55 protein-coding genes (2 of these 55 cut by a window edge) are annotated in these 57,671 nt (G+C 40.3%); 25 read left to right on the forward strand and 30 right to left on the reverse strand.

All coding sequences use genetic code 11. From position 1 onward, the window contains the following. The 4 genes in view from ATS76_RS18475 to ATS76_RS18490 are tightly spaced (at most 25 nt apart) and all read left to right on the forward strand, a layout consistent with a single transcriptional unit that may run on beyond the window. Positions 1-840, forward strand: partial view of an MFS transporter gene (locus ATS76_RS18475; protein WP_058553261.1) — the 3' portion only. It extends 339 nt beyond the left edge of the window; only the last 840 of its 1,179 coding nucleotides appear in the window; its start codon lies beyond the left edge, outside the window; the stop codon is at positions 838-840. Positions 841-865: 25 nt separating this feature from the next. Beyond that, on the forward strand, positions 866-3,214 hold the full coding sequence (locus ATS76_RS18480) for a GNAT family N-acetyltransferase (protein ID WP_058553262.1): 2,349 nt from the start codon (positions 866-868) through the stop codon (positions 3,212-3,214). Beyond that, a complete protein-coding gene (locus ATS76_RS18485; RefSeq protein WP_058553263.1) occupies positions 3,207-3,845 on the forward strand; it encodes a hypothetical protein in 639 nt (212 codons plus the stop codon). Before ATS76_RS18480 ends, ATS76_RS18485 begins: the two co-directional genes overlap by 8 nt. Beyond that, complete coding sequence (locus ATS76_RS18490; protein ID WP_058553264.1) at positions 3,829-4,908, forward strand: heparan-alpha-glucosaminide N-acetyltransferase domain-containing protein; 1,080 nt, start codon at positions 3,829-3,831, stop codon at positions 4,906-4,908. Before ATS76_RS18485 ends, ATS76_RS18490 begins: the two co-directional genes overlap by 17 nt. 36 nt (positions 4,909-4,944) lie before the next feature. Here the strand turns inward: ATS76_RS18490 and ATS76_RS18495 are convergent, their stop codons facing one another. Then, on the reverse strand, positions 4,945-5,811 hold the full coding sequence (locus ATS76_RS18495; RefSeq protein WP_058553265.1) for a LysR family transcriptional regulator: 867 nt from the start codon (positions 5,809-5,811) through the stop codon (positions 4,945-4,947). Between the two features lie 114 nt (positions 5,812-5,925). On the opposite strand from ATS76_RS18495, the gene ATS76_RS18500 reads away from it, so the two are divergent. Continuing rightward, positions 5,926-6,426 (forward strand): lactoylglutathione lyase family protein, encoded by a 501-nt coding sequence (locus ATS76_RS18500; protein ID WP_058553266.1) that lies wholly within the window; start codon positions 5,926-5,928, stop codon positions 6,424-6,426. A 200-nt stretch (positions 6,427-6,626) separates the two neighbouring features. Further along, a complete protein-coding gene (locus ATS76_RS18505) occupies positions 6,627-7,064 on the forward strand; it encodes a GNAT family N-acetyltransferase (RefSeq protein ID WP_058553267.1) in 438 nt (145 codons plus the stop codon). A 46-nt stretch (positions 7,065-7,110) separates the two neighbouring features. Here the strand turns inward: ATS76_RS18505 and ATS76_RS18510 are convergent, their stop codons facing one another. The 3 genes from ATS76_RS18510 to ATS76_RS18520 form a co-directional block, all read right to left on the reverse strand. Beyond that, positions 7,111-7,806, reverse strand: coding sequence for a hypothetical protein (locus ATS76_RS18510; RefSeq protein ID WP_058553268.1), 696 nt, complete (start codon positions 7,804-7,806; stop codon positions 7,111-7,113). 376 nt (positions 7,807-8,182) lie between these two features. After that, a complete protein-coding gene (locus tag ATS76_RS18515; protein WP_058553269.1) occupies positions 8,183-8,368 on the reverse strand; it encodes a hypothetical protein in 186 nt (61 codons plus the stop codon). A gap of 22 nt (positions 8,369-8,390) precedes the next feature. Then, positions 8,391-9,071 carry a hypothetical protein gene (locus ATS76_RS18520; protein WP_058553270.1) on the reverse strand — a complete coding sequence of 227 codons (681 nt, stop codon included), beginning with the start codon at positions 9,069-9,071 and terminating at the stop codon, positions 8,391-8,393. 108 nt (positions 9,072-9,179) lie between these two features. On the opposite strand from ATS76_RS18520, the gene ATS76_RS18525 reads away from it, so the two are divergent. From ATS76_RS18525 to ATS76_RS18535, 3 genes are all read left to right on the forward strand, one after another. Beyond that, positions 9,180-10,055 carry a LysR family transcriptional regulator gene (locus ATS76_RS18525; RefSeq protein ID WP_058553271.1) on the forward strand — a complete coding sequence of 292 codons (876 nt, stop codon included), beginning with the start codon at positions 9,180-9,182 and terminating at the stop codon, positions 10,053-10,055. 476 nt (positions 10,056-10,531) lie between these two features. Further along, a complete protein-coding gene (locus tag ATS76_RS18530; protein WP_058553272.1) occupies positions 10,532-11,155 on the forward strand; it encodes a fused MFS/spermidine synthase in 624 nt (207 codons plus the stop codon). Further along, on the forward strand, positions 11,148-12,032 hold the full coding sequence (locus tag ATS76_RS18535) for a spermidine synthase (protein WP_058553273.1): 885 nt from the start codon (positions 11,148-11,150) through the stop codon (positions 12,030-12,032). The genes ATS76_RS18530 and ATS76_RS18535 overlap by 8 nt, the downstream gene beginning before the upstream one ends. 53 nt (positions 12,033-12,085) lie before the next feature. Here the strand turns inward: ATS76_RS18535 and arfB are convergent, their stop codons facing one another. Further along, positions 12,086-12,499: an alternative ribosome rescue aminoacyl-tRNA hydrolase ArfB gene (gene arfB, locus ATS76_RS18540; protein WP_006793276.1), complete on the reverse strand. Its 414-nt coding sequence runs from the start codon at positions 12,497-12,499 to the stop codon at positions 12,086-12,088. Between the two features lie 211 nt (positions 12,500-12,710). Between arfB and ATS76_RS18545 the strand changes: the two genes are divergently transcribed. Next, positions 12,711-13,280 carry a hypothetical protein gene (locus ATS76_RS18545; RefSeq protein WP_058405389.1) on the forward strand — a complete coding sequence of 190 codons (570 nt, stop codon included), beginning with the start codon at positions 12,711-12,713 and terminating at the stop codon, positions 13,278-13,280. Between the two features lie 131 nt (positions 13,281-13,411). Next, positions 13,412-13,747 (forward strand): hypothetical protein, encoded by a 336-nt coding sequence (locus tag ATS76_RS18550; RefSeq protein ID WP_058405440.1) that lies wholly within the window; start codon positions 13,412-13,414, stop codon positions 13,745-13,747. Here ATS76_RS18550 and ATS76_RS18555 read toward each other — a convergent pair. The 8 genes from ATS76_RS18555 to ATS76_RS18590 form a co-directional block, all read right to left on the reverse strand. Next, entirely contained in the window at positions 13,734-16,880 is a 3,147-nt protein-coding gene (locus ATS76_RS18555) for an SPOR domain-containing protein (RefSeq protein WP_235590953.1), read from the reverse strand. The two genes, ATS76_RS18550 and ATS76_RS18555, sit on opposite strands and share 14 nt — an antisense overlap. 69 nt (positions 16,881-16,949) lie before the next feature. Then, positions 16,950-17,717 carry a fimbrial biogenesis chaperone gene (locus ATS76_RS18560; protein WP_058553275.1) on the reverse strand — a complete coding sequence of 256 codons (768 nt, stop codon included), beginning with the start codon at positions 17,715-17,717 and terminating at the stop codon, positions 16,950-16,952. 95 nt (positions 17,718-17,812) lie between these two features. Then, positions 17,813-18,322 carry a hypothetical protein gene (locus ATS76_RS18565; RefSeq protein ID WP_058405391.1) on the reverse strand — a complete coding sequence of 170 codons (510 nt, stop codon included), beginning with the start codon at positions 18,320-18,322 and terminating at the stop codon, positions 17,813-17,815. A gap of 345 nt (positions 18,323-18,667) precedes the next feature. Beyond that, entirely contained in the window at positions 18,668-19,414 is a 747-nt protein-coding gene (locus ATS76_RS18570; protein ID WP_201023519.1) for an SDR family oxidoreductase, read from the reverse strand. Positions 19,415-19,424: 10 nt separating this feature from the next. After that, the gene (locus ATS76_RS18575) at positions 19,425-20,129 is read right to left on the reverse strand and encodes a histidine phosphatase family protein (RefSeq protein WP_058553277.1); all 705 of its coding nucleotides are present in this window, start codon (positions 20,127-20,129) and stop codon (positions 19,425-19,427) included. Beyond that, the gene (locus ATS76_RS18580; protein ID WP_058553278.1) at positions 20,129-21,202 is read right to left on the reverse strand and encodes a phosphotransferase family protein; all 1,074 of its coding nucleotides are present in this window, start codon (positions 21,200-21,202) and stop codon (positions 20,129-20,131) included. Before ATS76_RS18580 ends, ATS76_RS18575 begins: the two co-directional genes overlap by 1 nt. 12 nt (positions 21,203-21,214) lie before the next feature. Further along, the gene (locus tag ATS76_RS18585) at positions 21,215-22,036 is read right to left on the reverse strand and encodes an SDR family oxidoreductase (RefSeq protein ID WP_058553279.1); all 822 of its coding nucleotides are present in this window, start codon (positions 22,034-22,036) and stop codon (positions 21,215-21,217) included. Positions 22,037-22,045: 9 nt separating this feature from the next. After that, positions 22,046-23,266 (reverse strand): acyl-CoA dehydrogenase family protein, encoded by a 1,221-nt coding sequence (locus ATS76_RS18590; RefSeq protein ID WP_058553280.1) that lies wholly within the window; start codon positions 23,264-23,266, stop codon positions 22,046-22,048. A gap of 115 nt (positions 23,267-23,381) precedes the next feature. Between ATS76_RS18590 and ATS76_RS18595 the strand changes: the two genes are divergently transcribed. Continuing rightward, positions 23,382-24,290 (forward strand): LysR family transcriptional regulator, encoded by a 909-nt coding sequence (locus ATS76_RS18595; RefSeq protein ID WP_058553281.1) that lies wholly within the window; start codon positions 23,382-23,384, stop codon positions 24,288-24,290. A 65-nt stretch (positions 24,291-24,355) separates the two neighbouring features. Here ATS76_RS18595 and ATS76_RS18600 read toward each other — a convergent pair whose 3' ends face one another. From ATS76_RS18600 to ATS76_RS18615, 5 genes are all read right to left on the reverse strand, one after another. After that, on the reverse strand, positions 24,356-25,231 hold the full coding sequence (locus ATS76_RS18600) for a bile acid:sodium symporter family protein (RefSeq protein ID WP_058553282.1): 876 nt from the start codon (positions 25,229-25,231) through the stop codon (positions 24,356-24,358). Position 25,232: 1 nt separating this feature from the next. Further along, positions 25,233-25,394: a hypothetical protein gene (locus ATS76_RS19465; protein ID WP_235590954.1), complete on the reverse strand. Its 162-nt coding sequence runs from the start codon at positions 25,392-25,394 to the stop codon at positions 25,233-25,235. Positions 25,395-25,581: 187 nt separating this feature from the next. Next, positions 25,582-26,856 carry a TonB-dependent receptor gene (locus tag ATS76_RS18605; protein WP_235590955.1) on the reverse strand — a complete coding sequence of 425 codons (1,275 nt, stop codon included), beginning with the start codon at positions 26,854-26,856 and terminating at the stop codon, positions 25,582-25,584. Between the two features lie 362 nt (positions 26,857-27,218). After that, positions 27,219-27,809: a uracil-DNA glycosylase family protein gene (locus ATS76_RS18610; protein ID WP_058553283.1), complete on the reverse strand. Its 591-nt coding sequence runs from the start codon at positions 27,807-27,809 to the stop codon at positions 27,219-27,221. A gap of 150 nt (positions 27,810-27,959) precedes the next feature. Next, complete coding sequence (locus ATS76_RS18615) at positions 27,960-28,316, reverse strand: VOC family protein (RefSeq protein WP_058553284.1); 357 nt, start codon at positions 28,314-28,316, stop codon at positions 27,960-27,962. A 257-nt stretch (positions 28,317-28,573) separates the two neighbouring features. Between ATS76_RS18615 and ATS76_RS18620 the strand changes: the two genes are divergently transcribed. From ATS76_RS18620 to ATS76_RS18630, 3 genes are read left to right on the forward strand one after another with little or no spacing between them, the layout of a single operon-like run. After that, positions 28,574-28,915, forward strand: coding sequence for a hypothetical protein (locus ATS76_RS18620; protein WP_058553285.1), 342 nt, complete (start codon positions 28,574-28,576; stop codon positions 28,913-28,915). Then, positions 28,912-30,507 (forward strand): PepSY-associated TM helix domain-containing protein, encoded by a 1,596-nt coding sequence (locus ATS76_RS18625; protein WP_058553286.1) that lies wholly within the window; start codon positions 28,912-28,914, stop codon positions 30,505-30,507. Before ATS76_RS18620 ends, ATS76_RS18625 begins: the two co-directional genes overlap by 4 nt. Beyond that, on the forward strand, positions 30,504-30,839 hold the full coding sequence (locus tag ATS76_RS18630; RefSeq protein ID WP_058553287.1) for a DUF3325 domain-containing protein: 336 nt from the start codon (positions 30,504-30,506) through the stop codon (positions 30,837-30,839). Before ATS76_RS18625 ends, ATS76_RS18630 begins: the two co-directional genes overlap by 4 nt. A gap of 198 nt (positions 30,840-31,037) precedes the next feature. Here the strand turns inward: ATS76_RS18630 and ATS76_RS18635 are convergent, their stop codons facing one another. Beyond that, entirely contained in the window at positions 31,038-31,568 is a 531-nt protein-coding gene (locus tag ATS76_RS18635; protein WP_058553288.1) for a lipocalin family protein, read from the reverse strand. A gap of 120 nt (positions 31,569-31,688) precedes the next feature. Here ATS76_RS18635 and ATS76_RS18640 point away from each other — a divergent pair, with 120 nt between their 5' ends. The 3 genes from ATS76_RS18640 to ATS76_RS18650 are packed head-to-tail and all read left to right on the forward strand — an operon-like array spanning position 31,689 to position 33,097. Further along, the gene (locus tag ATS76_RS18640; protein WP_058405404.1) at positions 31,689-32,144 is read left to right on the forward strand and encodes a YaiI/YqxD family protein; all 456 of its coding nucleotides are present in this window, start codon (positions 31,689-31,691) and stop codon (positions 32,142-32,144) included. Continuing rightward, the gene (locus ATS76_RS18645; RefSeq protein ID WP_058553289.1) at positions 32,145-32,687 is read left to right on the forward strand and encodes a DUF6942 family protein; all 543 of its coding nucleotides are present in this window, start codon (positions 32,145-32,147) and stop codon (positions 32,685-32,687) included. It begins immediately after the preceding gene. Positions 32,688-32,704: 17 nt separating this feature from the next. Beyond that, a complete protein-coding gene (locus tag ATS76_RS18650; RefSeq protein WP_058553290.1) occupies positions 32,705-33,097 on the forward strand; it encodes an ACT domain-containing protein in 393 nt (130 codons plus the stop codon). A gap of 71 nt (positions 33,098-33,168) precedes the next feature. Here ATS76_RS18650 and ATS76_RS18655 read toward each other — a convergent pair whose 3' ends face one another. From ATS76_RS18655 to ATS76_RS18685, 7 genes are all read right to left on the reverse strand, one after another. Further along, the gene (locus ATS76_RS18655) at positions 33,169-33,561 is read right to left on the reverse strand and encodes a hypothetical protein (protein WP_058553291.1); all 393 of its coding nucleotides are present in this window, start codon (positions 33,559-33,561) and stop codon (positions 33,169-33,171) included. A gap of 128 nt (positions 33,562-33,689) precedes the next feature. Further along, the gene (locus ATS76_RS18660) at positions 33,690-34,136 is read right to left on the reverse strand and encodes a hypothetical protein (protein ID WP_058553292.1); all 447 of its coding nucleotides are present in this window, start codon (positions 34,134-34,136) and stop codon (positions 33,690-33,692) included. A gap of 149 nt (positions 34,137-34,285) precedes the next feature. Then, on the reverse strand, positions 34,286-34,942 hold the full coding sequence (locus ATS76_RS18665) for a class I SAM-dependent methyltransferase (protein ID WP_058553293.1): 657 nt from the start codon (positions 34,940-34,942) through the stop codon (positions 34,286-34,288). Between the two features lie 20 nt (positions 34,943-34,962). Beyond that, on the reverse strand, positions 34,963-38,613 hold the full coding sequence (locus ATS76_RS18670; protein ID WP_058553294.1) for an AAA family ATPase: 3,651 nt from the start codon (positions 38,611-38,613) through the stop codon (positions 34,963-34,965). Beyond that, positions 38,610-39,857: an exonuclease SbcCD subunit D C-terminal domain-containing protein gene (locus ATS76_RS18675; protein ID WP_058553295.1), complete on the reverse strand. Its 1,248-nt coding sequence runs from the start codon at positions 39,855-39,857 to the stop codon at positions 38,610-38,612. Before ATS76_RS18675 ends, ATS76_RS18670 begins: the two co-directional genes overlap by 4 nt. Before the next feature lie 78 nt (positions 39,858-39,935). Next, complete coding sequence (locus ATS76_RS18680) at positions 39,936-40,172, reverse strand: hypothetical protein (protein ID WP_058553296.1); 237 nt, start codon at positions 40,170-40,172, stop codon at positions 39,936-39,938. 133 nt (positions 40,173-40,305) lie between these two features. Then, the gene (locus tag ATS76_RS18685; RefSeq protein ID WP_058553297.1) at positions 40,306-40,542 is read right to left on the reverse strand and encodes a hypothetical protein; all 237 of its coding nucleotides are present in this window, start codon (positions 40,540-40,542) and stop codon (positions 40,306-40,308) included. Between the two features lie 292 nt (positions 40,543-40,834). On the opposite strand from ATS76_RS18685, the gene ATS76_RS18690 reads away from it, so the two are divergent. The 4 genes from ATS76_RS18690 (at position 40,835) to ATS76_RS18705 (ending at position 45,553) form a co-directional block, all read left to right on the forward strand. Continuing rightward, positions 40,835-43,282, forward strand: a complete 2,448-nt coding sequence (locus ATS76_RS18690; RefSeq protein WP_058553298.1) for a M1 family metallopeptidase — start codon at positions 40,835-40,837, stop codon at positions 43,280-43,282. After that, positions 43,282-43,776 carry a DUF6702 family protein gene (locus ATS76_RS18695; protein ID WP_058553299.1) on the forward strand — a complete coding sequence of 165 codons (495 nt, stop codon included), beginning with the start codon at positions 43,282-43,284 and terminating at the stop codon, positions 43,774-43,776. Before ATS76_RS18690 ends, ATS76_RS18695 begins: the two co-directional genes overlap by 1 nt. A gap of 312 nt (positions 43,777-44,088) precedes the next feature. Further along, positions 44,089-44,706 carry an HAD family hydrolase gene (locus ATS76_RS18700; protein ID WP_058553300.1) on the forward strand — a complete coding sequence of 206 codons (618 nt, stop codon included), beginning with the start codon at positions 44,089-44,091 and terminating at the stop codon, positions 44,704-44,706. 121 nt (positions 44,707-44,827) lie between these two features. Continuing rightward, complete coding sequence (locus ATS76_RS18705; protein WP_058553301.1) at positions 44,828-45,553, forward strand: YebC/PmpR family DNA-binding transcriptional regulator; 726 nt, start codon at positions 44,828-44,830, stop codon at positions 45,551-45,553. A gap of 273 nt (positions 45,554-45,826) precedes the next feature. Here ATS76_RS18705 and ATS76_RS18710 read toward each other — a convergent pair whose 3' ends face one another. After that, positions 45,827-48,007 (reverse strand): malate synthase G, encoded by a 2,181-nt coding sequence (locus ATS76_RS18710; protein WP_058553302.1) that lies wholly within the window; start codon positions 48,005-48,007, stop codon positions 45,827-45,829. Between the two features lie 233 nt (positions 48,008-48,240). On the opposite strand from ATS76_RS18710, the gene ATS76_RS18715 reads away from it, so the two are divergent. After that, positions 48,241-49,842 carry an isocitrate lyase gene (locus ATS76_RS18715; protein ID WP_058553303.1) on the forward strand — a complete coding sequence of 534 codons (1,602 nt, stop codon included), beginning with the start codon at positions 48,241-48,243 and terminating at the stop codon, positions 49,840-49,842. 592 nt (positions 49,843-50,434) lie between these two features. Here the strand turns inward: ATS76_RS18715 and ATS76_RS18725 are convergent. The 3 genes from ATS76_RS18725 to ATS76_RS18735 form a co-directional block, all read right to left on the reverse strand. Further along, positions 50,435-52,459 carry a S9 family peptidase gene (locus ATS76_RS18725; RefSeq protein WP_058553305.1) on the reverse strand — a complete coding sequence of 675 codons (2,025 nt, stop codon included), beginning with the start codon at positions 52,457-52,459 and terminating at the stop codon, positions 50,435-50,437. 160 nt (positions 52,460-52,619) lie between these two features. Next, the gene (locus ATS76_RS18730) at positions 52,620-53,345 is read right to left on the reverse strand and encodes a 5-oxoprolinase subunit PxpA (RefSeq protein ID WP_058553306.1); all 726 of its coding nucleotides are present in this window, start codon (positions 53,343-53,345) and stop codon (positions 52,620-52,622) included. Between the two features lies 1 nt (position 53,346). After that, positions 53,347-55,158, reverse strand: coding sequence for a glycoside hydrolase family 3 protein (locus tag ATS76_RS18735; protein ID WP_058553307.1), 1,812 nt, complete (start codon positions 55,156-55,158; stop codon positions 53,347-53,349). A 305-nt stretch (positions 55,159-55,463) separates the two neighbouring features. Between ATS76_RS18735 and ATS76_RS18740 the strand changes: the two genes are divergently transcribed. Together ATS76_RS18740 and ATS76_RS18745 are read left to right on the forward strand one after the other, a co-directional pair. Continuing rightward, positions 55,464-57,032, forward strand: a complete 1,569-nt coding sequence (locus tag ATS76_RS18740) for a sensor domain-containing diguanylate cyclase (RefSeq protein ID WP_442960107.1) — start codon at positions 55,464-55,466, stop codon at positions 57,030-57,032. Between the two features lie 150 nt (positions 57,033-57,182). Continuing rightward, positions 57,183-57,671: the 5' portion of a thermostable hemolysin gene (locus ATS76_RS18745; protein WP_058553308.1), read on the forward strand. The gene runs 165 nt beyond the window's last position; the window shows 489 of its 654 coding nt (coding positions 1-489); its start codon is at positions 57,183-57,185; the stop codon falls past the right edge of the window.

Below are 57,671 nucleotides of genomic sequence, written 5' to 3' on the forward strand. Positions count from 1 at the left end.
CCGTTTGCACTGCGTTTAGAGCAGCAAAGTAAGCACCTTTCTATTATTGGCTTGTTTTCGGTACTTATGCACTTTGGCGCTATTGGTGGCGCATTAGTTGGCGGGCACTTTTTTAGCTTAAACGAACCGCGTTATGCACTGTTATTAAGTGCGGCGGGAGATGTAGTACAAGTGCTGCTATGTGGCTATTTAATGCTGAGCTTAAAGCTAGGTATTTATCAGCAAGCGATTGAAAGCGAAAAACCGCGCACTCGCACACCTTACTTTATTTGGCAATTTTGTTTTATAAGCGTGGTTGTTTACTTTAGCGCCTTTTTAATTAGGCCATTTTTTACGACCCATTGGCAAGGAATGAGCGCGCAAAGCAGTGCGTTTCAAAGTGCGCTTGTGTACGCCATTCCTGCTTTTTCAGCCCTACTAATGCTTTTGTTTAACCACTTTAGGCAGCACTTACCTGTTCCTACGCTTAGCCGCACCAGCACATTATTGTGCGCGCTTATTTTTGGCGCTATTGGGCTTTATTTACAGGCGCAAGAGTCAGTGTGGTTAGTTGTCAGCTCTCGCGTTTTATACGGTATAGCGCTGTTTCAAGTAATGGTTTTATTAGAGGTTATGTTATTTGCCAAAAGTGAGCCTGCTCACTACGGCAGTGATTTTGCCAAAGTGCATGTTGCGCAAAATATTGGCGTTATTTTAGCGTCGTTATTGGTGGGTATGAGTGTGGAATATTTTAATACAACCGTGCCTTTTTACTTTGCAGCTATTGGCTTTGCAAGCCTTGGCGCTATTTTGCTATGGCGGGTTAAATTTGTTGGCCGCACTGCACACACAGCCACTTAATAATTAAAAAGATTTAGGAGTTTTTATGTATTTTTCATCTTTTGTAACCACGTTACAACACACAGGTAATGTAACTATGCGGTTACTACAGCAAAGCGACATGCCTATTATTTGCCAGTGGCTTACTCTACCTTATGCGCATTTTTGGGGTATGAGTAAACACACACCCGAGCAAATGTGCAACGCCTTCCAAGATATAATTAACAACCCACATCATCATGCGTATGTTATTGAACAAAATAATGAGCTGCTTGCCCTTGTTGAGCTTTACAGCCCAAAGCACGACAAGCTACTCGCAGCCGCCTATGAGGTAATGCCAAACGATACGGGCATGCATATTTTACTTGCCCCAAATACAAAGTCTAAACGCCATTTTAGTTTTGAAATAATGCAGTGCGTATTGCACAGTATTTTTACCCATAACGATAATGCGCGGGTAGTGGTAGAGCCCGATACTGCCAATAGTAAAATTCATACCTTAAATAAGCGTTTAGGCTTTGTGCATACTAAGCAAATAACCCTGGGTGATAAAAACGCATACCTTGGATTTTGTAATAAAGCCGCGTTTGAAACGCATGTTGATTTACATTACAAATCGCAAACGCCAATAAACACCGACTATGTAAAGTTTGATCACTGGCAGTGGGCAAACAGGCACTTACAAAGTAAAGCCATTAGCGAGTTTGTACACGAGCGCTTATTGGTTGCTGAGCAAACCCCACACGGTTTTAAAGTCAATATTGAAGGGGGTTACTTTATATTTAATGGCCGCGCTATGGCGCTTAACCACATAGATATAGACGAGCCAAGCTTATGTTTTTATAACCTTAACAATGAGCAAGTAGCGCTTGATGTACTGCACTTTTTTAGTGTGCAAGGCCCTGCGCTGGGTTTAACTGGCGAGCGTTTAGCCACCTACCTCGAAGAGCTTAATGCCACACTTGCCAGTGCCTGTTATAAACGTGAAAACAACACGCTTAGCGCAGCCGAACTTGCGAAATTAGGGCTGCAACAAATAGAGGCTGCAATGAGCGAAGGCCACCCTGCGTTTGTGGCTAATAATGGCCGAATTGGTTTTAGCAAAAGCGACTTTTTACGCTATGCGCCAGAAGTGGGCAAACCGTTTAAAGTGCTGTGGTTAGCGGCGCACAAAACAGTATGTGATTTTGCTTATAGTGAATACTTTAGCGATTATCCGAGCCATATTAGTGGCGAGCTTGATTTAATCACTCGTGATGCGTTTAACAAAGCGCTAAAAGCGCAAAATCTTAACCCCGACGACTACGTATTTATGCCGGCCCATCCGTGGCAGTACCAGCATAAATTAAGTGTGGTGTTTGCCAACGAGTTAGCCAATAACCGCTTAGTGTATTTAGGTGAAGGCGACGATTTATATCAAGCGCAGCAATCTATTCGTACGTTATATAACTGCTCGCACCCGCATAAACCTTATTTAAAAGTGGCGCTGTCTATTTTAAATATGGGCTTTATGCGCGGGCTTTCGCGCGCTTATATGGCGGTTACTCCGGCCATAAATGATTGGGTGTTTAATAAAGTAAACCACGACCCAACACTTAGCGCGTGTAGCTTTACAGCACTTAGAGAGTACGCCACTTTAGGGTATGCGCATCACACCTTTGAGCAAAGTGCACTCGGTGATACGCCGTATCGTAAAATGTTTGCGTGTTTATGGCGCGAAAACCCAAACCATAATTTACAAAATAATGAACAGCTAACCACCATGGCCGCATTGCTGCACCTAGATAACAAGGGTAAAAGTATGGCAGGTGCATTAATAGATCAAAGCGGTTTAAGCACACATGCTTGGCTGCAAAGCTATTTTAGCGCCTACCTTATTCCCTTAGTGCATTGTTTTTATGCCCATAAATTAGTGTTTATGCCCCACGGCGAAAACCTCATTTTAAAGCTTAAAAATTCAGTCCCTGTGGGCGCCTACATGAAAGACATAGGCGAAGAAGTCGCGCTGCTTAATAGCACTGAGTCTTTACCTGAGGAAGTTTCGCGTATTCATATTGCTATGCCAAAAGAGCTTGAGTTACTGAGCATATTTACCGATGTATTTGACTGCTTTTTTAGATACCTAGTGGCTATTTTAGTAAGAGAAGAGCGCATTACCGAGCACGACTTTTGGCACGGCGTTGCGCAAAGTGTAAACGCGTATCAACAAGCCAACCCTGCCTTAAATGCGCGTTTTAAAGAGTATGACTTTTTTAGTGATGAATTTGCACACTCTTGCTTAAACCGCTTACAGCTAGGCAATAATAAGCAAATGGTTGATTTAACCGACCCCGCAGGCAGCTTACAGTTTGCCGGGAGTTTATATAACCCGGTATCGGCAAAGCTGTATGGCTAAGCCTCACACCCTTTCACACTTTCTATTTTGCCCAAATGAGCCGGTTGATGCGGCTCATCCAAGCTTAGATTTAGTGCTCAAATTAGCGGTTCATTGCAAGGCGCATTACCCCCATCCGCCTACGCAATTTATTAGCCGGCATTTATATTTGCAGCTTTGTTGGCAAGCTATTTATGCCTATTGTTATTGGCATACGTGCAAACACAACGCGCATGATCCAATGCAGTTACAGTTAAAAATAAGCGGCGCGTATAGCCGAGGGTTTACCCTTACAGGCGTGCCTTTATTAAGTCAAGCTGAGCAAAATAATGCACTTGTTGAATTTGTAAGCTGTGTAGGAAAGTGGATAAATACCAAGTATGCGCTGGGTACAAAAGAGCAAGGCCGGTTGTTAATCGACACGCTTAACAGCGCATTTGAGCGCGCTCATAGCTTAAATTTAGCAAGTGCTGAGCACATTACACATTGCCATCAACAGCTACACAATTTAATCAGTAATCACTTTAATTTACACACCCCATTTAAATTAACGCCTAAGCGCTTAACGTGCTGTCGTTATTATTTAGCAGGTTATAACAAATGCCAAACCTGCCCAAAAAAGGATATTAAAACCAATGAACACACGTCTTAAAACGATTGACCTTGCCCGAGGTGCGAGCGTTTTTATTATGATTTTAGTCCACACTTTATGGATGTACTCGAGCACAACGCTTCAAAGTGAGAGCCTATTTGGCGCTGTTATTCATATACTTGGCAAAGGCACAGCCTCGTTTTTGGTGGCAATGGGGCTATCTATGGCCCTTTCGCGCAGGCAAACACCCCTGCTGTTAATTAAGCGCGGCATACAGCTTTTACTACTTGCCTATTTAATGAATGCGGCAAAGTTTTGGTTACCCATTGAGATATTTAATACCATGCCTGAGGCATTTATAAATGCGTATGGCTGGCAAAGCCCGCTCAGTGCTGGGCAGTTACAATTTATGGTGCTAACGGGTGATATTTTACAACTTGCCGGGGTTAGCTTATTGCTGTTTGGTGCGCTTAATATTGCCCGTTGGAAAACCGCATGGATTGCTTTTTTAGCCGTTGCTATTGCACTTGTAAGCCAGTTTGTAAGGGGCCAGCAGTTTGCGCTTTCGCCTTATATTAGCGATTTGTTTTTTGCTAATAACTACCAAGTATATTTTCCGGTATTTCCGTGGATAAGCGCTATATTAACCGGCTACGTGCTTGGGCGTTTATACATAAATAGCAAGCATAATGCTGCGTACTTATATAGTGTGTGCGCAAAGTTAGGTGCTGCATTATTAATTATTGGTACTGCTTGGCTTATTGCTGATTTTAAGGGACAGTTTGGCAACTTTTTTCATTTAAATGGCGGCGGTATTATTTATTTAATCGGTTTAAATTTATTTGGATTAGCGGTAATAGAGTATGTGTTTGCTAATAAATTCAACGGCCCTATTACCCGCGCTCTTTTGTATGCGAGCAAACATGTAACTGCTTTGTATGTTATTCAATGGGTGCTAATTTGCTGGCTTATGGGCGTGTTTGGTTATCATACTCAGTCACTATGTCCAACACTGTGCTTAATGGGCCTTATGGGTTTACTAACCTTTGCAGTGCACAAAGTGTATTTGCAAACTAAGCAAAACATACTCGCAATTAAGCAAAAGCCTAAGCGCACAGCTTAAGTTGTAAAGGGGCTTTACGGCTGCAATAAAAGCACCCTAGTTCGCTTTTATTGCTTCAATTACTGTATTCATGCGCTTTGCCATTGGCCTATTACGATGGTGACACACATAAATATTTTCGCTAATCGGATTAGCTAAGTGGTGCGTTTTAATTAGCGCAGGTTTATTAAATGCGCTAACGGCATGCGCAGGTAAAACCGTAAAACCTAGCCCTAAACTTACCGGCTCCAGTATTAAACTTATCTGGTTAGAAAACCCCGTGCGTTTAATTTGATCAACATGTTCAAACTCACTGTAGTTTTCGCTTAGTAGGAGCTGTGCGTGGTGTTTTGCATCGGGGTGGCCAATAAAGCCAAGCTCACATAAGACCCCCCACGTTGGGTTTTTAATATGTGCGGGGGTGACAAGTAATAAGGCTTCTTTACCAATTTTGTGGCTGGTAACTTCGCTAAGCGTCGGAGCTTGAGTTAAAAAGCCTATGTCGGCACTGTGGTTTGCCACAGCTTGCTCTACACTTGTATTGGGTGCAAAGCGATAATCAATATTAAGCTCGGTATGCTTTGCCTGCAGCGCTAATAATTGGCTATAAAATTGTAGCCCACAACTACCAGGCGATTGTATTTTTACCAAGCCGCTGTAAGGCGAATCATCTTTTAATTGTTGTTCTAAAAATTGCCATTCCTTTAATAACAAGCTGCCTTGTTGATACAAGTTTTGCCCATGTACGGTAAGGGTAAATTGTTTGCCGTGGCGCTCTAATAGCGCGCAGTTTACTTGCTGCTCTAGCTTTTTAATGTGCTGACTTACGCCCGATTGGGTCATAAAAAGACGCTCGGCGGTTTGGGTAAAATGATTTACCTCAACCAAAGTACAAAACGTGTTTAACCATGTTGGATTTATCATTACAAAACGTACTCAAAATGATGATTAATGATAATTTTACTTAATATTGTTCAATTCGTAAACTAACTCCATCAACTATTCACAAGATAAGTCACAAGTTAAAGAGGAAGTATTATGAGTCATACATATCCACGTAGTTTTTCGCACATTGGTATTTCGGTTCCCGACGTTGAAAAAGCAGTCGAGTTTTACACTAAGGTTATGGGTTGGTACACAATAATGAAACCGACTTTAATTACCGAAGACAAAAGCCCAATTGGCGAAATGTGTACAGAAGTATTTGGCGAAAAGTGGGAAAAATTCAAAATAGCGCACCTATCTACAGGGGATCGTATTGGTGTCGAAATTTTCGAATTTAAAAACCAAGAAAACCCTAAAGACAACTTTGAATACTGGAAAACCGGTATCTTTCATTTCTGTGTACAAGACCCAGATGTTGAAGGCTTAGCGGATCGTATTGTTGCTGCAGGTGGTAAAAAACGTATGCCAGAGCCACGTTATTACTACCCTGGCGAAAAGCCGTACCGCATGATCTACATGGAAGACCCGTTTGGTAACATCCTTGAGATTTACAGCCACAGCTACGAGCTTATTTACAGCGCAGGCGCTTACTAAACTTAGCTCATTTAAAAAAGCTTAGCTACAAACAAAGGCCGCAGTATTTATTACTGTGGCCTTTTTGTTTTTAAATGGTATGCAGATTATTAATTGGGCTCATCTATAGGTAGGATAAAAAACCAACCTCTTCATTTGTTGATTATAGGTACATACACTGATAGCTTACTCATTCTACAAATTTGTACAAAAGGAAAAACATGAAACTGTCATTGGAAGACATCACCGCTGATAACTACGAAGCCATATGCGATTTAGAGGTTGCTAAAACACAAGAAGAATACGTAGCATGTAATATGTGGTCGTTAGTTGAGGCGCACTATAATAGCGGGTATACCTGTAAAGCGATTTACTTAAATAGTACACCTGTTGGCTTTTTTATGTGGGTACAAGAAACCCCTACAAAGGTTTCTATTTGGCGCTTTATGGTTGATCAAACCCATCAAAATAAAGGCATTGGGCGCAAAGCACTATCCATGGCTATTGAAGAGATTAAAACAACTTCTAAGCTTGAACAAATCGAGATTTGTTATAACCCGCAAAACCCTGTTGCTAAAGATTTTTATTCAAGCTTTGGGTTTGAAGAAGTTGGCCTCGATGAGGATGACGACGATATGTTAGCGATTATTAAGCTATAATTTTAATTATTAAAAAGGGATTTTTATGAAGCATCTTATTACTGGTTTAGTTGTACTTTGCCTTGTTAGCAATACATTGCACACGTTTCATATAGCCATTCTTAGTTAAAACCTGAGAGCCCGATGGGTAACTATTAATAAGAAGAGCGCCACTTTCCAGATGCCATGTTGATACGGGCATACCGACTAAGCTATATAACTTTTCAATTTCAAAATCTGAGTTTATGAAATGAATATCACCATAATTCCACGATAAATGAGCTAAGCCTGATGTGACAACTAAACCGAAAGGCATTTCAAAAATATCTTCTACATTCATACGTTTGATGAGTGTGATCTTATCGTTTTCATCGATTAAAAGTAACTCACCTCCGAATTCACCATTATTACTACCTGTGATGCTCTTTTTCCCCAAGTGTATAACTACATGTGGTTGTATTATTTGGTGCTCAATAGCCGTTTGTTCATCGGAGTAAGGTGAGCTTCTAGGAAAAGACTTTTTGTACTTACCTGTCGCTCTATCCAAAAGTTCAAGCTTCCATATTCTTGGCTTTGAATCATTTTGTGTAGATTCCAGAAACTCTTTTACGCCAACCTCTGTAACCTCACTTTTAACAGTACCTTTTAATACTGTTTTATTAAGATATTTAGTAGGTTCATAAGAGTCACAATTTATCTTTTCGAATACATTAGGAAATGAATTGAAAGATAATATGAGTGCAATAATGGTAAGGTATTTCAAGAGACATCCTTGTTATTGCTAACAGTTTTATTAGAAGACACTTTCCCTATTTTAGCGCGAAGACATCCTAATGTTGTGAGCTCATATTAATAACAAATACTATAAGTTATTACCATATATATTATGCTCTCAGTAGCTTATATAAACATGTAAAAAAGAGGAAAGTTTCCTCTTATTATTACTAAACAAATGATGACTCAACTGAATGACTATAATTCGCTCATAACAGCCTGTCATGCCGTTATGACTATCAGTCGAAACGCTAACTTCAAGTATCAACCACTACACGTCACGCTACAATATTTTTTTAAATACTGCTCACGTCTATATTTGCAACGTGTGTATCAAGCTAGGTGGATGTGAGTGGGCCATTTACCTAGTCTTTAATATCAGCTTTTGGCATAGCGACTTGTGCGCCAGTAAGCCAAGTAATGCAGCTTGGCTTACTGGGGTTGATGCGTCGCGTATTTGTGTTATTGGCGCTGATGCGAGCAGTGCCCGATAACGCTTGCTCCTGCCAAATGGTGTGTTGTGTATGGCAATATTTAGCAGTGGCTGTCATTGTATATAGGGTTATTTATAAATTAATTAACTGCAAAATCGCTAGTTTCTAAATAGCTTGGGGCGCTTTTAAAACAGGTCTTCAGCTTACTGGCAAGCGCTATTGTTACCGGTGCATTACATTTTAACTTGCCATTATATTTCCCGTTAGTTAGTGCTACTAAACTGAGTGAGTCATAATTTGGTTTACTTTGTATTTTATGAATTACCACTCCCTGCTCTGCTGTAACCTTTATTAAATCAAACTCTTCTTTTTCAGGTTGTGTTATAGCGAGCCTTCTTACATATAACGGATTTTTAAAGGTCAGCTTTGTCGAAAACAAAGCCGTACCTCCGCGCTCAAAATGGCCATTAAACACTGTAGTATTTAAAGTGGGTGTCAGCTTATTTATTAATAAATTCAAATCAAATTTGGTTGGTAAAATAGTGATCTGAGTTTGTTTTTTTAGTGACTCGTTCAGTGCTTTTTTGATTATTTTAAGATGGGTGTCATTGGTAGTTACTTCGTACACTATTTGGTAGTCGTGTGGAGGGGCGTATAAAGGCATGTGGCTAGCCAGTACTTTATCGCCGGCTAATATAAGCGCCATGACATGAAAGCCCACATAGCTGTAGGCTTTATGTGTGTTGTGTGCCTTGTGCTGAGGGTCGCTTGCTAGTGCTACGCTTGAAAATAAAATAAAAATTAGCAGTATGTGCTTCATGGTTAATGCTCAAAAATAAATATAGCGTTACTATAAGCTGGTTTTTATGTATAAATAATCGATAATAAGTTGTTAGTTGTTTCCTTTTAATCAATACGGTTTGGCGCTATGCATATAGATGACATTGAAAAAGTAATTCATATGGCGAGTTCGCAAAACCTGCATACAACCGCTAAGCATTTTAATATTACCCCAGGGGCGCTTTCTAAAACGCTAAAAAAGGTTGAGGCAAACTTAGCCACGGAGCTGTTTAACCGTGTGGGTAAAACCTTAGTACTTAATGATAAAGGCAAAGAGTTTGTTAGGCACAGTAGCGATTTAGTTCATAATTACCAGCAGCTTACTAGCCGCTTTAAAAGCGATAATCATAAATTTAATGCGGTTATTGCAGGCCCAGCTATTTTACTTAAAAGTGGCCTTAAAAAGCTGCTTACACCTCTTAGCCAACTGCCCTGCTCGGTGCGTATTAATAATGTATTTGAAGGTGAAGCCATAAGCCAAGTTGCATCTGGCTCGGCGCATATTGCGCTAGTAACTCGCGAGGCACTAAATAATAGCTCACATACTAATTTAGTTGCGGTTGATGTATTTAATACTGGGTTTAGTGTGGCAGCGCATGCTTCGCATCAGCTAGTACAACAAGGTGCATTAACGCTTGGTAAAAACCAACTACTGCATACGGCTTTTGCATGCCCTTTGTTTTCGCCGTTATGCGGCTTAGAGCAAGGTATAGGCTCCGACGGCTGGCAAGATCACATGGCCCCGCGCAATATTGTATTTAGATGTAGTGACTATAGTGCATTAATAGAGGTGGTACAAAGTGGCTTGGCGTTAGCGTATTTACCTAACTTTGTAATTGACGATTTAGGGCTTACAAAATTAACTGTAAAGGGGGTTAACAGTGACTGCAGTGAAAGCATTGTAATGATATATAAGCCATCAAAGGCCGATGGTTGGCTTAATAAACTTATGCACGCTTTATAAAATGAGGCCTAATAAATAAAGCGCTTTAGCCACTACACTAAAGCGCTTTAGGATGAAAACTACATTACAAAATAAGTAAGGTGGTTAAAAATAGTAATTCGCAATAATACTTCATCACTTTGCGGGCTAAAGGTGGCGCTACTTGCGTTAAAAATTTTCATTTACGACTGCAGGATGCAGAAGGTACAGCAATGCAGGAGCAATTGCCTAGAACAATTAAATAGTAAATTTTTTAGCTAGCTATCAACACATTTTTTTAGCATCAAAGTAGGTCACGTAATTAAGCGAAAATATACAACTACAATTAACCGACAACACAACAAATAAATTATGTTATATTGTAACAAAATAATAGCATAACAAATTAATAAGCAATACTCTTTTTTATTCCTGCAAACGGCTAATTATTACACTGGCGACTCTGGTGGCATCACGTTAGTATGGTGATCTACTTATAGTTACATAACGATAAAAACATGACTTTAAAAACAAACGCTTTGATTTACTTTTTAGCCTTTTGCAGTGGCTTTTGCATTATGGGGATTGAACTTTTAGGAGGGCGTATTTTAGCGCCTTACTTTGGCAGTAGTGTACATATTTGGGGCAGTATTATTACTGTATTTATGCTTAGTTTGTCGTTTGGCTATTTGCTTGGCGGTAAGCTGAGTACAAAAAATGCGTCGCTAACAAAATACGGATTAATATTTTTAGTGGCGAGTATTATGGTTGTGCCTATTACATTGTTTGCTGAGCCTATAATGGAATTTATTTTTACTCATATTGAAGACAGCCGTTATGGCTCTTTACTCGCCTCTACGGCTTTATTTTTTATTCCAACCATTATTTTAGGCATGATTTCGCCTTACTCAGTAAGGTTATTGGTTACCGACAGCGAAAAAAGCGGCCAAGTTGCGGGTATTTTATATTTTGTAAGCACGCTGGGTAGTGCCTTAGGAACTATTATTACTTCGTTTTATTTTGTACTCGCGTTTGATGTAAACACCATTATTAGCGCCTTTGCTTTAACGCTTGGCTCACTTGGCGTACTTGCTATTGTTGTTAATAGCTTTGCTGGTAATAAGGAGTTGGCACATGCTTAAATATTTATTGTTAGCTGCTTGCGTCTTTTCGGGTGCAGCAATGAGCGAGGTCATTCATGAAGAACGCTCTTTGTATCGAAATATAATTGTTGATGAAACTCGCGACTTACGTTGCCTAAAATTTAACACTAAAAGTAGCCAAACAAGTCAAAGTTGCATGTACAAAAACGACCCCGACAAGCTCGTATTTAACTACACCAAGCTTACTTTTGCGAGCTTGTTAGTAACCGAAAATCCTAAAAACGTGTTAATTATTGGGCTTGGCGGGGGCACGCTTTCTAATGTTATTCATGAACTTTACCCTGGCGCTAAAATTCATAATGTTGAAATAGATCCGGCAGTATTAAAAGTAGCCCGCGATTACTTTAATTTTATAGAAACCGATAACGTGACATCAAGCGTGCAAGACGGCCGTATATTTATAAAACGCGCGGCTATTAAAAAGCAAAAGTACGATTGGATCATTCTTGATGCATTCAATGGCGATTACATTCCTGAGCATTTGCTTACCAAAGAGTTTTTTGAAGAAGTACAAAGCGTACTGGCTGATGGGGGCGTGATTGCTGCTAATACGTTTTCGAGCAGCAAGTTATACGAGCATGAGTCGGCAACGTACCACAGCGTATTTGGCGATTTCATTAATGTAAGCCGCGCTAATCGAAGCAACCGTATTATTTTAGCGGGCATTAAAACTATGCCAACACAGGCGCAACTTAACGAACGTGCTAAAGCGCTTGAGTCAAAGCTTAAAAAATATGATGTAGATATAAACGCCATAAGCAATTACATTCAGTACACAAAAAACAGTCAAGATTGGCCTAAAAATACCAAAATACTGACCGATCAATACTCCCCTGCTAACCTACTTAACTTTTAATATGCAATGCGCTTAACCATTGTGTTGTTAGGCGCAGCCATTTAGGTTTTTTGTTAAAACTTAATATTACCGCGCAGTGCTTTTGTTTGGCCATGTTTGGTTTTTTTATCCATGCGTTTACGCTGCGAGTTACGGCTTGGCTTGGTTGCGCGGCGGGCTTTGTTAACCTTTGTTGCGCTTAATATGAGATCTTTTAAACGTTTTAACGCGTCTTCGCGGTTGAGCTCTTGAGTACGGTGGCTTTGTGCTTTAATGATGAGAACCCCCTCTTTGGTGATCCTCGAATCGTTTAAAGCAAGTAAACGTTCTTTGTAAAAGTCAGGTAATTTAGAGCGATTAATATCAAAACGTAAATGAATGGCGCTGGCTACTTTGTTAACGTTTTGGCCACCGGCACCCTGAGAACGAATAGCGGTGAGCTCTAATTCCCACTCATCAATAGTGACTGTATTTGAAATTGTTAACATTGCGTTCAGTTTCCGTTGTTAAAAATGCATTGTACCATTTGTACATTGACTTAGGGTGAATAAGCCTAATGGACTGTTAATGCTAAGTTGAGTAAACAATGACGCCAATAGACAAGTTTAGATTGGCATATGCAATTATTTAGTTTTTAATTGCGCAGCCCTTATACGGGCCTAATATAATAATCGATTTTCGATAATAGGAAGTACCTGCATGAAAAAATTACTTGTATCACTGAGCTTGTTAGCGATGAGCTTTTCTGGTTTTGCTAAAGATATCACCGAGGGTGACTTACAAAGCTACATGAAAGCTCTACCTGCTGTTACAAGCTGGGCGAGCTCGCAAGATGCGTTAAAAAACGTTGACTTAGGTAGCATGCTAGGCGCAACCGCAGATCAAACTACAGCAGAACAAGGTGCGCTTGCAAATACAGCCCTTAACATGATCAAAGAGCAATCATTGTATAAAAGTTTTGCGAGTGTCACTACTCGCTACGGGTTTACGCCTGAGCAGTTAATTACTGTTGGTTCAGAAGTGTCTATGGCGTACATAGAAAATCTTAAATCGGGTTTGTCTGATGAAAATAAAGCAACAGCAAATTCACTAATGGGTGGCTTTCAAAGCATGAAAAGCGCTAAAGATAAAGGCGCTACATCGTTAATGGGGTCGTTAGGTAATGCGTCAAGCGCTGCTGATACAAACGAACCTCTTGTTAGCGAGAGCAACTTGGCATTAGTAAGTGAATACATGCCACAGCTTAAAAAGTTGTTTGCACTTTTATAAGTTAACCAGAGTTCTCGTTAAGTTAATAAACACTTTAAGGTGGCATTTGCCACCTTTTTTAATGCCTAAAATAAGTGCATAAAGCTTATTTAGTTCTACAATTTAGGTATGTTTTATTTGGGTTTGACTTTATGAAAACGTGGTACGTAGTGGTAAGTATATTGTTATTTTGCAGTGCCTACTTTTCGGTGTTTGCGCTTGCTAAATCAAGCAAAACATTTAGCGCAGGCGTTATAGCTCAAGAGCAGCACTTCCCTATAAAAGAATTAAAGCTGGGAAACTATGCGCGTTGCACAGTTATTTCAGCTCAAAAAGAAGATGCTTTTTATTCTGCTTGTTATTTAAAGCGTGAACAAAAATCAAATTGGATTGCAGAGTCAGCGGGCGCGCGCTGTGAAATAAAATGCGAATCTTATGCCGATAGTAATGGAAATATTAGCGAGCATTACTTTACTACCTTAAAGTAACAATACTTTCCCACGATTTTTTTATTGGTGTGGCAAGTTCTTTTATTTGCTTACTGATGTTTGTATCGCATGCATCTTGTTGTTGCGGTTTATGTGGGCCAGAAAGCATTAACAAGTGTTTTTTACCTTTTATATTTTTATCAAGAACAAACAAGGATGGGTTTGCGTTTAGCACATGAGTTTTTAGCGACTTTTTAGAGGTGTAAGCTGCATATTGGCAAAAATATAGCGTTGCTTTGTTCGCTTTTTCGGTTTCCCATAAGCCCATTAGCTGCCAATCCAAAGAGGCATAGCGCCTCGCATCAACCATAAAACTTCCATAAAGAGCTGGGGTTGAATAAACCGCATTAATAGTTGTTTGCGCCTTTTTAGCATTTGAATAGGGGCCAGCTACTAAATAGTAGTTATCTCGATTTTGATGTTTGTATAACCTCAATGGGTATTTATTCCAATCTACTTTATTAGCAACAATAAGTGCTGATTCAAACTGCTTAAACACGCCTAATTGAACAAAATACGCAGTGTTATTTGCGTTTATTACTGGCGCTTTAGGTGTGCTGGCAAGCATCGAAGAGCTTTGAGTGTGCAGTACAATGTCTTGTAATATTATGGTGTCACCGGTTTTAGAGGTAATGATATGCTCTGGTAAGTTTTTAACACTCAGTTGAGAGGTGTTAGTGTTTGTGTTTTGAACAGAAAGAGTGTATTCACCCTGCGTTATATTGGCAAAATAATAGTAACCATCGTATTCGGTCACTGTGCTGTATGTTTTATCTGAATCTTTGTCGTGTAAGTTCACAGTAATACCTGCAGCAGGTTTGCTCATTCCATTAACTGAAATATAAACGGTCCCTTCCACCTCATTAAATATCACCATAGGTATGCTAACTTTAGTTTGCCCTCCCCTGTGGGCGTTTGTTTTAATTTTTCTGCGTGTTGGCTGTAAATAAGGGTTAGGCAAAGAGCGTAAATCTACATCTAAAATTTGTCCGCCATGGCTACTGGGTAACAAAATTTTTCCATCGCTATTTGTATATTTATCTCGCCATTGGTAGTTACCCGTAAACTTTACATCTTGGAGTGGCTCATCGCCGTCATCAAATAGTTGATTTTCGTTCCAATCAATAAACGAAGAGGCTTCTATTTGCCCGGCACTCAGCGCCCTGGGAGTATCAAATACAAAACCTGTTTTTAGGTGATCAAAGCTAAATGTACCATTTAAACCAAACGATAAAAGCCAATCGCCATGACTGTCATATTGCCCCGAAAGTTGCACGTTAAACGCGTCGTGTCGATAAGTATATTGATGACTCAGTTTGGTACTTGCTGCCAAGCTTGGGTTATATGAAATTTGTGTTTGGTTAAAAGTGTCTTGAGTTTGAGGCCAACGTAAATTACTGCTTAAGCTAACAATATCGCTCCCATTTGAGGGCATCCAGTCTAGTGTGTTTGTTAACTTCCAGGAGTCAATATCGATTGATGCGTAAAGCTGATTGGTTAGTTCGTTATTCTCATCGTTATAAAAAAGTCGGCTTGCCCAAGTGCCGCCTACAAAATTATTATTAATACCAAACGAGTACGTATTTTTAGCAGCAGTGTTTTGGCGCTTTTCGTTTTGCCACCTCATAGTCCAATTTAACGAATCAAACATACTCGTTTTACCATTTAAGCTCAGAAGTAGCTTATTTTTAAGAATAGTACTTTGTGGTAAATATAACGCGCTCGAAAAATTATTTAATAGGCTGTACTCAATATTTACGTTTATGTCGTTGTATAAATCGTTTGAAAGTAGGCCCCTAAAGCCTGCAAAAAGAGCATGCCCCGCCTCAAGTTGATTAGTTGCTAATAAGCGATAGCTACCATGTTCAGACAGTATATTAAGCCCAGAAGAGATATAACCATTGCTATTTTTATCACCATTTAAGTGGGTTAGTTGTGCGTCAAACGTGACGTTATCGTTAACCCCATAGGAAACAATACTCTTAAAAGAGTTGCTAAAGGGGGAGTTGTTAGATGCCGCTTGACCAAATACGCTTTTATCTGAATTTATTAACTCAACCTGATAACTGATTTTTCCTGGCGATAGGGCGTCTAAGCCTATGGTATATTTTTGGGTCCGTGTTATTTGCTCCCCTTGCGGACCGAAAAGTTTAATTTCAAAAATGTTGTTTCCGTAAAACGTTTCAATATCGGTAAAGGTCACCAAATTATTATCGTTTGCTTGTGTGGTTGCTATAAATTGACCGTTTCGGTACAGCTCGGCTTGCCAGCCTGGTAAGGCCGGTTCTTCAATGGTAATAGCTGAAAAGTTTTGTGTAGAGTGTGGATTGGCATTAGAAATATAAAACCCCATACCCTGGCTTGCACCTGCAATAAGTGGATCTGATTGCGATTGAATGTCACCTATTTGATAGTGTATACGCTCAAGAGAGTGATCTTGCGAAGTTAGGTTAAAGTCTTTACTCACTTTAAAAAAGGTATTGGCAGTGTTCTCGTTTTTATTAAATCGGATCTCCGCTTTATGATGAAATAAATCAAAGTAACTATTAAGCCTTATTAAGCCCTTGTAGCGGTTTTGTTTGTTGCGATAGCTAGCAGAAAGCGCGTATTCAGATACAGGGTAAGTGAGTGTTTGATACTCATCGTCAATAACGTGTTCGTACGCGGGTTTTAAAACTTGTTTTTTGCTTGAGTAAGGTGTCGCTTTATTGCTTTGTTCGCTGACTAATGAACTTACAAAAGACACCTGCATGAGTGAGTAATCAAAAACAGCCTCGGTTTTTAAAAGTGTATTAATAACCGACAACTCAACATAATGATCGTAATCATCACGCGCCCACAATGTATCGTTTAATTGCGAGGTATTTGCTTCTTTAATTGGGATATTTAAAGTGTGCTTTGAATCGTCAAGGGTGGCTATTAATTCGCTTTGGGTAATTTTAAAACTAATTCCCATTGTCGATTTTAATGCACTAACAGGCAGCAAAAGTTTATTTGTTTGCGTGTAGTAGGCCTCTAAGTCAGATACAACAGAACGACCATTAACTCTTACATTGACGATCACAAATGCCTCTTCATCAATAGGCCATTGATAAAGAGGCAATAGTTGTGTTGCATGTGTAGTTGTAGGCACTATAAAAAATAAAATAATCAGTAAGCTAATTAAAGCGCTACAACAATATGCGCGTGGTTTAAACACGTTTTATTGAATATTTACAGGGATAGCCAGCTCAATATTTCCGCCATATAAAGCGTTTTCTTTATATTTTAAAGTGAGCGGCCCTGATATAGGTTCTTGAAGTGTTATATACACTTTACGACGCGACAAAGGGGTATAAACAGCGACGTTTGTTAATTCACCAACAGGTAAGTTGTCGCTATTAACGAGTTCAAAATTACCATACACAGAACGATTACCGGTTAATGTTTGCCAAAATGTAAGGGTTGGATGCCCATTTTGAGTTATTAGCTGCGGGTTTATTAACTTCGAATCGGCTTCTAATTGCCCATGGCGAACAATAACAGGCACGCTGTAAGCAACTTTAGGGCGTATGCTGATACCTGTTGAATTAGGGTTTTGAGATTCAGAAGCGATAATTCTTAAAACAGCTCGGTACTCTCCCGCAGGGAGTTGTGCTTTTTTTCGCACAGTCATTCTTATTGCTTGCATGCCTTTAGGAGCAATTTTTCCGCGTCTGGGCGAAAACCTCAACATGTCTTTAGCTGAGCGACCTTCAACTTGTTTGGGCGAAACATCTATTAACGCGCCTTCTTCAGTCATGTCTTTGTGGGTGATCTCTAGTTTAAAGTCGAGATTTTTGTCAGACGTATTTCTGATCATTAAAGAATTGTTTTTTGTACGTCCATCAAAGTATAAACGGTATTCAGACAAAGCAAGGTTGGCACTACAAATTTGGGGAAGTAGTAATGTTAAGCACAGAGCGGCCCAACAAAAAAATTTAAAAGTCATGGGAGTCAACTAATTCATAAAACATATAACATGTGGGGTAATACCCCCACATTATGCGTGTAGTTAGTTATTATTTACTAACTACATAGTGCTTATTACTGAAAAGATACATCTACAGTGTAATCTACTGTGTAGCTTGCACCAGCTGTAAGTGCTGTATCTACGTTCATAGCGCCGTATACGTTAATACCAATATCTGTTGCACTGGCATCAGTCGTAAATGCTGATGCTACGCCGTCAGCAGTTGTTACAGTTGTTGTACTATCGGTTGCAGTTGTTACTGGAGCAAATGTTAGATTGCTGCTAGAGCTACCTGAAACAGTGATGTTCATCGCAGAATTTGGCGCTAATCCTGAAACAGTTAATGCACCTAGTTGAATGTTTGCATCTGATGCATCACAGTCACCCGTAATTGCGCCAGCATTATCCATTGTACACGTAGAGCCTGTTGCTAAACGAATTTTACCAAAGTGTAATGCGCTATTTTCTGCAAACGTTGGCTCGCTCCAACCATTTACACTTGCTTGAAATGTTTGGTTAGATGCTAATAAAGAAGTAGATGAAATAGCTAATAAGGCTGAAGCTGCAAGGATTTTTTTATTCATAATTTTACCATTTTAAATGTTTATTATTTTATTTACCTCCGTGTGCGGTCTTATTTATAAGTATTTTATTCCATTGCGGCAATTTAAACATAGTATGTACCTGTTTGAAATAAATAATTAACATATTGCGCTTTTGGAAACAATAAATGATTAAAAAGTATTGGTTTTTGAGGGTTTTAATTTCTATTCGGTATAAAAATTAAGCGGTTGCATGTGGTTTGTTGAGTTTAGGATGAAGAGTGCAAACTATTTTGTTAACTTTTTAATTTAGTAATCGCAATAGTGGAGTGGCCTAAGCATTATTTTTTAGGCCATTAAACTATTACATTATTCTATCAACTAGCGCTACGACATTTTACGAAGTGTACTTAAAGGCACTATGCGTAAAACCCAATGTAAAAACGCCCACGGCCAGGTTGGCACAAAGCTGTTGGCTTTTTCTTTGTTAATGGCTTTTACCAGTGCTTTGCAGCCGGTTTCGGTATCAACAATAAACGGCACTGTTTTTACTTTTTCGTTTATTTCGCTTCTTATAAAGCCTGGGTGTACACAGCTTACTTTTATAGGTGTGTGCATTACATCTATGCGTATGCCCTCGCTTAATGAGGTAATGGCCGCTTTAGTGGCTGCGTAAACGGTCATGGCGCGCCTAAAACCCCGTACCGCACTAATAGACGAAATAGTCACTAAATGGCCATAGTTTTGCGCTCTAAAAATTTCCATTGCGGCCTCAGCCTGGGCAAGGGCGGCTACAAAGTTGGTTTGTGCGGTTTGTTTATTAGCATTAAAATAACCCGTACCAATAGAGGCACCTTTACCCATACCTGCATTTATAATTACTCTATCAAGGCCGTTAAGCTCTTCTTTAAAGGCGTTAAATACGCTAAACACTTGGTCGTGATCGTTAACATCAAGCACTTTTATACTAATGGTTATATTAGGGTTTACCTGTTCAAGCTCGCTTTTTAGTTGCTCTAGCAGCTCAAAGCGCCGAGCACATAAAGCAAGGTTACAGCCTTGTTTTGCAAACTCTTTTGCCATACCTTTGCCTAAGCCTGAACTTGCACCTGTTATGAGTATATTTTTGCGCATAATTAAATCCTTAGGTATATGTAATTAATTTTTGTTGTGGGTGGCACTCTAAAAAGTGATGCTCGTTTAAGCTGCTAATGCCTAATTGACGGTTTGCCCCTTTGCCGCGCGCGACTACTTTGGTTACGCCTGCGTTTACTAAGCTCCAATTTATATCAATAAAGTGCTCGAGTTTTAGCCCCATTAAATGGCTGGTAATAATGCTAATAGGCCCGCCAGAGGTATAAATAAGTACTTTTTTACCGTGGTTTTCATTGGCTATTTGCTCAAGTGCACCCAGTACACGCGCAGTAAATGCATTAAAGCTTTCGTTGTATAATGTGCTATCGGGGTTGAGTACCCACTGCTCAATGGCGCTAATAAATACCGTTTTAAAATATTCCATTGGGTCGGCTTGCTTACTAAGTGCAGCTCGTACTTGGCTTGGGGTGGCAAGCTCTGGGTTATAAACCGCTAAAATGTGTTCGTGATCGTACTCGTTTAAACGCGGATCGTTTATTACCACTGGCGTATTATTAATACTGGCTAAACTTAGCTCTGCGGTTTGATTATGGCGTAGCATACTCCCTGCAAATACCACATCGGGCGTTAGCTGCTTTTGTGCTAAATACTCACCCAATAATGTGGCTTGCTGCTGTCCTTTTTCTGAGAGCATATCGTAATTATCAGCCGAAAAACTGGCCTGCCCATGGCGCACTAAATATAAAATACACATTAGGCTTTTCCTTGATTTTTAATGGCTTTATTACAGCGCCACAAAAGGTAATGTACAAACACCCAAAAGTTTTTAAAGGCGGGGTTTTTAGTTTGCCCATGGTGATAGCGGTAATAAATTTGCTGCACAATGCCTGCAAGCCTAAATAGCCCGTACACTTCGTAAAAGGTAAAGTCATCTACCGTTATATCCATTTTTTTACAGTAATAGGCCACTACTTCTTTACGCGTTAGCATGCCCTCTAAATGGGTAGGTTGGCGGCGCGTGGCTTGGGCTAAAAAGTCATCGCCGGGTTCTACCCAGTAAGCCAATGTGTTGCCTAAATCCATTAATGGGTCGCCAAGGGTGGCAAGCTCCCAGTCTAAAATACCCAATACTTTGGTGTAGTCGGTGGCATCAAGTACAACGTTATCAAACCTAAAGTCGTTATGCGTTATACAAATGCGCTCGTGGCTTGGCATATTGTTTTCAAGCCATTTAATTACTTTTTTACCGCTTGGTACGTTCCATGTTTTAGCTTTAGTAAAACGCTCGCTCCAGCCGCTAATTTGGCGCTGCGTGTACCCTTCGCCTTTACCTAAATGGCTTAAATTGGCTTGTTTGTAATCTACTTTGTGTAGCTCTACCAGGCAGTCGAGTACGTTTTCGCACAGCTGTTTGGTGCGCTCGGGCGTTACCGTTAATCCGCGCGGCAAGTTTTTACGCGGAATAATACCCGTAAGCTTTTCCATAACGTAAAAGTCGGTGCCAAGTATGCTTTCATCATCGCAAAACGCTTGCATAGTAGGTACGTAACTGTAAACCGGTTTTAGCGCCTGCTGTAATTTAAACTCGCGGCCCATATCGTGAGCGCCTTTGGCTTTTGTACCTTTGGGGGCACGGCGCAAAATAAGCGATTGCTCTGGGTAGTCTAGGCAGTAGGTCCAGTTTGACGCGCCCCCTGCGTATTGTGTAACGTTTGGCTCGCCAGTAAACTGTGCAATGTGTTGTTTAAGCCAGGCATTTACTTTTTGGGTGTCGAGCTCTTCGCCTTGGCGCACGCTTTTGGCTTGATCTAATAATTGTGTGTTCATTGTTAGCCTTTATTATTTTGATTTTAAACGTTGCATAGAGCGTGTTTTTTTCAGCATGTTTTTAATGTACCACTCAACGGGGAGTAGTTTTTTCATTAAAAAGGCCTGTTTACCTAATTTATGGGTCAAAATTAAAAATGGGCGTTTAAGTGACTGCTTATAAATAATATCTGCAACTTGCTCGGCGTTAATGGGAGAGCGCTCAAAGGCGCGGTTTAGCATAGTTTTCATAGCCGGTTCGCTGGTGCGCATAGATTCATCAAGGTTAGTTTTAAAAAAGCTGGGGCACACTACGCTTACATCTATATTGTCGTAGGCAAGTTCAAGTTTTAGGGTTTCGCTAAAGCCAATAACTGCCGCTTTTACTGCGTTATAACTGCTCATAAACGGAATAGGTGTAAGCCCTGCTTGTGACGCTACATTAATAAAGTAGCCACTGCCTTGTTGCTTAAATAGCGGGTAAAACGTTTGGCACACCCGCACCATAGAGAGCAAATTAATATCCATAATCCACTGCCATTGCTCAAGCGATTCGCCCTCAAGCGAGCCGCCGGTTGCAACGCCTGCATTATTTATAACAATATCCACGCCTTGCCACTTGGTTTGAATAAAATTGTAAAGCCCCTTTACATCGGCTTGTTTTGTTACATCGCAGGCGTAAAAAAAGGCATCGGCTTTTAATGCTTGTAGCTCGTTAATAGTTACGGCTGCGCGTTCGGCGTTTATATCGGCAATACAAATTTGTAAGTTTGCGCCCAAATTACTCGCGTAACTAAGTGCTAATGCTTTGCCAAGTCCTGTGGCTCCACCTGTTATTATTAATTTTGTTTTCATGGTGTTGCCTTAGCGGTATTTGTTAAGTTCGAGGCGCGAAACCATGCCCATGTGTACTTCGTCTGGGCCATCAGCAAGGCGTAAAATTCGCCCCATTGCATTAAACGAGGCAATAGGAAAGTCGCTCGACACCCCCGCGCCACCAAATACCTGTATGGCCATATCAGAGACCATTTGCAGCATATTTGGCACCACAACTTTTATGCTCGATATTTCGGTCATGGCGTGTTTAACGCCTTGGGTGTCTATTTTCCATGCGGCGTGCAGTGTTAATAAACGGGCTTGATCTATTGCCATACGCGCCTGCGCAACGCGTTCTAAATTGCCGCCCAGTTTAAGTAACGGTTTACCAAAGGCGCTGCGCGAAAGCCCACGTTTAATCATTAGCTCTAAACAGCGCTCTGCAGCGCCAATTGCGCGCATACAGTGATGAATTCGCCCAGGCCCTAAACGCCCTTGTGCAATAGCAAAGCCTTTGCCTAACCCTAAAATAAGGTTTTGTTTTGGTACACGCACGTTATTAAATTCCATTTCGCCATGGCCGTAGGGGGCATCAAAATCGCCACAGGCACTTAGCATGCGTTTAATATTTACGCCGGGTGTATTTAGCGGCACAAGTACCATGGAGTGCTGGCTATGTTTATTGTTTTCGGGGTTAGAAAGCCCCATAAAAATAGCTACCTGCGCATTGGGGTGGCCAAGGCCGGTGGTCCACCATTTTTTGCCATTTAAAATGAGTTCGTCGCTATCAACATCTATAGTTGCTTGCATGTTTGTGGCATCTGACGAGGCTACATCGGGCTCGGTCATGGCAAATACTGAGCGAATATCGCCATTTAATAAAGGCGTTAACCATTGCTGTTTTTGCTCATCATTTGCAAAGTGATACAGCACTTCCATATTGCCGGTGTCTGGGGCGTTACAGTTAAATATTTCTGAGGCAAATAAACATTTACCCATTTGCTCTGCAATAGGGGCGTACTCTAGGCAGGTTAAGCCCTGTGCTAGCGCTGCATCGGGTAAAAATAAGTTCCACAGGCCAGCGGCTTTCGCTTTCGCTTTTAATGGCTCAATGTGCTCACTTAGCTGCCAAGTAGTCCAGTCGTTTGAATTATTTTTTGCGTGATTATGCGCAACGACCGCTTGCTCTATAGGCAATACGTGTTCATCCATAAAGGCGGTAACACGCTTTAGGTAGTTTTGGCTTTTTTGGCTTGGCTCAAAGTTCATTAGGGTTGCCTGTTTATTTTTTAGTTAACCCAGCATAAAACATTCGCCCCAATGAATTAAATGAAATATATTACCAATTAAGTGTGAATAGTATTCATAGTATAAGCAGGTAATAATGATTGAAGCTAAAAATATTCAGCAGTTAGACTTAAATTTACTTAAAATTTTTGAATGCCTCTACAGAGAAAAAAACATGAGCGAAACCGCAAAGGTGCTGTATATAACGCCTTCAGCGGTAAGCCATGCTATAAAACGCCTGCGCAGTGTATTGAACGATCCGTTATTTGAGCGCCAAGGGCAACTCATGCTGCCCACTCCTGCGTGTCAGCGCATGGCACCAGCGCTAATAGATTTACTCGAAAAGTTACGCCAGGTGCTGCAAGCCTGTGGCGATTTTGACCTAGCCACCACCGCGCAAACCTTTAAAATAGCCCTGCACGATGCCATTGAGCCCATAGTGCTGCCAAAGTTGCAGTTAATAATTGCAAAACACGCCCCTAACGCAAGCCTTGCAAGCGTTAAGCTAAACCGTGACGACATGCACAAGCAATTGGCCAATCATCAAATTGATATGGCGATAGATGTAGCGCGGCCAATAAAAGCGCCTATTAGCCATGCTGTGCTTTCAAGCGATCACTTTTGTGTATTACTAAAAAAAAATCACCCGCTAAAAAATAAGTTAAATATAGAAAATTACTTAAGCGCTAAGCATGTAGCGGTTTCAAACAGAGCCACCGGCACCGTAATTGAAGACATAGCCTTATTGCAGCTAAGCTTTAATCGCGAGGTAGCCATGCGTTGCCAAACGTATTTTGCGGCGAAAGAGGTAATTAAAAACTCGCCATTTTTACTCACCCTGCCCTCAATGGTTGCAAGCCAATTGCTAGACGACACGCTAACAGCACGGCCCGTACCGACCACTATGCCTGCTATTTATCAGCATTTATATTGGCACCAAAATACCGATAAAGACGACGCTCTAATGTGGCTACGTAGCCAAGTAGAAAATATATTTAAGCGTTAATTTATACAAAAAAGTGCCAAACTTAGCAGGCTAAGTTTGGCGCTTTGTAAGCATTATTTAAGGGGTTATAACGTAATTAGTGCGCGTTTGTTTTTAATTTTTAGCGCAGCAATTAATAACAGTGGGCCTATAAACATGGCTAGGCCATATACGCCGCCTGTTACTGCGTATTCGGGCTTATTTAAAAAGCTTATAGCAATTAAAATAGCCAGCGATGCGTTTTGAATCCCTACCTCAATACCCAGTGTAAGCGAATCGGTAAGGTTAAGGTTTGAAAGTTTTGCTATGAGCAAACCAATAATCATTGAGCCAATATTAAGCGCTATACACGCCCAAAATACATCGTTAAACGAGCTTACCAGTAATGCGCGCTCTTTTATTACGAGTGCGGCTATCATGGCGAGCATAAAAAATAACGAAAAACGCCTAAAAAACGGCTCGCTTTTAATCGCAAATTCGCTTTTAAAATGGCGCAGGCTTATGCCTATTGCTACCGGTACTAAGGTAATTAAAAATAGCCCAAGTGATGTGGTTAATATAGAAAAACTGGCATCAGTTTGCGGGGCAAATTGGTGCATGGCAAAACCAATAATAAACGGTGTGGTAATAATGCTAATAGCGGTTGAGGCCGCGGTTAAGCTTACCGACAGCGCTAAATTAGCCTTTGCCAGTTGGCTCACCACATTTGACATAGTACCGCCTGGGCACGCGGCTAAAATCATTAACCCTATTGCAATTGGTGTGGGTAAATTAAGTAAATAGCATAAGCCTAAAGCCAGTAGCGGCATGGCAATAATTTGACCCACCAAGCCCATAGCAATTGCTACGGGCTTTTTAAAAAGCCGAGTAAAGTCGCCAAGTGTAAGCCCAAGCCCCATGCCAAACATAATAAGGGCAAGCGCGAGGGGGAGTATGATTTCTGTTAAAAATGATGCGTTCAAATTAGGCGGCCTCTGTTGTTTTTAATGCCAATACTTCGTAGTTAAATGAGTACGGGGTTAGCAGCGTTTTTATGTGTTGTTGCAGCGCGTTTAACTCATCTTCTTTAACTGAAATTGTGGCTTTTATGCCTAACTTTTTATCAGCAAATACATTTATTTGCACGGTTTTGTTGTTTAAATGCTCGTTAAGTGCCTCTGTAATGGTTTGTTTTATTTCGAGGCAAACCAGTTCGGGTTTATAAATTTTACCTACGGCAGTAAGCGGTATTTCATCAATTATATAAATAGCTTTAGGAATTGAAGCTCGTTCAGGTACGTGGGTACTAACATACGTGGTGAGCTCATCAAGGTTAAGCGCGCCATTGCGCGTTTACATTCCACGTAAGAGCTGTAAATGCTGAGTAGCTTTTTTGGTCTTGATCAAACAGGGCATTTACGCCCAGTGATGTGCCAGGCAACTGAGGAATAAGTAACGATGCGCCAAATAAAATATCGTTTGGATGCTCAAGCTCGCTGTTCATATAAAAAATACCCGCAACGTATTCAAGCGTGCGCCCTGTTGGCGAACTGACCCTAAACTCTTGCGTAAATTGGTTATAGTTTTCTAAGTAATCTTGTTTTATAAGGGGGACTTCTGAAAAGTCGGCGTCAAAGGTTGAGTCCCAATCGTACTCACTATACGTAGTTACAGAGGTAAATTCGTATTCGCCATGGTTATAGGTTAGTTGCAGTGAAGCGTTATCAAGCGTGGTTTTACTTTGCTCATTTAGCCCACCGGGGTGGCCATTGCCCGATACCGAACTTGTATAATCAAGGCCTGAGTTATCACTTAATAAAAGTGAGCGGTAGCCAACATTGCCTGGGTTAGTAGGGTCATTCGCTATTTGTAAATCGCGGTTGGGTGTATCAATAATATATTGATAGCGCGAGCCATGCGATTCAAACTCACCGTGTTCCCATTTAAATAATGCGCTTATATCATCGTTTATTTGCCAATCTATTGATAAACGTGCGCCTGATGACTCGTTAGATTGCTCATCGCTTTGGCGCGCTTGGTTATATAAAAAGCCATCAACAGAGTGGTCAAACGCGGCAATACGTATGGCTAAATCATCGCTAATAGGAATATTTATAACGCCTGTAAAGCGCTTTTCGTTATCTGATCCAAACTCTGCTGACACATTGCCCTCAAACACATCGGTTGGCGAATTTGAGATCATACTAAATGCACCTGCCGTGGCGTTTTTACCAAACATAACCGACTGCGGGCCTTTAACAAGCTCAAGGCGCTGCATATCTAAAAATGGAAATTTAGCCTGATGTCCGCGCCCTAAGTACACGCCATCTTTAACCATAGCAACCGATTGCTCAAAGCCTGAGTTAGTACCCGAGCCTATGCCGCGTACAAAAATACGTTTGCTGCTTGAGTTTTCGGTAATGTGTACGTTGGGTAGGCTTTCACTTAGGTTGAGTAAATCGTCAACGCTGTTTTGCTCGAGGTAGTCACCCGAAAGCGCTTGGATAGAAGTAGGAATATCTTGCAGTGATTGTACCCGCTTTTGCGAGGTCACGGTGATGGTTTCAAGCTCGCTTTTATTTACCTTATTCTCGGCAGCTTGTGCCATGCCCACACTGAGTGCGCTTAGGGTAAATAAAGTAAGTGCTTTTTGCTTTAAAAAAGCATGATTTAAACGTGTGTGTGACTGTGTGTTCAGTTGTCATAGCTGCAACTCCATTATAGAGGTTATTTTTATTGGATATTTTTGCGTCTATTTCATACTGACGAGTCTTAAAATAAATAACAGTGATGTTTATTTATTCAGCACTATTAATAATATTTATAGTTGAGCTGAAAAAGTTTAGTTTTTAATGGGGTTAGTGCGGAGTTAGAGCGGATTAAAAAATACCTGTGGATTAGCAATTTTATTTAGCTCGTTGGTTCTGTAAAGCCCCTTTACAAGCATATAACCATGTGTTTTATAACTGTTCATTGTGGCTCTTTGTTTAATATTGCACTAACGCGCTCAGCAAGTTCTGGCAACACATCTTGTGCAAACCACGGATTCTTTTTAAGCCAGATATTATTGCGTGGACTTGGGTGCGGTAACACTAAATATTGTGGCCAATACTCACGCCACGATTTTACTAACTCGGTTAAAGGCCTATTTTTAGTATGCGGTAAATGATACGCCTGCGCGTATTTACCAAGCACTATTGTCAGTTCTAAATTTGGCAGAGCGGCCAGTAATTGCGCTCTCCATGCGGGCGCGCATTCTTTACGTGGGGGTAAATCGCCCGACTTTCCTTTACCTGGGTAGCAAAAGCCCATAGGTAATATAGCTACATTATCAGCGTTATAAAACTCAGCAGGTGTTAGCCCAAGCCATTCGCGTAGGCGGTTTCCGCTGGCATCGTTAAAGGGCTTGCCAGTTTCATGTACTTTTATGCCAGGTGCTTGGCCGGCAATTAAAATACGCGCATTAGCATTCAATTGTATAACGGGGCGAGCACCTAACGGTAAATGAGGTTCACAGATCACGCATTTACTAACTTGCTCAATTAAATTAATGGGAACCATATAAATTTGGCCTTAAATGCTTGAATTTTGTTCTAAATGGCCATTTTGACCCAATGAGTTGGTAAAAAATCGGTTTATTTTAATTAAAACGGACCGTAGTTGGTAAAATCGTGATCTCTGTTTAAAACAGCGCTGTAGCCCTTGTAATACTTAGTGTTTTTCAGACCAAACTGCAAATTCGTTACCACTGGGCTCTGTAAAATGAAACCGGCAACCACCCGGGAACTCAAAAATAGGTTTTACTATTTCACCGCCAAACTGCACGACTTTTTTATAAGTTGCGTGAATATCGTTACTGTAAAAAACCAGCAAAGCAGCCCCATTTTGAGTAAGCGATTTAAGCGGCGCATTAAAAAAGCCGCCATCAAGCCCTTGGCCGCTAAACGCCGTGTACTCTGGGCCGTAGTCGGTAAACTGCCAATTAAACACGTTAGTAAAAAAGCTTTTTGTGGCTGTTAAATCGCACGCTGGAAACTCAACATAATTTAGTTTTTCGTGGCTGCTCATTATAATTTGAACTTTTTTTATTGTTTGATTTTACACCTTAGTCTTTAGTAAATCGTTGTGCAACGGTTACTTCAAAACATAGATCAGTATTTTACTAAGTAATATACGTTATTTACTAGTGAATTCATTTAATTGCACGCTAGGTTGAGTTTGAAATTACAACTCAATAATCTAAATGATAACTACTATCTTTTGCATCTTTCAAATGTATAATAGCGTCCTAAATTTATTCTTCATGCTTAAAGAGAAACAATGCTATGCGTGCAGCGTCTTTCAACGCATTACTAACCAAGCTGAGCTCATTTAGTCTTTTAAATAAACGGCTAAGCCGTTATCAGCTATTAGTATTTTTACGTTTTTTTATCGCTATTGTTGGTGGGTATGTGTTTACCTCTACCCTAATTGCATTACTTAGCGTTGTATTGCCTATGGCTAAACAAGACGCCGTATTACTTTGCGTTTCGCTTAGCATTTTAATTTACGCGGTTGTGTTTATATGTGCCTTTTGGGTTAAATCGTTAACAACAGTATGGATCAGTATTTTACTAAGTAGTGGAGTGTTTTTAGCCATACTTGCATCACTAAAGGATTGGGTATGAAAGATAGCTTTTTTAGATCGATGACCTGGCTACATACGTGGGTTGGTTTACTTACGTGCTGGATTATTTACACAATATTTTTCGCAGGCACAGCGAGCTTTTTTAGAGACGAAATAAACCTGTGGAATCAGCCCGCAATTCATAATGTGCAAGCTCAAACCGACAGAGTGGCAGCGCAAAGGCTGCAAATTATTAAGGGCTTTGATTACTTAAATCAGCACGCTGCAAATTCCCCTAGTTGGCGTATTACCTTGCCCGAAGAGCGTATACCGTATTTGGTATATGGCTATGCAAAACCTAAAGAGCCAGAGCAGCGCCGCAGCCAATTTGTTAATACCCAATTAAACCCAAACACCATGCAAGCGCTGCCTCCTTTTGTAGAAACCAAAGGCGGTAACTTTTTTTATCGGCTGCATTACCAGCTTTATTATTTAGATGCCATAACAGGGCGTTGGGTGGTATGTTTTGCCAGTTTTTTTATGTTGCTTGCGATTATATCGGGTGTAGTTATTCATAAACGTATTTTTAAAGATATGTTTAGTTTTAGGCGTAACAAAGGAGTGCGTAGCTGGTTAGATGCGCATAATTTAAGTTCGGTGCTTGCTTTGCCGTTTCATTTAATGATTACCTACACAGGCATTATTACGCTTATATTTATGCTGTTCCCCTACCCTGCGTTAACTACCTACGACAATGGCATACGCGGCTTTTTTAACGATGTATCACCTAGTAATAACGTGACCAATAAAGCGCTAGGTAGCGCAGCAATGTTGCCTATTAATACCATTTTGGATCAGGTTTATACTAAGTGGCCAGATGCAGATATACGCAGCGTTAGAGTAAGCGAGCCTAATATGGCCGCCTCAACGGTTACTGTATTGGTAGACCCTGGTAAGGCGCTGCGCGATCAAACGCCGAGGCTTTTATTTAGTGGCGCTACAGGTGAGTTAGTTGCACAAAGTGATGATGAACTCACTAACAGTAAGGCGCTTTACGAGTCACTTAACGCTATGCACACAGGGCGTTTTGCCACACCGTTATTACGCTGGTTGTATGTATTAGGCGGTATTGCAGGCTGTGTGATGATAGCTACTGGCTGCATAATGTGGGCTAAACGCATACGCGAGCGTAGTAAAGGTAAGGCATCGTTTGGCTTACAATTAGTAGAAGGTTTAAACCTTGCCACTATTATGGGCTTACCGCTTGCAACTTGCTCATTCTTTATTGCCAATAGGTTACTTAGCCCTACCCTTTCTGGGCGCGACGATAAAGAAGTAACAGCGTTCTTTTTAGCTTGGTTAGTTGCGGGGGTTATTGCCCTAATTAAACGCGATAAACTGCAATGGCGGATAATGGCTGCTATTAATGCGCTTGCATGTTTAAGTGTACCTTTAGTTAATGCGCTTACAACTAATGGCAATATTGTTAGTTATTTAATGCATAAACAGTGGGCGTTATTTATATTTGATGCGCTATTTTTGCTCTTTAGTATATTGTTTTTAGTACAAACCGAAAAATTACGTACTGCGGAAAATGCCCAAAGGAAAACTAAATCTAAGCCAGTGGTGAAGCCTGTAAGGTCAAAATTATGATTGATCTACTTAGTTTTAGCCTATGTTTGTTTAGTTTTAATTGCTTTGCGTTGGCTAAATTCAACCACTTTAAAGATGTTTTTAAAAAACGCCCTACTGAATTACAGCACAAGCAGTTATTAGCTTTAGCTTGGATCAGTATTTTACTAAGTTTAGCGATTTGTGTAGAAACACAAAGTGGCTATGGCGCACTGCTTTTTTGTGGGTTTATGAGTTTAAGTGTTTTAATTATAACGATTTTTTATAATTTACTAACTAGGCTTGTAAAAGTATTTAGTGTTTTAAATGCGGTATTAATTACAGTGAGTGGGCTATTTTTAGCGTTAAATTAGCTTTAGTTAGTAAAACCGTGATCTGTAACTATAAATTTTAGGCAAAAAAATGGCAAGCCATTAGGCTTGCCAAAAATAGGGGGGATATTCAGTATGTCCAACACTCGCTGTCTCACTGCAAGTACAAACAGTATAGCCAATTAATATTTAAGTTAATTTACAATGACATGATACTTTTATGACAGCTGTAAAGGGGCTTTACACACCTTTTTGTTCTACCCAAATTATTTGCTCTGTAGCAAAACCAAGTTTTTTAGCTTTAGCTATAAAATGTTGTTTAAGCTCGTCGCTAACTTTAGGCGTGCGCGATAAAAACCATAAAAAGTCGCGGTTATAGCTCGTTATAAACGCGTATTGGTAATCGGCTTGGTCGAGCTCAAAAATTACGTAAGCACCATAAAATGGGCCAAAAAACGACACTTTAAAATGTCCCGTGTCACTGCCTTCTACAAATTTAGCTAAACCTTCCGCTTCATCCCACTTTTGCTCTTTAGTAATATACCCTTTGTTAAGCACCTTTACTGTGCCGTCGTCGTTTACTGTATAAGTAGCCGTTACTTGTTCCATGCCCTCTTCAAACGAATGATTAAGGCGAGCAATTTCGTACCACTTACCTTTGTATTGCTCAAGGTCAAAGTTTTTAACAGGGGTAATACCTTCAGGTGCACCTGTGCAGGCAGTGAGTAAAAATAACCCTGTAATAAGTAAAATAGTTGTAATGGCCTTCATGAAAGCTCCTTTTTAAATACGATGCTGTTTGTACGGCTATAAGCCAATAAAGTTTGCTAGCCGATTAAAATAAATTGCTATAGGATCAGCTAAATACTAGAGCAATTAAAAGATTAAAGCATGAAAATATGGGTAGATGCCGACGCGTGCCCCGTGGTTATAAAAGAAATTCTTTTTAGAGCAGCAGAGCGCACACAAACACCAACCATCTTAGTGGCTAACCATGCAATGCGCATTCCGCCTTCAAAGTTTATTAGCCGCGTTCAGGTTTCGAGCGGGTTTGATGTGGCCGATGACGAAATAGTAAAACGTGTAGAAAAAGGTGATTTAGTTATCACGGGCGACATCCCCCTTGCCAGCGAAGTTATAGACAACGGTGGCCAAGCACTTAACCCGCGCGGCGAGCTTTACACGCCAGAAAACATTCGCTCGTTACTAAACGTGCGCGACTTTATGGATACTATGCGTTCAAGCGGCGTTGAAATGAGTGGCGGGCCACCACCACTTAGCCAAACTGACCGCCAAAACTTTGCTAATAATCTTGACCGCATTTTAGCGCAAAACAAGGCCAAGTAAGTGACAGAGCAAGCTGTTGGCTTAGGCGAGCATGATTTTAATGTAGCTGTGTATGTCGCAAAAGCACCGCCTATGCCCTACTTTGAAACTCTGCAAAGTGTTGAGCCTGTAATTAACGAGCAAATAAATAACATAAACCAGCACTGTGGAAATGGTTGGCGCAAGGTGTTTAACGTATACGCTAAAGTGTTGTTTGCTCTACCGAGCGAGCATTTCAGCTTTGCTAAACAAGCCGATAGCTGGCAAGCGTATCGCGATAAATTTTTACTGCAAAATAACAGTAAAACAGCTCTTTTATTTAGTGCGCCTATTATTAACGGCACTAACAAAAACCAGCTACATATAATTGCTGGGCGTACACACGCTAAAAACTTACTTCAACAAGGCAAGCTTAATGCGCAATTTAATTGGCTCGACGATGAGTTTGCAATTGATACAACCAGCCACATTATTGTGTGCCCATATTTTGATTACAGGCAGTTAAGTAATATTAAAATAGCTCGATTAAGCGAGCTTGTAGCTAAGCTTAAAACAGCTAATTGAAAATGTAAGGAATCCACATGGCGGGAATTTTAGAACTGAACACCTTGCTTAAAACAATGAACCCTGAGCTTAAGCTAGGTGAATACATATTTTGCTGTTTAGCAGGTAGCCTTGCCGACTACGTTCACTTAAATCCACTTGCCAGCTATGTTGAAGAAGAGGGGTTAACCCTTATTTTAAATGCAGATACTGCCGACAAAGCCGCTATTACTTATGAGGGTAAATATAATTTAATTACCCTTAATGTGCATTCAAGCTTAGAGGCTGTAGGGCTAACTGCTGCGGTATCGGCTAAATTAACCGAGCATAATATTAGCGCTAATGTAGTGGCTGCGTTTTATCACGACCATATTTTTGTACAAACCGATAAGGCACAGGCAGCATTGCGAGCACTTAAGGAGATTGGTTAAATTAAACTTAACTATAAAATCACTCGGTTATGGGGTGTTTACTGCCCTAACCGAGTTTTTACTTTTTGTAATTACACAATCGATTCAACTATATTTAATGCTTTAATTTCGTTTTCATGGGTTATGCCATCAGCTTCAATTACTTGCTTAAGTAGCTCTAAAACAAACACCCTCATTGGTTGGTCAATAATGTGTGACATACGGTGTTGAATAAATGACTCTATTTCGTTTGCCTGCACAGCTGAAACACATTTTTTAGTCATTTCTATAATATAATTGTCTATTTCTATTGCTGAGTTCCACTCAATTTTTTGTGCCCAAGCACTCACTACATTTAGCTCTTCGTCAGCGATAGAGCCATCAACGGTAACGAAAAGTAAAGCAAGATCTAATAGCGATTCTTTTTGAAGTTGCTCAACACAAACGCCCATATCAAAATTATTTAATAACTGTTCAAACTTCATAGTGCTTCCTTGATGGATAAATATACTGCTAAAGAGCTTATAACAAAGCACACCAAAAAGTAATTTTAATGGGTTGGTTTAATTGCAACATTTTGTAAGTAATAAATAATACAACTTTTTTCGCTAGCTTAGCTTTCGGTACTTTTATTGTTTATGCAAAAGCTGTTATTAGCCGCTTCTAGCTTTACTTTATTTCCAGTTTTAACTCTTACACAGCGAGTGCTATTAGGAAGTTTTTTCTTTTGAATAACTATAAACTCGCCGTTCTCTGCATCGTTAAGTGTGTATTGATATGCTGTGTTTCCGCCTTCAAACAAAGCCGTAAAGAGTCCGCCAACCAATGCTCCCGCAATGGCGCCGCTGATCATGTCTTCGGTGTTACCATCTAAATCTTCGGCTAAACCAACGCCGGCACCAACCATGATTCCGGACCCTACTTCAGATGACAGCTTTACCTTTTCAATAGATTCGACTGTTGCATAGTAATGCTTAATGATATGACCTTGGTCGTCGCGGTCAATGCCTTGAGAAGCACAGCCAGACAGTAATAAAAGGGCAATTAAACTTTTTTTCATGATTATTCTCTGTGTTGGTAATGAGTACAATCATAATCGCTAATTCGTAATAAAACTGTGAGAGCTTTGTTTGTAGCTGTTAGAAGTTGTAAGAATGTGTGCAGAGGAAAACATCGACTCAGGAAAAGCCGATGTTTAAATTAAGGCGATTAAACAACGTATCCGCTAAAACCAAGCGCTTTAAAGTAAAGCTTAGGAATGCCGAATTTACACTCGTTAAGTAACTCGCTAAAGCGCATTCTATCAAGTGGATAAAATTCACTTTCTAAGTTTTGCGCTGTGTAGGCTTGCCCTGCATCACTTAGGCCTAAATTGGCACACACAGTAATTTGTGCTTCGCGCTCAAAGTCGGTTTCGGGTTTCATTAAATCGCTAATATATAAGTGCGCGCCTTTATTTAAATTAGCTTTAATGTTTTTAAGTAGCTGCTTTTTGCTGCCATCGTCTTCTAAAAAGTGCATTACGAGTAGGCATAGTGCGGCATCGGCCTTGGCAGAGAGTTTATCAAGCTCGCCTTCAATAACGTTAACGCGCTTTGTTATGCCGTGCTCTTCAAACTCTTGTTTAGCAATTGCAAGCATATCACTTGAGGTATCTTGCGCGGTAAATTGCCAAGTAGGGTTAAGCGCGGCAAGGGCGAGTATTTCTTTGCCTGTGCCTGCGCCCACAACTAAAATATGTGCGTTATCGTTAAGTGATGCTTTAAGTTGTGCATTGGTAAGTTGGTGCAATAGCTCATAACCAGGTACTAAACGCGTTATGCGGCTGTTGTAATGGGTTGCTTGCTCGCCTGTAAATGTTGGCATTTTTAACTCCTTTAATCAGCTTATAAAACTTCAACAGTGGAGTATCCACCACTTTGTTTACTTACATGTACTTGCGTGGCTACACGTTCGCTCATTTCACTCACATGCGATATAACCCCAACTTTGCGCCCTTGTGCTTGTAATGAATCGAGCGCGTCCATAGCAACGCTGAGTGTTTCGCTATCTAACGTACCAAACCCTTCGTCAATAAACAAAGAGTTGATTTGTACTTTGTTTGACGAAAGCGATGCAAGGCCTAATGCCAGTGCCAGTGATACTAAAAATGATTCGCCCCCAGAGAGCGTATTAACCGAGCGTTGTTCATCGGCCATGTCGCGGTCAATAATGGCAATATCGAGTGACTGTGCAATAGCTGTGAGCTCGTAGCGTTTGTTAAGGGTTTTTAAATGGCTGTTAGCATAATGCAGTAATATTTTTAGCGTTTGTGTTTGCGCTAAGTTACGCATGGTTTTACCAGTTGCATCGCCTAATACCTTATTAAGTAAGTGCCACTGCTCTACTTGCTTTTTAAGGGTAGCGAGCTCTGTTTGCTTACCCTCGAGTGCTTTGGCATTTTGGTTATGCTGCTCTATGGCGGTATTAGTGGCAAGTAAACTATTTTGCTGCTCAGTTTGCTTTGTATTTAATGCCGCTAATTGCTCGCTAAGTTCAACTTGGTTTTGTGATGGCTTGTTAGTATTTTGGTGATCTGTGTACGCACTTTGTTGCTGTTTAAGCGCAGCATTTGCATCAGTAAGTGCAGCTGTTAGCTGCTCAAACTGGGTTAAATGGGCTTTAATTTGCTCACTACTTAAAGCTAGTAAAATTGTGATCTGCTCATGCGTTGCCTCACTGTACTGGGCTTTAAAGTCGCTAAACCACTTGTTATAACGTTCCTCAAGGGTTGTAAGCTCAGTGCTTTGCTCGGCTAAGCGAAGCTCTGCGTTTTTAAGCTCAATTGCATGCTCGTCTCGTTTTTTAACAGCGCTATCGTAAGCTTGCTGACTCGTATGTAACTGTGTTTGGCATTGCTCAAGCAGTGCATTAATTTTTGCTTGATAGTCGTTTGCGCTTATTTGCTCGTTATTAAATAACGCAAGGCGCTCACTTTGTGTAGTATTTTGTAGCTGCTGAGCGCTGACTAAATCATCTTTTAGTACTTTAAGTGCACTTTCGCTTTTAGTTATTAGCGGCGTAAGTTGCTGCAATTGCTGATTGGCAGTGTCTATTTGTTTTTGGCTTTGCTCAAGTTGCGCATGTGTTTGCTGATACTGCTCAACCTGCTGGCTTAAATCGCTTAGGTTAAGCGAGCCTGCTTGCAGTTGCTGCCAAAAGTTGCTGTGTTCAAATTGTGCATTAAGCGTTGTAGTGAGCTCACTAATTTGCAACGTTAGCTCAGCGTGTTTTGTATTTACTTGGTTTAGTTTATTGGTTAATTCACTATTTAAATTATGTAATTGCTGCTGTGTTTGCTGCTCTGCTTTTAGTGAGTTTTGTTGTTGGTTTACTTTTTCTTGCAGGGCATTTTGCTGTTTTTGCGATTCAAAATATTGCGCTTTTTGCCCGTTAAGCTGTTTATAGGTTTCTTCTAGCTGCTCTACTGTAAGGGCATTTAGATGAGTACGCGCAGCTTCCATGGTGGCTTTCATTTCGCTTCGCTTAGTATTGAGCGTTTGAATGGTTTGGCCGTGCTGAGCGTGTTCGTTAACGAGCACGGCATGCTGTGTTTGATGCGTGTGTAACTGCGTTTGGGCACTATCTAACTGCTTTTTAGCATTGGTGTAGCTGGCTTCAAAATCGGCTATTAAGTTGTTTAATTGCGGGTTTTGATTAGTAGCATAGGGGTGCTCAGTTGCTCCGCACACTACGCAGGGCTCGTTAGGGTTAAGCTGTGCGCGCAAATGCTCTACGTTTTCGCTGGCACGCAGGCGAGCTTGGTTTAGCGCGTATTCGTTATGTTTTAGTGCTTGTTCGCACGTTGCTAGGTTTTGTAAAAGCGACTGCTGCTGTTGCTCACTTTGGCTAAGTTTAGCTGCAATGTTATTTTGCGCTTGCGTGCTTTGCTTAAGCTCTTGGGTAAATTGTGCGTAGCGTATTCGCTGCTCTTTTAAGTAATCAATATTTTTAAGTTCGCTGTCGCATTGCTCAATTTTAAATTGGCGTTGTTGCTCGTTCAGCTCGTTTAGGTTTTTTTGATCATGGTTTAGTTGCTGCTCTTGCTGCTCTACCTTTTTATTTTGCGCTGTTAAAAGCTCAGCCTGTTTGGTTTGCTCTGCTAGTAACGCCTGGTTTTGAGTTGCTGTTGTATTAAGTTGCTCATTAGCCGTTAGATACTGATTAAAGCTATGTTGATAGTAGTTCCAATCATTCGCTAGCGGTTTAAGCTGCGTATGCTCAGCAAGCCATTGCTGATGCTGTGTACTTAGCTTAGTTGCCTCATCAAGCGCAGTTTGGCTTTGCTTATGTTGCGCGTGTAAATCACTTAATTGCTGTTGCTCTTTGTCGCTTTGCTGAGTAAGGCTAGTAATGCTTTGTGCGTGTATAGCAAGCTGGCTGTCGAGCTCGCGGGCTTTTGCAATAATTGGCTCAGCAGATTGCTTTTGCTCTTGCGCTGTTTTTAATTCGCTTTGCTTTGTATTAAGTGTTGCGGCCTGCTCTTCTATAAGCGCTGCATGGTCAATATTTTTTAAGTCAGATATTTGTGTATTAAGGGCTTTATTTTGCGCAGTTAAATACTCATGTCGCTTTCGGTTGTCTTTTATTTCAAGCGCGCTTTGTGCTTGTTTTGCTTGCTCACTTTGCTGTGCAATTGCTTCAAGCTCGCTATTAGCATGCTGCTGATTTTTTGTGGCCTCTCCAAGTGCTTGTTCAAGGGTATTAGCTTGCTTATACCAGTTTAGACTTTGCTCTGTGCTTATTAGTGCTTTTTTAGTGTGTTCTATTTGCTGTTTTAGCTCGTTAAGCGTGATGTGTTTTACTGCTAATTCATCTTCACTTAATAAGGTATAGCTTGCGAGGCTTGCTTGAAGTAAATCAAATTTATCTTTTAATTCTTTGTTGCGCTCAAAAATACGTTTACCAATCAGGCTAAATTTATCTGTGCCCGTTAGGCATTCCAATAATTGAGCGCGTTCATCCCCAGTGGCTTTTAAAAATGCAGCAAACTCATGTTGCGCTAACAATACTGCACGGGAGAATTGATCAAAGCTTAAACCTATTTTGCTTTCTATTTGTTTTAGTGTTTGGCTTTTGTCGGCTATGAGGGTTTCATCTGGCAAGGTAACTAACGTATGCTCGGCTACTTTTAATTTACCAGTGGCTTTTTTATGGGTGCGCTGGATTGAATAGCGCGCGCGGTAAAGGTGTTTGTCTTGCCCTACAAAGTCAACTTCTGCGAAGCCTTCCCATTTTCCTCGACGCAATAAGTTGCGCGCATCGTTTAACTTTATACTGTCGCCATTAAAATCAATCAGGTTACCTTTATCACCTTTTAGCCGTGCTGTTTTTGTGTAAAGTGCTAAACAAATGGCATCTAAAAAGGTACTTTTACCCGCGCCTGTGTCGCCGGTTATAGCAAACAAGCCCGCATCTTTCAGTGGCGCTTGTGTAAAGTCGATTTCGGCGTCAACTATCGACGCTAAGTTATGTATGCGTACTGCGGTTATTTTCATAGTTGTTCTTGCTCCGCTAGTTCACTTATTACTTCGTTTAAAAGCACTTTTAGTTCATCGGGTACACTTTGCCCTGCCATGTCTTTGTCGCTTGCAAAGGCTTGCTCTAATAAATTGAGCGGGTTGAGCATTTCAACTTCACTTAAATCTTCAAATACAGTGTCGCTGCCGATGTTATCTGATTGTTCGCGTACGCGTTCGATACCGCAAAATTTTACATTTTTGCCCTCCAGTGCCTGTTCTATTTGTTCTCTGAAAGTGGTGTCGGTATCACTTGATTTAAGCTTTACGCGTAAAAATGGCGCTAAGGTATTTTGCGATATATCGAGGGTTTTAATTTGTTCGCACAATTCATCTAATGGTACACACTCCCCTTTTGGTAAAATAATAACGTCGGCTGCTCGCGGAATGTAAAGGGGGTTTACAGTTGTGCTAATGGCTTGTTTTTCATCGATTTTAAATTCGATAACATTAACTTGGTGCGTGTAGTTACGCTCTGAAAACGACATAGGAATAGGCGTGCCGCTGTAGCGAAAAGTGTCATTTTTAGCAACTTGTTGCGCTTTGTGTAAATGGCCCAGAGCGACATAGTTGGCTTTACTGCCAAATACATTGGCTGAAATAGATTCTTCCCCACCTATCACTAAGTTACGTTCTGAATCACTTGATATGTCGCCGCCTTTAGCATGTAAATGGCCCATTACTATTAACGGTGAATTTTGCTCATTAATTTTATAAGCATGATCTAAGGCAAGCTCATATGCTTTTGCAACGCCTTGTGCGTAGCTAGGGCCGTTTTTTGTTTGGCTTAGGGAACTTATATCACTTGAGCGTAAAAAAGGCATAGCAATTATTACAGCGCGTTTATTATTAGTATTTATTTCTAAAATAATATCGCTAGGCGCTGATACATCAAAACGCCCTACTACATGTGTATCAAACTGAGCAAGTAAAGGTTGAGCCGCCAATATACGGTTAGCAGAGTCATGGTTGCCCGCAATAATAACAACATGTAAATGTGGGCAGCATTTTTTAGCGTCTTTTATAAACTGATAAAGTTGGTTTTCGGCGCTAGCGCTGGGTGTTGCCGTATGATAAATGTCGCCTGCAACTAATAATAAATCTATTTGCTGCTCAACAAGTGTGGCAAGTAACCAGGTAAAAAATGCTTGATGTTCTACACGGCGGTCGTGTTCGTAAAATTGTTGGCCAAGGTGCCAATCTGAGGTGTGAAGGACTTTCATGTCGCGCTCTTAAAAACCAGTAAGAGCGCCAATATACCCAAGGCAATTAAAGATGCAAGCTTCAGTAGTACTAAACTGTTAGCTTAAGCTGTACCAAATGCCAAAAATTACCGGCAAAGCAATCAGTGCGATGAGTAGAGGTTTTTTTAACGTTTTACTTTGTTTGGATTGCAGTCTTTTAAGTGCGTTTGTTTCGTTACAAGCGGCTACTTTATCAATGTAAAAATAACCTGAATCAAGATACTGCTTACAGCTATTTTCGTTGGCTGGGATTGCAATTAGTTCTTGTTGTTTTTTTAGGATATAAAAATCCATAAGCCCACCGCATTTCTTACTTGTAATCGATAATATTTGAGGATAAATATTAATTATTTATTTGCCTCAAATAAAAAGGTGGGCGATTTTAAATACAAATGGCTACAAAGATCAACCAAAAACTACGGTATTTTTAATTTATCGTACAAATAATTAAAATTAGTGAAATCATCGCAATATTTGCGCCAATTATTAGCCATTTTTTACTGTGTTTTTGTTCAGTGTTAAGGCGTTTTAGTGCATCTTCTTTGTTACAGGCAGACACGACATTAACATACGAATAATGGTTGTTTTTGTAGTGTTGTAGTAGCTCTTTATTAGCAGGGATCGCTTCTAACTGCTGGGCCTTTTTCACAATGTAAAATTTCATATGGAGGACCTAAAAAACGTCACTTAATTTTACTGTAATCTAATTCGATGAACTTGACCTGAAGTTATTAGTACGGTTAATACACTTTCTTTTTAAAATTATACTCAGCTCGTATATTGTAAACCCCCTTTACACTTTGTTGTGAATTGAAATATGTAACAAATTATTCTTATTTTATTATTTTAAATATCAGTGAATATCACCCTAAAAATAGGGCGTTTGGTCGCTATTTAATTGAAGAAAACGGCTATATTTGACACAGTACGCTCACAAAATTAATTTAGGACTAACAATGAAAAAAATAAGTCTCACGCTAAGTGCGCTTTTATTGCCAGTGGTAATGTCAGGCGGTGCTTTTGCGTCTTCAGTTGAACAAACCAAAGGTTCGTTCGTTGATAAGTTTCGTCAATTAGACGAGGCATTACCTACACCAAATGTGTATCGTAGCGCAGCGGGTGAGCCGGGTGAAAATTACTGGCAACAAAAAGTAAATTACGATATTGACGTGAAATTAGATGAAAAAAAACGTCGTTTGAGTGCAAGCCAAAGTATTGAATATAAAAATAACTCGCCTCATACATTAAAATATTTATGGTTACAGTTAGATCAAAATATTTTTAAAAGCGATTCAATTGCTGAAACTACAAAAACATTTAAAAGCACACTTGAAAGCTTACCAGCGCACAAACCAGCAAAACTTAGCTTAGGGCAGTTGCGTCGTCAGCAGTTTATGAGCGATAACGAGCTTGGCTTTGCAATTAGCAATGTTAAAGACGAAGACGGCAAAGCACTACGTGTAACAATTGTAGATACATTAATGCGTATCGACTTAAATGAGCCGCTAAAGCCAGGTAAAGAAGTTGAGTTCAGCATGGACTTTGCGTTCAATATTGTTGAAGAAGATGCTGTAGGCGCGCGTTCAGGTTATGAGCACTTTGAAAAAGACGGCAACGATATATTTTTACTTGCACAGTGGTTTCCGCGTTTAGCAGCGTACACAGATTACGAAGCTTGGACAAACAAAGCCTTTTTAGGGTCGGGTGAATTTACCCTTGAGTTTGGCGACTACGATGTAGAAATTACAGTACCCGCTGATCACATTGTTTCGGCAACAGGTAAGTTAGATAACCCAAGTAAGGTACTTACAAGCACACAGCGTAAACGTTTAAAGCAATCGGAAACGGCTAAGCGCCCAGTGTTTATAGTGACCGAAGAAGAAGCACTCGAAAACGAAAAAGAAGGCACAGATAAAACGAAAACGTGGCGCTTCAAAGCCGAAAATGTTCGAGACTTTGCGTGGGCGTCTTCACGTAAATTTATGTGGGATGCAAAAGGGTATCAGCAAGGTGGCGATGTTCAGCCACTTGTAATGGCAATGTCGTTTTTCCCTAAAGAGGGTGGCGACTTATGGAAAAAGTACTCTACAGAATCAGTAGTACACACAATGGAAGTGTATTCAAAGTATTCGTTTGATTACCCATACCCAACTGCACAATCGGTAAATGGTCCGGTTGGTGGTATGGAATACCCAATGATCACTTTCAACGGTCCGCGTACTAAGTTACAAGATGACGGTACACGCACTTATTCTCAATCAGAGAAACGCTTTTTAATTGGCGTTGTTATTCATGAAGTTGGTCATATTTACTTCCCAATGATTGTTAACTCTGATGAACGTCAATGGACGTGGATGGATGAAGGCCTAAATAGCTTTTTAGATGGCGTTGCTGGGCGCGAGTGGGACCCTACTATTCCGTGGGGTGTTGAGCCTCGTGATATTGTGTCGTACATGAAATCTGAAGTTCAAGTGCCGATTATGACGCAATCAGATAGCGTACTTCGCTTAGGTCCTAATGCGTATACTAAACCTGCTGCCGCGCTTAACATTCTACGTGAAGTGATTTTAGGTCGTGATTTATTCGACTTTGCGTTTAAAGAGTATGCCCAACGTTGGAAGTATAAGCGCCCTACTCCTGCTGATTTTTTCCGTACTATGGAAGAAGCTTCAGGTGTTGATTTAGATTGGTTTTGGCGTGGTTGGTTTTACACCACAGACCATGTAGATATTTCGCTGGATAAAGTGTATCAACTTCGTTTAGATACTAAAAATCCAGATATTGACTACAGCCGCCTACGTGATATTGAAGCCGATAAGCCAACATCGTTATTTGTTGAGCGTAACCGCGCTGAAGGTAAAAAAACATGGGTTGAGCAAAACCCTGATATTACCGATTTTTACGACGAAAATGACCGTTTTACGGTAACGAATAAAGAGCGTAATGCTTACAACAAGTTTTTAAAAGGGCTTGAGCCGTGGGAGCGTAAAACGCTAGACCGCGCACTAAGTGACGATCAAAACTACTACGTAATGGAATTTTCAAACCTAGGTGGTTTGGTAATGCCTATTTTACTTGAGCTCACGTACGAAGATGGTAGCAAAGAAGAGCGCTATATACCTGCTGAAATTTGGCGTCGTAATCATAAAAACGTGCAAAAGCTTATTGTTACAGATAAAGATAAACCGCTTGTATCAGTAAGCGTTGATCCGCGATGGGAAACAGCAGATGTCGATATAGAAAATAATAACTACCCGCGTCGTATTATTCCTTCACGTATTGAAGTGTTTAAAAAGAGTAAAAGCAAAGCTAAAGTGAGTCGCGATATCATGCAAGATATTAAAACAGAGCTTAAGAGCGATGAGAAAAAAGACGAAAAAGATGACGTTGAGGAACAGCAATAATGCGTTTTTTGCTTATTGTTGTTTGCCTTTTAGTTGCTGCGCCAAGTTTGGCGCATCAATTAAAATCATCTGTTACAACCGTACTTTTTAACAAAAGAACCCACAACGTTGAGCTTATGCATCGATTTTACTTGCACGATACAGAGCATGCGGTTGGTAGTTTGTTTAAAGGCAAAATAGACATAATTAGTAATAAAAACGACCAGCAACGTTTTGCTAAATATGTTGAGTCACATGTGGCTTTGCAAACATTAAGTGGTGACGCTGTGCCCCTAAGTTTTGTTGGCGCGCAGGTTGACGGTAAGTTTTTTTGGGTTTACCAAGAGGCGCCCATCCCACAGGGAATTGAAGGGATAAAAATGAGTAACGGTGCGCTGCGCGATTTGTGGCCATCGCAAGTAAATATGGTCAATGTTGAAGGCAAAGGTAGGGTTAAAACCCTCAACTTTGCTCAAGACGATACCTGGCTTGAAGCTCGCTTTGAGACTAACTAACTCATCATTAATACTCAATGCGCACTTTGTTTAAGTGCGCATTTTAATGCGCTGTTTAAGCTGTGTTCATAATTGATCGGTAAAATATTGAGATACGTAAAAATCTAGGTTGTTTATATTTACCTTGTTTTGCGCAACATACAACTAGCTGCTAAGCTTCTTTTCGTTGGTAGTTGCTTAGAAGTTAATGAACACCTCGCACTATTAATTTAAATATAATTAGTATTAACTGTTCCCACTTAAGGGTGTAAGCTCAGAGAATTTTATGTTTGAAAAAAGCTTAACTAATTATTTTCACAAACAAGGATTGGTATGACGACTCAGGTAGAGGCTATCCATGGTGTTATTTTTGATCTAGATGGTACATTAGTATCGTCAGAGCTCGACTTTTCACTTATTAAAGCCCAAATTGGCTGTCCCGATAACGAAGATTTACTCGAATTTATAGCGGAACTTCCTTCTCCTTACATGCGCGAAGAGGCAATGAACATTGTTCATCAGCATGAATTACTAGACGCTCAACATGCCACGTTACTACCTGGCGTAAGTGAAGCCATTGCACTTTTACATGAACGAAATATTCCTATGGCAATCGTGACGCGCAATTTCGACAAAGCCGCTGCACTTAAATTAAAAAATAATCCTCTTCCTATCAGTACAGTGCTTACACGAAGTGATGCACCCGCTAAACCTGATCCGAGTGCATTAAATGCCATTGCTACGCTTTGGAGCATAAGTGCTGATAACCTGCTGTATGTGGGCGATTATTTGTACGACATTCAAGCTGCACACAATGCTAAAATGCGTGCATGTTTATACGCTCCAGATGAAACGCCGTCTTACGCAGATCAAGCCGATTACGTTTTGCATGATTTTTACGACTTAGTTGCTTTAGTTGAAAGCTACGCTAAAAAAGTAGAATTATGTTAAATTAGCCGCTGATTGATTTCAGTTGTATACATTACTTATAAAATGCACGTAAGGTTTACTAGCCCAACTCGCTTTGAATTGTTAAAATATTAAAAAGTAATGTATTTATTAGAGGCACATAATGGGCAGAGCATTTGTAGTTCGTCAAAGTTCTATGATCAAAACAGCCAATGCAAAAACAAAAGTAAATTCAAAGTACGGTAAGGAAATTTACGTTGCTGCTAAAAATGGTGAACCCGATCCTGAAGTAAACCAAACTTTGCGTCGTCTAATCGAAAAAGCTAAAAAAGACCAAGTCCCTGCACATGTTATCGACAAAGCAATAGAAAAAGCAGCCGGTGGAGCAGGAGAGGACTATGCTGTTGCTCGATACGAAGGTTATGGCCCTGGCAACTGTATGGTAATTGTTGATTGCTTAACCGATAACCCAAACAGAACAATTAAAGATGTGCGTTTGCCGTTTACTAAAACTGACTCAAAAATAGGTACGCCTGGTTGTGTAGCGCACATGTATGATCATTACGCGGTATTGGGTTTTGCAGGCGATGACGATGAAGTTGTTTTAGAAGCGCTAATGATGGCAGACGTTGACGTTGCTGATGTAGAGGCTGAAGATGGAAAAATTTCGGTTTTTGCACCGCCTACAGAATACTTTAAGGCTAAAACAGCGCTTGAAGATGCATTTGAAGGTATTAACTTTGAGGTAGACGAAATTACTTTTATCCCTCAAGTTAATATTGATATTGAGGACGAAGAGGTCATAGCTAACTTCGATAAATTTATAAATATGCTTGAAGATTGTGACGATGTACAAAATGTTTATCACAATGCAATTATAAAAAAATAACCTAACTTCGTTTATTTATAGAAAATAAAATTAAAAAGCGTGTTTTGTGTATACAAAACACGCTTTTTTGTATTTACAGAAATGTTAGGTATTCATAGAGATTATTGATTTATGCGTTTCTATTTTAAAATGTCCACATTTTATTGTATTTATTCACATTGTTATGGATATCGGTGTGCTTATTATTTAATTTAGATAATAAAAAACCAGCCCTGAGGCTGGTTTTGACACGAAATAAACAATTAAGATACAGCGTTAAACATTTGGAGTGTATTAACTTTGCTGTAACTTATACTGTATACGGTAGCTATGTAATAACGGTTCAGTATAGCCACTAGGTTGTGTTGTTCCTTCAAGTACTAAGGCGAGAGCTGCTTGAAACGCAATACTATTTTTTAGTGTTTCAGGGCTGCTGGCCATTGGGGTATAGGCTTTATCGTGTTCGTTTTGGCCGTCTACTACCTTAGCCATTTTTGCCATTGTGGATGTAATTTGTTCTTGTGTACATATACCATGCAATAACCAGTTAGCCATATGTTGGCTTGAAATTCTAAGTGTTGCTCTGTCTTCCATTAGTCCGACATGGTTAATATCTGGCACTTTAGAGCAGCCTACACCTTGGTCTATCCATCGTACTACGTAACCTAAAATACCTTGCGCATTGTTTTCTAGCTCACTTTGTATATCTTCTTTTGAAAGTGACGATGGGTCATGCATCAGTGGTGGAGTAAGCAGGTTGTCAAGGCTTGCTATGGCACGCTGAGCGATTGCGTCTTGCTCGCTAAAAACATTAATATCATGGTAATGCATAGCATGCAGTGTTGCAGCAGTAGGCGAGGGTACCCATGCTGTATTAGCACCCGATTTAGGGTGTGCTAACTTTTGCTCCATCATTAGCGCCATTTTATCAGGCATAGGCCACATACCTTTGCCTATTTGAGCTTTTTGGCTTAATCCACAGGCAAGGCCAATATCGACGTTGCGATCTTCGTAAGCACTGATCCACGGCTGTTGTTTTATTTCGGCTTTAGGGAGCGCAACACCCGCTTGCATAGATGTGTGAATTTCGTCGCCTGTACGGTCTAAAAAGCCAGTGTTAATAAATACAACACGTTGTTTTGCTTCATTTATACATGCTTTTAAGTTTACAGATGTACGACGTTCTTCATCCATAATACCCATTTTTAAGGTGTTTTTTGGTAAGTTTAATGCCTCTTCTACATGGGTAAACAGTGTACTTGTAAACGCAACTTCTTCTGGGCCATGCATCTTAGGTTTTACAATATTAATGCTCTGTGCACTGCTATTTTTTACACCAGACGTTTTATTTAAGTCGTGCAGGGCAGCTGTGGCAGTAAACATTGCATCCATTATGCCTTCAAAAACTGGCTCTCCGTAAACGTCAGTAATAGCAGGGTTTGTCATTAAATGGCCAACGTTTCTGACAAACATCATGCTGCGGCCCTTAAGTGTTATAGCATTGCCATTAATAGAGGTATATGTTCTGTCGCTCTGCAGCGTACGCTCCACGACTTTATCGCCTTTTTTAAACGATTCAACCAAGTTACCTTGCATTAAACCAAGCCAGTTTTTATAAACCTGTACTTTGTCTTGTGCATCGACAGCGGCTACAGAGTCTTCACAATCCATAATAGTGGTTAGAGCCGCTTCAAGTACCACATCTTTTAAACCCGCTTTATCAGCTTGGCCAATAATATGGTGATGATCTATTTGTAATTCTATATGTAAACCGTTGTTTTTAAGTAATACAACGCTTGGGTTTTGTGCTTCTCCCTGGTAGCCAATTAACTGAGATGGGTCAGCTAACGTGGTTTGAGAGCTGTCACGCAATGTAATAACCAGTGCGCCGTTTACAACAGAATAGTTAGTGCTTTCTATATGCGAGCCGTTTTCAAGCGGGAGTGCTTTGTCTAAAAACTGGCGTGCGTATGCCATTACTTTAAAGCCACGAACAGGGTTATAGGTAGTGCCTTTCTCGGCTCCGTCATCTTCACTTAATACGTCAGTGCCATACAAGGCATCGTATAAAGAGCCCCAGCGTGCGTTAGCCGCATTAAGTGCAAAGCGTGCGTTACTTACTGGAACAACTAATTGTGGGCCTGCTGTAACTGCTATTTCGGGTTCAACCTGTTGTGTTTCAATTTTAAAATTAGCAGGCTCTGGTACAAGGTAGCCAATGTCACTTAAAAAGCGTTGGTATTGCTCGCTATCCCACGTTTTATTTTCAATGTGGTATTGGTCAATTTGTTGTTGCAGTAGTTCACGTTTGGCCAGTAATGCTTTGTTTATTGGCGTGAGTGTTTGAACAATTTTTGCAAAACTTTGCCAAAATTGGTGTTCTGATAAGTGTGTACCAGGTAGTAGTTGAGTTTTAACAAAGTCAGCAAGCTCTAAATCTACGCTGAGTCCTGAATGTGTGAGAGTGTGGGTCATAATTGCCTTCCTTAAACGGTCGCCATAGTATTTGTGCGTTTGAGCAACAATAACGTAAAAAAGTCATGTTGAGTGTGTTTTTGATATTCACAAAAAATATAGTCGTAATAAAAACTATAAATTTACTAAATCTGAAAAATAAGCCTAATGTTGAATTAAGCGCTACGGAGCACTAGCAACGTCGCCACTCTCACAACATAAATTATTTATATACCCGTTCGAAGGACTTTATTATGACAACATATCAACGCGAAACCGATACACTTTCTACTTTATGCCAATCTCAAGGTAATGCATGGCAGGCAATTAACCCAGAGTATGCAACTCGCATGCGTTTACAAAATCGTTTTCGCACTGGGATTGAAATTGCTCAATACACAGCAGACGTAATGCGTGAAGATATGGCCGCTTACGATAAAGATACAAGCCAGTACACACAGTCTTTAGGGTGTTGGCATGGCTTTACTGCCCAGCAAATGATGATGGCTATTAAACGCCACCAAAAAACAACTAAACGTAGTTATGTTTACTTAAGTGGTTGGATGGTTGCTGCACTTCGCTCTGCGTTTGGTCCGTTACCAGACCAAAGCATGCACGAAAAAACATCTGTACCAGCGCTTATTGAAGAAATTTACACATTTTTAAAGCAAGCCGATGCCCGTGAGCTTGACCACTTATTTAATGACCTTGACGAGGCAAAAGCAAATGGCGGCGATGTTCAAGCTGTGCTTGATAAAATCGACAACTTTGAAACGCACGTGGTTCCAATTATTGCTGATATTGATGCCGGTTTTGGTAACGAAGAAGCGACCTACTTACTTGCTAAAAAAATGATTGAAGCCGGTGCATGTGCTATTCAAATCGAAAACCAAGTATCTGATGCTAAACAATGTGGTCACCAAGCGGGTAAAGTAACCGTACCTCACGAAGACTTTTTAGCAAAAATTAATGCGGTTCGCTATGCATTTTTAGAGCTAGGTATCGATAACGGTATTATTGTTGCTCGTACTGACTCATTAGGTGCTAGCTTGACTCAAAAAGTACCGGTATCACAAACTCCAGGTGACTTAGCAAGCCAGTATAATGCCTTCTTAGAGACTACACCTATTAATGGCGTAGAAGACTTGAACGAAGGTGATACGGCGATGAAAATTAACGGTGAGCTTTGTAAGCCAACTCGCCTTGAAAATGGTCTGTTCCAGTTCCGTGAAGGAACAGAGAAAGACCGCGTAGTACTTGATTGTGTTACTAGCCTTCAATCGGGCGCAGATTTATTGTGGATTGAAACCGAAAAGCCGCACGTAAAACAAATTGCTGAACTTGTAAACCGCGTTAAAGAGCAAGTACCAAACGCTAAACTAGTTTACAACAACTCACCTTCATTTAACTGGACGCTTAAATTCCGTGAGCAAGTTTATCAAGAGTGGGCAGAAGAAGGCCGCGACCTTAGCGCATACCCAAGCTTAGGCGATAACAAAGCATTGATGGCGCCAGAAATGGATGCAACAGAGCTTGCCGCTGCTGCTGACGTACTTGTACAGAACTTCCAACGTGATGGTGCACGTGAAGCGGGTATTTTCCACCACTTAATTACGCTGCCTACTTACCACACAGCAGCACTTAGCACAGATATTTTGTCAGAGGGCTACTTTGGTGACCTAGGCATGCTTGCTTATGTGCGTGATGTTCAACGTCAAGAAATTCGTCGTGAACAGGCTTCTGTTAAACACCAAGACCTAGCAGGTTCTAACATTGGTGATACACATAAAGAGTACTTCTCTGGTGATAACGCATTAAAAGCCGGTGGTGAAGATAACACCATGAACCAGTTCTAAAATTTCTAGATAGTGTTACTCAAGGGCCGCAAGGCCCTTTTTTTATGCGCAATAAAGTCTTTCTTAATAACAAGGCCTTTAGCCGTATTTAAAGCGAATTTTTTATGAGGAATAAAGCTTACATCAGGTTACTTAGGTATTGTAGATCATAGTTTTACTAACAATAGATACACAGATCACGATTTAACTAGCTAACCGTATTTGTAGATCAGAGTTTAACTAACCACTTAATTAAAGTGTTTTGTAAGTATTTTTTTGCTGTAAAGGGGCTTAAAAGAGTAATGAAAGGTTTGAAATGCGTTAATTTTTGCTGTTTTTAGTGCTTAAACTCAATTTATAAACCAATTTTTTACCAACGCTTACCTTTCACAAAACAAATTTTTACTAACTGAAAGGCTATAAACAGTGACTCAAACCGGTTTTTTACTAACTCAAGCTATAAAAAAAGCTATAAACCGAAATTTTACTAACTGAGAAATGGGTTAAGTCCGATATGTAATGTGTCATTAAAATGTAAAGGGGGTTTACACTTTGCATATATACAAAAGCCACTTTAAAAAAGTGGCTTTTAATAATTAACTCAAATGAAAAGTTATTTACTGTGCTTATCAAACCACCATTGAATATAAGCCACTTTAGTCATTAAGTTAGACGGACGCGCTGTAATACCATGTGATGCATCGGGTATACGAACCATAGCGGTGTCTACACCTTGTAGCTTAAGCGCTTGGTAGTATTGCTCTGTTTCAGAAATGGGTGTTCGGTAGTCAGCTTCACCTGTTAGTAGCATTGTAGGGGTAGTCACATTACCTACATAACTAATTGGCGAGCGTTTCATATAATGCTCTATGTGGTCCCAAGGTTTGCCTGGAAACCAGTAATCAGCAAAAAAAGGATAAAAGTCGGCAGTTAGTACAAAGCTGATCCAATTTATAACGGGTTTTGCAACAACGGCAGCAGCAAATCGGTCAGTGTGACCTACAATCCAAGCAGTTAGTACACCTCCGCCAGAGCCACCGGTAACAAATAGTTTAGATTCATCAATAAATTCTTTTGCAATAAGTGCATCAACTCCAGTCATTAAGTCATCAAAGTCATTACTTGGGTAATTATGATGAATAGTTTGTGCAAACTCTTTCCCATATGAGTCACTTCCGCGCGGGTTCATATATAACACTACATTACCTTTTGCTGCAAAAAGCTGAACTTCGGCACTAAAGTGAGGGCCATAATTAGCCACCGGCCCGCCATGAATTTCGAGCACGAGAGGATATTTTTTAGATTTATCAAATCCTGGCGGGTAGGCAATCCAGCCCTGTATAGGTAATTGGTCGTGGCTTGATTTAAGCCAAATTTCTTCTACTTTAGCCAGTTGTTTATCACCCAGTGCATCGCTATTAAGCGTGGTTAAGCGCTCAGTTTTACCGCGTTTAATGGTTGCTATATCTGCAGGGCGTTGAGTGTCGGCAAGTGTAAAAGCAATATCGCCGTTACTGCTTATATCAAAATCCCCGCCTGAATATGGCCGGCCGAATGCCACACTGCCAATTTTTTCGGTGATCACCTTACGTTTACCACTACGAGGTTGGTAGGCGAGTGCGGTTTGGCCTTCATCGGCATAGCTAAAATAGAGGCCTTTTGAATTTGCGTTCCATTTTATTTGGCCAACGCTGCGATCGAAATCGCTAGTTAGGCTTTGGGTATCACCGGTTTTTAAATCACGAATATAAAGTTGAGTGTTCTCGTAATTAGTGCGCTTGTCATCGTAGCCAGTATAAGCAAGGTAACGACCATCAGGCGAGACTTTTGGCTGTTGATCTGGGCCATTTCTATCAGTGATGGCTTCAATGGTTAATGTAGTAAGGTTTAGCTTATATACTTCAGTATTTGTGGGTTTAAGCTGGTTATTTTCATGCCTATTAGCTGAATAATACAGTGAGCTACCATCTTTACTAAAGCTGACATCGCCAGCGTTATCAAATTCATCACGGGTAAGTTGCTTAGCATTTCCGCCGTTAGCATCAAGTATAAATAACGGATTAAAGCCTTTTTGCGAGTAGCCGCCGCCATCAGCTCGGTAGTATACATCGTCAATAAATTTAGCTGGCTCTGCCCACTTAGCGCCTTTAGGTTTCCCTGGCAAATTGATAGGTGCTACGGTTTTGCTTGGTACAAACATACTGAATACAAGCTGGCTTGAATCGGGAGTCCAGTTAATAGCGCGAGGGCTACTGGTTAAATTACTTATTTTGGCAATGGCACCGGTTTTAAGCCACTTCATATAAATTTGGCTGCTGCCATCGCGGGTAGAAATAAACGCTAAGCGCTCACCATCGGGAGATAAAACAGGGGAGTAGTCCATATGCACGCCAGACGTTAGTGGCTGCATTTGTTTGGTCTTATAATCAACAGACCAAATGTTTCCGACTTTTCGGTCTGTTTTTATATCCATGCGGTTTCGCACAAAGTAAACGGTTTTGCCGTCGTCGGTAATATCTATTTGGTTGGCGTATTCTAAGTCGAATATATCTTGAAGTTGCAATGTGTGTGTATCGTCTTTTGCGCTGGCTAAATGGCTTGCGCTTAATATAAGACTAAGTGCTAAAAACTGTTTCATTATTAATCCCTGTTGTTAACGTATGTACAGTTATAAGTGAGGGATTATTAAATTAACAGCACAATGCGATGAAGCTCATAATTAACTCTATTATTGCATTAATTTAGTAGAGTTATAAAAGCTGTAAAGGGGGTTTACAGCTTTCATAAATTACTAAGCGTCAGTCACAAAGTGCTTTTATTTCTTTGATGAGTTCAATTGCATCATTATTGTCGCCATGAACACATAGGCTGTGCGCATTAAGCATAAGTTGCTTACCTGAGCATGTGGTTACACTGCCATTTTGCAATAGCTGTTTTACCTGCGTTAATAGGGCGTGCTTATTTAGCACGCTGCCATCGAGCTTACGAGAAACCAAATAGCCTTCATCGGTGTACTGCCTGTCTGCAAACGCTTCGAGTATCAATTCAACATTACACTGTTTAGCTAACTGAACGTGTTTTTCAGCGTTCTTGGTGGCTAAAATCATCAGTTTTAATGTGCTTGGGTAGCTCGCGACAGCAGATATAACGGTTGCTAACAGGTCGTTATTAGCCATCATATCGTTATAAAGCGCACCATGTGGTTTTACATAGCTTAAAGTTAGCCCCTGTATTTTTGCCATGCCTTCAAGAGCCGCTATCTGATAATGAATACAATTAGTTAGTTCGCTTGTTGATAACGCCATAGAGCGTCGGCCAAACCCTTGAAGATCAGGATAACTTGGGTGTGCCCCCACCATTACGTTGTTTTGTTTAGCTAACTTTAATGTTGTTGCTATTACATCAGGGTCACCGCCATGAAAACCACAAGCAATATTAGCCATATTAATATGCGGCATAACTTGATCATCCAAGCCCATTTTCCATGAACCAAAGCTTTCGCCTAAATCACAATTAAGTTTCATGTTAATGGCCTTTTTGCGGTTTAATGGTAACAGGCAAGGTGCCATTGGCAGTGGCTTGCCCCACTATTACTTTAGCGAGTGCGGTAAACGCAGGGCCTGAAACACGCTCATGCTTGTCTACATCAATATTGTAAGCATAAGAGGCCAATACACTGTGAGCATAGTCGCCAAATTTGGCGATATCGTAAGGGGCTCTCAAACTTATAAATACAGTACGCTTATTAAATTTATTAGCCATGGCAAGCAGTGACTCAAGCGCTTTAGGTTGCTCTGCATTATTTAAAGCAAAGCTTGGGTTATCGGCTAAGTCATCCATACCGCCAATTTCAACCGCACTTTGATTCGGCGTGGCATTACCCGCTATAACAACATCAGCGGTTTTAATGTTCAGGGTTGCTTTCGCAGAGTCAAACCCTTGTAAGCTGCTACAGCTAAACGTAATAGATGATGAACTTACCGATTCAATTGCTTGTTGCATAGCCATACATTTGCGTGTGTCGGGCATAATAATATGTATGTGTTGGCCATCATTTAAATTTAGCGGCAATGTATTTTGTGTGTTTTTTACTTGTGTTATTGCTGCTAGAGCAAGCTCTGCTTCTACTTTTCTGTGCTGTTCGTTACCTATTATATTTTTTGCATGAACGACTGCATTGATAGGATCAAACTCAGTGGATAACTCAAATGAATTTTTAAGTGAAACAATACGCGCAGCCGATTGTGATATTTCTTGCTCATCTAATTGATTTGATTTAACAGCGTTAACTAACGACTTAATAAGCTCATCAAGCTTTGTTATATCATCGGGAGTTCTTATTTCTATTGGCATAAGCGCAATATCAACACCAGCTAAAAACGTATTTATAACCGCTTGAGTGGGTGAAAAAAACTGACTGATCCCTGCCATATCGAGTGCGTCGGTAACCACCACACCTTTATAGTTAAGCTCACCTCTTAAAATATCGGTAATGATAGTGCGCGACATAGTGGCGGGTTTAACCATTGTTTTGCCTTCTACTGAGACAAACGTTGAACTATCAAGCGCCGGATATTGTATATGCGCTGTCATGATCATACCGGGGTTTTGTTCGGCAATAATATGTTTAAAGGGGGCTAAATCTTGTTCGTAAATAATACTTTTTGAGTGGCCAACATTAGGAAGCCCTGTATGGCTATCAACGTGAGTATCGCCATGCCCCGGGAAATGTTTGAGCGATGTAATTATGCCATTACTTTCAAAGCCAGCAACTTGTGCTGCGCCGAGCTCACCCACATGTTGTGGGTTCTCACCAAACGAGCGTACATTTATTACCGGATTGTCTGGGTTCATATTTACATCAATGGTGGGTGCATAATTGACGTTGATACCCAGTGCGCTTAGCTCCTTGGCAATAACGGTTGCTGATTTAGTCGCAAAGTCAACGCCGTGCTGTTTATAGGTTGCACCAATAGACATATTACCCGTAAACGAGGTTGCAACATCACGCGGCAGGCGTGCAACTCGGCCGCCTTCTTGATCTATTGATATAAATAGCGGCAGTTTGCTTGCTGATTTACTGGCAGCGGTTTGAAGTTGGTTATTAAGCGCAATAGTTTGCTCAATTGACTGGGTGTTTTCTGAAAACAATATAACGCCACCAATGTTATAGTCGCTGATTGCTTGTGCCAATGGTTTTGGTAACTCTGTCATTGGTGTTCTGCAATGTTCACGTGTGCCTTTTTCACAAAAATAACGAAAGTCGAGTATTAACTTTTGTCCTAGTTTTTGCTCAAGAGAAAGAGCCGGTTTTGCAACCGTAGTAAGTGATGGCATTAAGCACCCAGATATAAAAATAATTGACGATAAAACATACTTATTTAGCAAAATACACTCCAAAGCTAAATAAAATGAACAAGTGAAAGCAGCTTATCTATTTTTTTATATAACTGCAAAATAAGCGCAGCCTAGTTACTACGGGGAAATATAACGTCACAGTGTAATAGATGGTTATTTGGCTGGTTATTAAAAATACACTATGTGCTCAAATATTAGATAATTAATGAGTGAAGAGGTATAATCGTAGATACTCTTTAACAAAGTACTTGCTGTAATGGCAGTGTACTGTGGGCAGTTTACTTTTGCTGAATAAATTATTTCCTGTGCTTAATCTTCGTCTTCTTATTGTGATGTTGGCTTTTTCTGCGTCGTTGGCAACGCTTATTAGTAGTTTTTATTCCACATACCAAGTACAAAAAGAGCAATTGATAAATCACACATTAAAAAGTAATTATGCCTATGCCAATAAACTTGCCTCAGCAACCGATAATTTCCTAGAGTCAGCAAAACAACAGCTAGCCTATTCTGCAAAGAAAATTGAGCAAAACATTAACAATGCTTCACTATTACAAGAAGAAGTAACACGCTTAAATTTGCAAACAAATAGCTTTAATTCAGTTGTTGTAAATAAAAATGGAATCATGAATGTTACGTCTCCTTATTTGCCTGAAATTATAGGGAAATCAATTTCCTCACCAGGCTCATCACAAGCTTTGAAAGAAAAAAAACCATTAATTAGTATGCCGTATATGTCGGCGGCTAAAAACTTAATTATTTTTATTTCGCATCCTTTGTTTGATAAAAACGGTAATTACTTAGGGTATGTTGGCGGTTCGCTCTATCTAAAAGAAAGAAACATATTAAATGATCTTCTAGAGCAACATTTTTATGAAGGAGGCTCGCACATATATGTGGTCGACGGGAATAAACAAATATTATACCACCCAGACAAAAAACGCATAGGCACAAGCGTTACCAATAACAAAGTGATCAATGCGGTTATAACAGGGCAGTCGGGCCAAGTTACAGTATTAAATAGTAAAAATGTAGAAATGCTCGCAGGGTTTGCACCTGTAACAGCTGCGAATTGGGGGATTGTTGCTCAGCGCCCAGTAAAAGCAACGCTTGCTTCTCTAGATACATTAATTATGGAAGTCTTTGCAAGAACACTTCCCATGGCATTAGTCACCTTTATACTTATTGGTGTTTTTTCGCATTTTATTTCCCGGCCATTAAAGCAGTTGGCTAATAGCGTTAATAGGCTCGACGAAGCAAACAGTGTAGATAAACTAAAACGCATTAAATCGTGGTACTTTGAAAGCCAAAAGCTAAAGCTAGCTATGCTTAACGGCGTAAATATATTGCATACACAAATCGGCCAGTTAAAACACGATGCTCAAACCGATCCGCTCACAAATACACATAATCGCAGAAGCTTAAATGGTTTGCTCAGCCAGCTTATGCTTAACAACACGCCGTTCGCTATTTTAGAAATAGACATCGATTTTTTTAAGCGTGTAAACGACACTTTTGGGCACGATAAAGGCGATGAAGCACTTAAAATATTAGCTGACATTATAAAAAATATCTCTCGGAAAGGGGATATTGTCTCGCGTATTGGTGGTGAGGAGTTTTTACTTGTATTGCCTCATGAAGACAGCCAAAGTGCCCTAAAAATAGCAGAGCGATTACGCACCACGGTTGAAACAACTCAAATGGAAACAATCGGGTTTATTACCGTTTCAATCGGAATTGCAACTTGGCCAACCCACAGCAATAACATAGACCAAGTATACAAATGTGCAGACAAAGCCCTATACCATGCTAAAGAGCATGGCCGTAACCGCTGCGTAGTGGCAGAGCCCAGTTAATTTAGACATGTTAAACCTGAATTAACCTTTAGCTGGAATAAGGTTTACTTTAAAAGCCCTTAAATTTATTTAGGGGCTTTTTTATTCCTTAAGTTTTCTTTAAGTTTCGCTCTTTAAATTATAAACATACTCCTTAAACGGGCGATGTTTATGCAATTAGCACAGTCAAACTTACCACTAAATTACACATCTAATCCGACACATTATATCAGTGCTCGAGTGAATGATGAGCATCGAAATGCACTAGAGGCCGCAGTAAAAGAGGGGTTTTTAGTGGCTTACAATGCAACGCTTAAATCATTTATGCCGCTACTTTGCCAATACACAACAAGTGAGGGGCAATGTACGTTAGGTTTAAGGCAAGCTACCTCTTCCTTATTTATTGAGCAGTACACGGCAGAGCCCATCGAGCACTTTTTATTAGAACAAACTCCGCGTAGTAAAATTTTTGAGCTAGGTAATTTATGCTCTACACATCGAAAGGCAACGCTTGGGCATTTTATTGTTGTTAACGAGGCGCTTTACCATACTGGAGCTAAATATTTAGTATTTTGCGCCACTAAAAAAGTACGAGCTATGCTTCGACTGTTAGGTGTTAACTGCACTGAAATTGCTGTTGCTAACAGCTTTGTAGTAGAA

The organism is Pseudoalteromonas sp. 10-33 (assembly GCF_001469195.1).
GTDB lineage: Bacteria > Pseudomonadota > Gammaproteobacteria > Enterobacterales > Alteromonadaceae > Pseudoalteromonas.

What these genes read in the sequence shown, in the direction of transcription:
- ATS76_RS18480 (WP_058553262.1), top strand. Translation starts at nt 866, where the DNA reads ATGTATTTTTCATCTTTTGTAACCACGTTACAACACACAGGTAATGTA.
- ATS76_RS18485 (WP_058553263.1), top strand. Translation starts at nt 3,207, where the DNA reads ATGGCTAAGCCTCACACCCTTTCACACTTTCTATTTTGCCCAAATGAG.
- ATS76_RS18490 (WP_058553264.1), top strand. Translation starts at nt 3,829, where the DNA reads ATGAACACACGTCTTAAAACGATTGACCTTGCCCGAGGTGCGAGCGTT.
- ATS76_RS18495 (WP_058553265.1), bottom strand. Translation starts at nt 5,811, where the DNA reads ATGATAAATCCAACATGGTTAAACACGTTTTGTACTTTGGTTGAGGTA.
- ATS76_RS18500 (WP_058553266.1), top strand. Translation starts at nt 5,926, where the DNA reads ATGAGTCATACATATCCACGTAGTTTTTCGCACATTGGTATTTCGGTT.
- ATS76_RS18505 (WP_058553267.1), top strand. Translation starts at nt 6,627, where the DNA reads ATGAAACTGTCATTGGAAGACATCACCGCTGATAACTACGAAGCCATA.
- ATS76_RS18515 (WP_058553269.1), bottom strand. Translation starts at nt 8,368, where the DNA reads ATGACAGCCACTGCTAAATATTGCCATACACAACACACCATTTGGCAG.
- ATS76_RS18520 (WP_058553270.1), bottom strand. Translation starts at nt 9,071, where the DNA reads ATGAAGCACATACTGCTAATTTTTATTTTATTTTCAAGCGTAGCACTA.
- ATS76_RS18525 (WP_058553271.1), top strand. Translation starts at nt 9,180, where the DNA reads ATGCATATAGATGACATTGAAAAAGTAATTCATATGGCGAGTTCGCAA.
- ATS76_RS18530 (WP_058553272.1), top strand. Translation starts at nt 10,532, where the DNA reads ATGACTTTAAAAACAAACGCTTTGATTTACTTTTTAGCCTTTTGCAGT.
- ATS76_RS18535 (WP_058553273.1), top strand. Translation starts at nt 11,148, where the DNA reads ATGCTTAAATATTTATTGTTAGCTGCTTGCGTCTTTTCGGGTGCAGCA.
- arfB (WP_006793276.1), bottom strand. Translation starts at nt 12,499, where the DNA reads ATGTTAACAATTTCAAATACAGTCACTATTGATGAGTGGGAATTAGAG.
- ATS76_RS18545 (WP_058405389.1), top strand. Translation starts at nt 12,711, where the DNA reads ATGAAAAAATTACTTGTATCACTGAGCTTGTTAGCGATGAGCTTTTCT.
- ATS76_RS18550 (WP_058405440.1), top strand. Translation starts at nt 13,412, where the DNA reads ATGAAAACGTGGTACGTAGTGGTAAGTATATTGTTATTTTGCAGTGCC.
- ATS76_RS18560 (WP_058553275.1), bottom strand. Translation starts at nt 17,717, where the DNA reads ATGACTTTTAAATTTTTTTGTTGGGCCGCTCTGTGCTTAACATTACTA.
- ATS76_RS18565 (WP_058405391.1), bottom strand. Translation starts at nt 18,322, where the DNA reads ATGAATAAAAAAATCCTTGCAGCTTCAGCCTTATTAGCTATTTCATCT.
- ATS76_RS18570 (WP_201023519.1), bottom strand. Translation starts at nt 19,414, where the DNA reads ATGCGCAAAAATATACTCATAACAGGTGCAAGTTCAGGCTTAGGCAAA.
- ATS76_RS18575 (WP_058553277.1), bottom strand. Translation starts at nt 20,129, where the DNA reads ATGTGTATTTTATATTTAGTGCGCCATGGGCAGGCCAGTTTTTCGGCT.
- ATS76_RS18580 (WP_058553278.1), bottom strand. Translation starts at nt 21,202, where the DNA reads ATGAACACACAATTATTAGATCAAGCCAAAAGCGTGCGCCAAGGCGAA.
- ATS76_RS18585 (WP_058553279.1), bottom strand. Translation starts at nt 22,036, where the DNA reads ATGAAAACAAAATTAATAATAACAGGTGGAGCCACAGGACTTGGCAAA.
- ATS76_RS18590 (WP_058553280.1), bottom strand. Translation starts at nt 23,266, where the DNA reads ATGAACTTTGAGCCAAGCCAAAAAAGCCAAAACTACCTAAAGCGTGTT.
- ATS76_RS18595 (WP_058553281.1), top strand. Translation starts at nt 23,382, where the DNA reads ATGATTGAAGCTAAAAATATTCAGCAGTTAGACTTAAATTTACTTAAA.
- ATS76_RS18605 (WP_235590955.1), bottom strand. Translation starts at nt 26,856, where the DNA reads ATGGCACAAGCTGCCGAGAATAAGGTAAATAAAAGCGAGCTTGAAACC.
- ATS76_RS18610 (WP_058553283.1), bottom strand. Translation starts at nt 27,809, where the DNA reads ATGGTTCCCATTAATTTAATTGAGCAAGTTAGTAAATGCGTGATCTGT.
- ATS76_RS18615 (WP_058553284.1), bottom strand. Translation starts at nt 28,316, where the DNA reads ATGAGCAGCCACGAAAAACTAAATTATGTTGAGTTTCCAGCGTGCGAT.
- ATS76_RS18620 (WP_058553285.1), top strand. Translation starts at nt 28,574, where the DNA reads ATGCGTGCAGCGTCTTTCAACGCATTACTAACCAAGCTGAGCTCATTT.
- ATS76_RS18625 (WP_058553286.1), top strand. Translation starts at nt 28,912, where the DNA reads ATGAAAGATAGCTTTTTTAGATCGATGACCTGGCTACATACGTGGGTT.
- ATS76_RS18630 (WP_058553287.1), top strand. Translation starts at nt 30,504, where the DNA reads ATGATTGATCTACTTAGTTTTAGCCTATGTTTGTTTAGTTTTAATTGC.
- ATS76_RS18635 (WP_058553288.1), bottom strand. Translation starts at nt 31,568, where the DNA reads ATGAAGGCCATTACAACTATTTTACTTATTACAGGGTTATTTTTACTC.
- ATS76_RS18640 (WP_058405404.1), top strand. Translation starts at nt 31,689, where the DNA reads ATGAAAATATGGGTAGATGCCGACGCGTGCCCCGTGGTTATAAAAGAA.
- ATS76_RS18650 (WP_058553290.1), top strand. Translation starts at nt 32,705, where the DNA reads ATGGCGGGAATTTTAGAACTGAACACCTTGCTTAAAACAATGAACCCT.
- ATS76_RS18655 (WP_058553291.1), bottom strand. Translation starts at nt 33,561, where the DNA reads ATGAAGTTTGAACAGTTATTAAATAATTTTGATATGGGCGTTTGTGTT.
- ATS76_RS18660 (WP_058553292.1), bottom strand. Translation starts at nt 34,136, where the DNA reads ATGAAAAAAAGTTTAATTGCCCTTTTATTACTGTCTGGCTGTGCTTCT.
- ATS76_RS18665 (WP_058553293.1), bottom strand. Translation starts at nt 34,942, where the DNA reads ATGCCAACATTTACAGGCGAGCAAGCAACCCATTACAACAGCCGCATA.
- ATS76_RS18670 (WP_058553294.1), bottom strand. Translation starts at nt 38,613, where the DNA reads ATGAAAATAACCGCAGTACGCATACATAACTTAGCGTCGATAGTTGAC.
- ATS76_RS18675 (WP_058553295.1), bottom strand. Translation starts at nt 39,857, where the DNA reads ATGAAAGTCCTTCACACCTCAGATTGGCACCTTGGCCAACAATTTTAC.
- ATS76_RS18680 (WP_058553296.1), bottom strand. Translation starts at nt 40,172, where the DNA reads ATGGATTTTTATATCCTAAAAAAACAACAAGAACTAATTGCAATCCCA.
- ATS76_RS18685 (WP_058553297.1), bottom strand. Translation starts at nt 40,542, where the DNA reads ATGAAATTTTACATTGTGAAAAAGGCCCAGCAGTTAGAAGCGATCCCT.
- ATS76_RS18690 (WP_058553298.1), top strand. Translation starts at nt 40,835, where the DNA reads ATGAAAAAAATAAGTCTCACGCTAAGTGCGCTTTTATTGCCAGTGGTA.
- ATS76_RS18695 (WP_058553299.1), top strand. Translation starts at nt 43,282, where the DNA reads ATGCGTTTTTTGCTTATTGTTGTTTGCCTTTTAGTTGCTGCGCCAAGT.
- ATS76_RS18700 (WP_058553300.1), top strand. Translation starts at nt 44,089, where the DNA reads ATGACGACTCAGGTAGAGGCTATCCATGGTGTTATTTTTGATCTAGAT.
- ATS76_RS18705 (WP_058553301.1), top strand. Translation starts at nt 44,828, where the DNA reads ATGGGCAGAGCATTTGTAGTTCGTCAAAGTTCTATGATCAAAACAGCC.
- ATS76_RS18710 (WP_058553302.1), bottom strand. Translation starts at nt 48,007, where the DNA reads ATGACCCACACTCTCACACATTCAGGACTCAGCGTAGATTTAGAGCTT.
- ATS76_RS18715 (WP_058553303.1), top strand. Translation starts at nt 48,241, where the DNA reads ATGACAACATATCAACGCGAAACCGATACACTTTCTACTTTATGCCAA.
- ATS76_RS18725 (WP_058553305.1), bottom strand. Translation starts at nt 52,459, where the DNA reads ATGAAACAGTTTTTAGCACTTAGTCTTATATTAAGCGCAAGCCATTTA.
- ATS76_RS18730 (WP_058553306.1), bottom strand. Translation starts at nt 53,345, where the DNA reads ATGAAACTTAATTGTGATTTAGGCGAAAGCTTTGGTTCATGGAAAATG.
- ATS76_RS18735 (WP_058553307.1), bottom strand. Translation starts at nt 55,158, where the DNA reads ATGCCATCACTTACTACGGTTGCAAAACCGGCTCTTTCTCTTGAGCAA.